This window comes from Xanthomonas melonis (assembly GCF_020783655.1).
Classification (GTDB): Bacteria; Pseudomonadota; Gammaproteobacteria; order Xanthomonadales; family Xanthomonadaceae; genus Xanthomonas; species Xanthomonas melonis.
In genome coordinates, this window is the sequence record NZ_JAJGQH010000015.1 from 1 (window position 1) to 54,534 (window position 54,534).

The 54,534-nt window shown below is 65.2% G+C and carries 60 protein-coding genes and 2 pseudogenes; 50 read left to right on the top strand and 12 right to left on the bottom strand.

The features are described 5' to 3' along the window. Nucleotides 1–10 precede the first annotated feature (10 nt). The 29 genes from LL964_RS15200 (at nt 11) to LL964_RS15340 (ending at nt 15,832) form a co-directional block, all read left to right on the top strand. Nucleotides 11–67: a hypothetical protein gene (locus tag LL964_RS15200; RefSeq protein ID WP_238151892.1), complete on the top strand. Its 57-nt coding sequence runs from the start codon at nt 11–13 to the stop codon at nt 65–67. Between the two features lie 467 nt (nt 68–534). After that, entirely contained in the window at nt 535–846 is a 312-nt protein-coding gene (gene rpsJ / locus LL964_RS15205) for a 30S ribosomal protein S10 (RefSeq protein ID WP_003486723.1), read from the top strand. Nucleotides 847–857: 11 nt separating this feature from the next. Continuing rightward, the gene (gene rplC / locus LL964_RS15210; protein WP_005993363.1) at nt 858–1,508 is read left to right on the top strand and encodes a 50S ribosomal protein L3; all 651 of its coding nucleotides are present in this window, start codon (nt 858–860) and stop codon (nt 1,506–1,508) included. Nucleotides 1,509–1,520: 12 nt separating this feature from the next. Then, nucleotides 1,521–2,126: a 50S ribosomal protein L4 gene (gene rplD, locus LL964_RS15215; protein WP_104584658.1), complete on the top strand. Its 606-nt coding sequence runs from the start codon at nt 1,521–1,523 to the stop codon at nt 2,124–2,126. Beyond that, nucleotides 2,123–2,422 (top strand): 50S ribosomal protein L23, encoded by a 300-nt coding sequence (rplW, locus tag LL964_RS15220; protein ID WP_104584657.1) that lies wholly within the window; start codon nt 2,123–2,125, stop codon nt 2,420–2,422. Before rplD ends, rplW begins: the two co-directional genes overlap by 4 nt. 10 nt (nt 2,423–2,432) lie before the next feature. Continuing rightward, nucleotides 2,433–3,260 carry a 50S ribosomal protein L2 gene (gene rplB, locus LL964_RS15225; RefSeq protein ID WP_104584655.1) on the top strand — a complete coding sequence of 276 codons (828 nt, stop codon included), beginning with the start codon at nt 2,433–2,435 and terminating at the stop codon, nt 3,258–3,260. 6 nt (nt 3,261–3,266) lie between these two features. Further along, complete coding sequence (gene rpsS / locus LL964_RS15230; RefSeq protein WP_104584654.1) at nt 3,267–3,536, top strand: 30S ribosomal protein S19; 270 nt, start codon at nt 3,267–3,269, stop codon at nt 3,534–3,536. Nucleotides 3,537–3,548: 12 nt separating this feature from the next. After that, nucleotides 3,549–3,884 (top strand): 50S ribosomal protein L22, encoded by a 336-nt coding sequence (gene rplV, locus LL964_RS15235; RefSeq protein WP_003486710.1) that lies wholly within the window; start codon nt 3,549–3,551, stop codon nt 3,882–3,884. A gap of 17 nt (nt 3,885–3,901) precedes the next feature. Beyond that, a complete protein-coding gene (gene rpsC / locus LL964_RS15240; RefSeq protein ID WP_104584652.1) occupies nt 3,902–4,636 on the top strand; it encodes a 30S ribosomal protein S3 in 735 nt (244 codons plus the stop codon). Between the two features lie 5 nt (nt 4,637–4,641). After that, nucleotides 4,642–5,055 carry a 50S ribosomal protein L16 gene (rplP, locus tag LL964_RS15245; protein WP_003486706.1) on the top strand — a complete coding sequence of 138 codons (414 nt, stop codon included), beginning with the start codon at nt 4,642–4,644 and terminating at the stop codon, nt 5,053–5,055. Next, a complete protein-coding gene (gene rpmC / locus LL964_RS15250) occupies nt 5,055–5,240 on the top strand; it encodes a 50S ribosomal protein L29 (RefSeq protein ID WP_104584650.1) in 186 nt (61 codons plus the stop codon). Before rplP ends, rpmC begins: the two co-directional genes overlap by 1 nt. A gap of 11 nt (nt 5,241–5,251) precedes the next feature. Next, nucleotides 5,252–5,521, top strand: coding sequence for a 30S ribosomal protein S17 (rpsQ, locus tag LL964_RS15255; protein ID WP_104584649.1), 270 nt, complete (start codon nt 5,252–5,254; stop codon nt 5,519–5,521). Nucleotides 5,522–5,535: 14 nt separating this feature from the next. Beyond that, entirely contained in the window at nt 5,536–5,904 is a 369-nt protein-coding gene (gene rplN / locus LL964_RS15260; RefSeq protein WP_003486699.1) for a 50S ribosomal protein L14, read from the top strand. Between the two features lie 15 nt (nt 5,905–5,919). Further along, nucleotides 5,920–6,237 carry a 50S ribosomal protein L24 gene (gene rplX / locus LL964_RS15265; RefSeq protein ID WP_104560422.1) on the top strand — a complete coding sequence of 106 codons (318 nt, stop codon included), beginning with the start codon at nt 5,920–5,922 and terminating at the stop codon, nt 6,235–6,237. A gap of 11 nt (nt 6,238–6,248) precedes the next feature. Then, nucleotides 6,249–6,791, top strand: coding sequence for a 50S ribosomal protein L5 (gene rplE, locus LL964_RS15270; RefSeq protein ID WP_104584647.1), 543 nt, complete (start codon nt 6,249–6,251; stop codon nt 6,789–6,791). 11 nt (nt 6,792–6,802) lie between these two features. Beyond that, nucleotides 6,803–7,108: a 30S ribosomal protein S14 gene (gene rpsN / locus LL964_RS15275; RefSeq protein WP_104584645.1), complete on the top strand. Its 306-nt coding sequence runs from the start codon at nt 6,803–6,805 to the stop codon at nt 7,106–7,108. Nucleotides 7,109–7,313: 205 nt separating this feature from the next. Continuing rightward, nucleotides 7,314–7,712 carry a 30S ribosomal protein S8 gene (rpsH, locus tag LL964_RS15280; RefSeq protein WP_010371096.1) on the top strand — a complete coding sequence of 133 codons (399 nt, stop codon included), beginning with the start codon at nt 7,314–7,316 and terminating at the stop codon, nt 7,710–7,712. A 15-nt stretch (nt 7,713–7,727) separates the two neighbouring features. Further along, nucleotides 7,728–8,255, top strand: a complete 528-nt coding sequence (rplF, locus tag LL964_RS15285) for a 50S ribosomal protein L6 (protein WP_104584644.1) — start codon at nt 7,728–7,730, stop codon at nt 8,253–8,255. A gap of 88 nt (nt 8,256–8,343) precedes the next feature. Then, nucleotides 8,344–8,703: a 50S ribosomal protein L18 gene (gene rplR / locus LL964_RS15290; RefSeq protein ID WP_104584643.1), complete on the top strand. Its 360-nt coding sequence runs from the start codon at nt 8,344–8,346 to the stop codon at nt 8,701–8,703. 158 nt (nt 8,704–8,861) lie between these two features. Beyond that, nucleotides 8,862–9,404 (top strand): 30S ribosomal protein S5, encoded by a 543-nt coding sequence (gene rpsE / locus LL964_RS15295; protein ID WP_003486682.1) that lies wholly within the window; start codon nt 8,862–8,864, stop codon nt 9,402–9,404. Then, a complete protein-coding gene (gene rpmD / locus LL964_RS15300) occupies nt 9,397–9,588 on the top strand; it encodes a 50S ribosomal protein L30 (protein WP_104584641.1) in 192 nt (63 codons plus the stop codon). Before rpsE ends, rpmD begins: the two co-directional genes overlap by 8 nt. 4 nt (nt 9,589–9,592) lie before the next feature. Continuing rightward, nucleotides 9,593–10,036, top strand: coding sequence for a 50S ribosomal protein L15 (gene rplO / locus LL964_RS15305; protein WP_039412803.1), 444 nt, complete (start codon nt 9,593–9,595; stop codon nt 10,034–10,036). A 7-nt stretch (nt 10,037–10,043) separates the two neighbouring features. Then, the gene (gene secY / locus LL964_RS15310) at nt 10,044–11,408 is read left to right on the top strand and encodes a preprotein translocase subunit SecY (protein WP_104584639.1); all 1,365 of its coding nucleotides are present in this window, start codon (nt 10,044–10,046) and stop codon (nt 11,406–11,408) included. Between the two features lie 332 nt (nt 11,409–11,740). Continuing rightward, the gene (rpsM, locus tag LL964_RS15315) at nt 11,741–12,097 is read left to right on the top strand and encodes a 30S ribosomal protein S13 (RefSeq protein ID WP_104539893.1); all 357 of its coding nucleotides are present in this window, start codon (nt 11,741–11,743) and stop codon (nt 12,095–12,097) included. Nucleotides 12,098–12,107: 10 nt separating this feature from the next. Then, nucleotides 12,108–12,500 carry a 30S ribosomal protein S11 gene (gene rpsK / locus LL964_RS15320; protein WP_003486671.1) on the top strand — a complete coding sequence of 131 codons (393 nt, stop codon included), beginning with the start codon at nt 12,108–12,110 and terminating at the stop codon, nt 12,498–12,500. A 15-nt stretch (nt 12,501–12,515) separates the two neighbouring features. Then, nucleotides 12,516–13,142, top strand: coding sequence for a 30S ribosomal protein S4 (gene rpsD / locus LL964_RS15325; protein ID WP_002811641.1), 627 nt, complete (start codon nt 12,516–12,518; stop codon nt 13,140–13,142). A 53-nt stretch (nt 13,143–13,195) separates the two neighbouring features. Beyond that, complete coding sequence (locus LL964_RS15330) at nt 13,196–14,194, top strand: DNA-directed RNA polymerase subunit alpha (RefSeq protein ID WP_002811635.1); 999 nt, start codon at nt 13,196–13,198, stop codon at nt 14,192–14,194. A 180-nt stretch (nt 14,195–14,374) separates the two neighbouring features. Next, a complete protein-coding gene (rplQ, locus tag LL964_RS15335; RefSeq protein ID WP_003486665.1) occupies nt 14,375–14,758 on the top strand; it encodes a 50S ribosomal protein L17 in 384 nt (127 codons plus the stop codon). Nucleotides 14,759–15,313: 555 nt separating this feature from the next. Next, nucleotides 15,314–15,832 carry a disulfide bond formation protein B gene (locus LL964_RS15340; RefSeq protein ID WP_104584637.1) on the top strand — a complete coding sequence of 173 codons (519 nt, stop codon included), beginning with the start codon at nt 15,314–15,316 and terminating at the stop codon, nt 15,830–15,832. A gap of 127 nt (nt 15,833–15,959) precedes the next feature. On the opposite strand, the pseudogene LL964_RS15345 reads toward LL964_RS15340, so the two are convergent. Further along, a pseudogene (locus LL964_RS15345) lies at nt 15,960–16,193 on the bottom strand (hypothetical protein); the annotation flags it as partial. A gap of 79 nt (nt 16,194–16,272) precedes the next feature. Between LL964_RS15345 and LL964_RS15350 the strand changes: the two are divergent. Beyond that, nucleotides 16,273–17,670 (top strand): class II 3-deoxy-7-phosphoheptulonate synthase, encoded by a 1,398-nt coding sequence (locus tag LL964_RS15350; RefSeq protein ID WP_104584635.1) that lies wholly within the window; start codon nt 16,273–16,275, stop codon nt 17,668–17,670. An 84-nt stretch (nt 17,671–17,754) separates the two neighbouring features. Continuing rightward, the gene (locus LL964_RS15355; RefSeq protein WP_104584633.1) at nt 17,755–18,882 is read left to right on the top strand and encodes a mechanosensitive ion channel family protein; all 1,128 of its coding nucleotides are present in this window, start codon (nt 17,755–17,757) and stop codon (nt 18,880–18,882) included. 320 nt (nt 18,883–19,202) lie between these two features. Here the strand turns inward: LL964_RS15355 and LL964_RS15360 are convergent, their stop codons facing one another. The 3 genes from LL964_RS15360 to typA all read right to left on the bottom strand — a co-directional run bounded on the left by LL964_RS15360 (nt 19,203) and on the right by typA (nt 23,272). After that, nucleotides 19,203–20,852: an amidase gene (locus tag LL964_RS15360; protein WP_208621385.1), complete on the bottom strand. Its 1,650-nt coding sequence runs from the start codon at nt 20,850–20,852 to the stop codon at nt 19,203–19,205. A gap of 107 nt (nt 20,853–20,959) precedes the next feature. Then, nucleotides 20,960–21,427: a DUF2127 domain-containing protein gene (locus LL964_RS15365; RefSeq protein WP_104584629.1), complete on the bottom strand. Its 468-nt coding sequence runs from the start codon at nt 21,425–21,427 to the stop codon at nt 20,960–20,962. A 15-nt stretch (nt 21,428–21,442) separates the two neighbouring features. Further along, nucleotides 21,443–23,272 (bottom strand): translational GTPase TypA, encoded by a 1,830-nt coding sequence (gene typA, locus LL964_RS15370; RefSeq protein WP_104584627.1) that lies wholly within the window; start codon nt 23,270–23,272, stop codon nt 21,443–21,445. Nucleotides 23,273–23,515: 243 nt separating this feature from the next. On the opposite strand from typA, the gene LL964_RS15375 reads away from it, so the two are divergent. Next, nucleotides 23,516–24,010 carry a peptidylprolyl isomerase gene (locus tag LL964_RS15375; RefSeq protein ID WP_104584625.1) on the top strand — a complete coding sequence of 165 codons (495 nt, stop codon included), beginning with the start codon at nt 23,516–23,518 and terminating at the stop codon, nt 24,008–24,010. Nucleotides 24,011–24,128: 118 nt separating this feature from the next. Next, a complete protein-coding gene (locus LL964_RS15380) occupies nt 24,129–25,115 on the top strand; it encodes a malate dehydrogenase (protein WP_104584623.1) in 987 nt (328 codons plus the stop codon). Between the two features lie 212 nt (nt 25,116–25,327). Here the strand turns inward: LL964_RS15380 and LL964_RS15385 are convergent, their stop codons facing one another. From LL964_RS15385 to LL964_RS15400, 4 genes are all read right to left on the bottom strand, one after another. Then, nucleotides 25,328–25,942, bottom strand: coding sequence for a glutathione S-transferase N-terminal domain-containing protein (locus tag LL964_RS15385; protein ID WP_104584621.1), 615 nt, complete (start codon nt 25,940–25,942; stop codon nt 25,328–25,330). 320 nt (nt 25,943–26,262) lie between these two features. Further along, complete coding sequence (locus LL964_RS15390; RefSeq protein WP_104584620.1) at nt 26,263–26,724, bottom strand: cell wall hydrolase; 462 nt, start codon at nt 26,722–26,724, stop codon at nt 26,263–26,265. A 547-nt stretch (nt 26,725–27,271) separates the two neighbouring features. Then, nucleotides 27,272–29,311 (bottom strand): NADPH-dependent 2,4-dienoyl-CoA reductase, encoded by a 2,040-nt coding sequence (locus tag LL964_RS15395; RefSeq protein WP_104584618.1) that lies wholly within the window; start codon nt 29,309–29,311, stop codon nt 27,272–27,274. Between the two features lie 155 nt (nt 29,312–29,466). Beyond that, nucleotides 29,467–30,489 carry a zinc-binding alcohol dehydrogenase family protein gene (locus LL964_RS15400; RefSeq protein WP_104584616.1) on the bottom strand — a complete coding sequence of 341 codons (1,023 nt, stop codon included), beginning with the start codon at nt 30,487–30,489 and terminating at the stop codon, nt 29,467–29,469. Nucleotides 30,490–30,903: 414 nt separating this feature from the next. On the opposite strand from LL964_RS15400, the gene LL964_RS15405 reads away from it, so the two are divergent. The 3 genes from LL964_RS15405 (at nt 30,904) to LL964_RS15415 (ending at nt 33,603) form a co-directional block, all read left to right on the top strand. Beyond that, nucleotides 30,904–32,001 (top strand): OmpA family protein, encoded by a 1,098-nt coding sequence (locus LL964_RS15405; RefSeq protein ID WP_104584614.1) that lies wholly within the window; start codon nt 30,904–30,906, stop codon nt 31,999–32,001. Nucleotides 32,002–32,204: 203 nt separating this feature from the next. Beyond that, nucleotides 32,205–32,720 (top strand): hypothetical protein, encoded by a 516-nt coding sequence (locus LL964_RS15410; protein ID WP_104584612.1) that lies wholly within the window; start codon nt 32,205–32,207, stop codon nt 32,718–32,720. Nucleotides 32,721–32,739: 19 nt separating this feature from the next. Continuing rightward, nucleotides 32,740–33,603 (top strand): pseudouridine synthase, encoded by an 864-nt coding sequence (locus tag LL964_RS15415; RefSeq protein ID WP_104584610.1) that lies wholly within the window; start codon nt 32,740–32,742, stop codon nt 33,601–33,603. On the opposite strand, the gene LL964_RS15420 is transcribed toward LL964_RS15415, so the two are convergent. Together LL964_RS15420 and kbl are read right to left on the bottom strand one after the other, a co-directional pair. Beyond that, nucleotides 33,542–33,946 (bottom strand): HNH endonuclease, encoded by a 405-nt coding sequence (locus tag LL964_RS15420; RefSeq protein WP_104584608.1) that lies wholly within the window; start codon nt 33,944–33,946, stop codon nt 33,542–33,544. The genes LL964_RS15415 and LL964_RS15420 overlap by 62 nt on opposite strands. Before the next feature lie 2 nt (nt 33,947–33,948). Then, nucleotides 33,949–35,157: a glycine C-acetyltransferase gene (gene kbl / locus LL964_RS15425; protein ID WP_104584606.1), complete on the bottom strand. Its 1,209-nt coding sequence runs from the start codon at nt 35,155–35,157 to the stop codon at nt 33,949–33,951. 170 nt (nt 35,158–35,327) lie between these two features. On the opposite strand from kbl, the gene LL964_RS15430 reads away from it, so the two are divergent. From LL964_RS15430 to LL964_RS15450, 5 genes are all read left to right on the top strand, one after another. Continuing rightward, the gene (locus tag LL964_RS15430) at nt 35,328–36,344 is read left to right on the top strand and encodes a sulfate ABC transporter substrate-binding protein (RefSeq protein ID WP_104585547.1); all 1,017 of its coding nucleotides are present in this window, start codon (nt 35,328–35,330) and stop codon (nt 36,342–36,344) included. Between the two features lie 2 nt (nt 36,345–36,346). Next, nucleotides 36,347–37,207 (top strand): sulfate ABC transporter permease subunit CysT, encoded by an 861-nt coding sequence (cysT, locus tag LL964_RS15435; RefSeq protein ID WP_104584604.1) that lies wholly within the window; start codon nt 36,347–36,349, stop codon nt 37,205–37,207. Beyond that, complete coding sequence (gene cysW, locus LL964_RS15440; protein WP_104584602.1) at nt 37,204–38,157, top strand: sulfate ABC transporter permease subunit CysW; 954 nt, start codon at nt 37,204–37,206, stop codon at nt 38,155–38,157. Before cysT ends, cysW begins: the two co-directional genes overlap by 4 nt. A 7-nt stretch (nt 38,158–38,164) precedes the next feature. After that, nucleotides 38,165–39,196 carry a sulfate/molybdate ABC transporter ATP-binding protein gene (locus LL964_RS15445; RefSeq protein WP_104585545.1) on the top strand — a complete coding sequence of 344 codons (1,032 nt, stop codon included), beginning with the start codon at nt 38,165–38,167 and terminating at the stop codon, nt 39,194–39,196. A gap of 354 nt (nt 39,197–39,550) precedes the next feature. Continuing rightward, a complete protein-coding gene (locus LL964_RS15450; RefSeq protein WP_104584600.1) occupies nt 39,551–40,267 on the top strand; it encodes a TorF family putative porin in 717 nt (238 codons plus the stop codon). 161 nt (nt 40,268–40,428) lie between these two features. Here LL964_RS15450 and tdh read toward each other — a convergent pair whose 3' ends face one another. Continuing rightward, the gene (gene tdh / locus LL964_RS15455) at nt 40,429–41,463 is read right to left on the bottom strand and encodes an L-threonine 3-dehydrogenase (RefSeq protein WP_167394470.1); all 1,035 of its coding nucleotides are present in this window, start codon (nt 41,461–41,463) and stop codon (nt 40,429–40,431) included. Nucleotides 41,464–41,938: 475 nt separating this feature from the next. Next, a complete protein-coding gene (locus LL964_RS15460) occupies nt 41,939–44,251 on the bottom strand; it encodes a TonB-dependent receptor (RefSeq protein ID WP_104584598.1) in 2,313 nt (770 codons plus the stop codon). A gap of 188 nt (nt 44,252–44,439) precedes the next feature. Between LL964_RS15460 and LL964_RS15465 the strand changes: the two genes are divergently transcribed. From LL964_RS15465 to LL964_RS15505, 9 genes and pseudogenes are all read left to right on the top strand, one after another. Continuing rightward, complete coding sequence (locus tag LL964_RS15465; protein WP_104584596.1) at nt 44,440–46,527, top strand: phosphocholine-specific phospholipase C; 2,088 nt, start codon at nt 44,440–44,442, stop codon at nt 46,525–46,527. Nucleotides 46,528–46,634: 107 nt separating this feature from the next. Beyond that, nucleotides 46,635–46,889, top strand: a pseudogene (locus LL964_RS15470) (S46 family peptidase); the annotation flags it as partial. An 89-nt stretch (nt 46,890–46,978) separates the two neighbouring features. After that, on the top strand, nt 46,979–47,623 hold the full coding sequence (locus LL964_RS15475) for a histidine phosphatase family protein (protein ID WP_104584593.1): 645 nt from the start codon (nt 46,979–46,981) through the stop codon (nt 47,621–47,623). A 207-nt stretch (nt 47,624–47,830) separates the two neighbouring features. Next, on the top strand, nt 47,831–48,379 hold the full coding sequence (locus tag LL964_RS15480) for a hypothetical protein (protein ID WP_104585543.1): 549 nt from the start codon (nt 47,831–47,833) through the stop codon (nt 48,377–48,379). A 228-nt stretch (nt 48,380–48,607) separates the two neighbouring features. Next, nucleotides 48,608–49,876: a bifunctional tetrahydrofolate synthase/dihydrofolate synthase gene (folC, locus tag LL964_RS15485; RefSeq protein WP_104584591.1), complete on the top strand. Its 1,269-nt coding sequence runs from the start codon at nt 48,608–48,610 to the stop codon at nt 49,874–49,876. Nucleotides 49,877–49,944: 68 nt separating this feature from the next. Next, nucleotides 49,945–51,030, top strand: a complete 1,086-nt coding sequence (locus LL964_RS15490) for an SPOR domain-containing protein (protein ID WP_104584588.1) — start codon at nt 49,945–49,947, stop codon at nt 51,028–51,030. Between the two features lie 222 nt (nt 51,031–51,252). Continuing rightward, nucleotides 51,253–51,999 carry a CvpA family protein gene (locus LL964_RS15495; RefSeq protein WP_104584585.1) on the top strand — a complete coding sequence of 249 codons (747 nt, stop codon included), beginning with the start codon at nt 51,253–51,255 and terminating at the stop codon, nt 51,997–51,999. Nucleotides 52,000–52,029: 30 nt separating this feature from the next. Further along, nucleotides 52,030–53,496: an amidophosphoribosyltransferase gene (gene purF / locus LL964_RS15500; protein WP_104584582.1), complete on the top strand. Its 1,467-nt coding sequence runs from the start codon at nt 52,030–52,032 to the stop codon at nt 53,494–53,496. Between the two features lie 60 nt (nt 53,497–53,556). Continuing rightward, on the top strand, nt 53,557–54,393 hold the full coding sequence (locus LL964_RS15505) for a ferritin-like domain-containing protein (RefSeq protein ID WP_104584579.1): 837 nt from the start codon (nt 53,557–53,559) through the stop codon (nt 54,391–54,393). Nucleotides 54,394–54,534 lie beyond the last annotated feature (141 nt).

A 54,534-nucleotide genomic window follows, 5' to 3' on the forward strand; every position in this document is an offset into this window, starting at 1 on the left:
GCGTTTCGCCATCCGTGAAGGCGGTCGTACCGTCGGCGCCGGCGTGGTTGCCAAGATCGTCAAGTAAGAAGCCTGCATTGCGGCGGCCTTGGTCGCCCGCGCAGCGAAGAAGGGCCGGCGCAAGCTGGCCCTTTTTTGTGGCGAATGCCTGAGCCGGAAGTCGGCGTGGTGCGTCATCGCGTCGGCGATAGGGGCTTGCATGGGCTGTATGCGCTCCGTTAAAATGCGCGGCTCGGTGTCCCTGGGTAGGGCGCCGAGCTACAGCGAAAAGAACGGCAGGAGGCCGCTCGTGTTCGCCAGACCGGGAAGGTCGCGTTGCATGGAGCATTCAACAACTCACAGGTTGTTGACCGTGCTCTTGTTGCGCACTATACTTTTCCGTCTGGGCAGGCCGGTTTACCGGGCTGCCTCAGTTTTTGGGCGGAGGAATGCCCTCGCCGGCAGGATGCGCGGCGACTTCATCTACGCAGGAATATCGGGGCAGGTATCCCAGAGGCCTTGCCCGTCGCTCTTTTAACGAAGGAAGCTTCCGTCATGTCGGAACAAAAGATCCGGATTCGGTTGAAGGCGTTCGATCATCGTTTGATCGACCGTTCGGCCAGCGAGATCGTCGAGACGGCCAAGCGGACCGGCGCGCAAGTGCGTGGCCCGATCCCGCTGCCGACCAAGATCGAACGTTACACCATCCTCGTATCCCCGCATGCCGACAAGGATGCGCGTGACCAATACGAAACCCGCACGCACAAGCGCGTGCTCGATATCGTCGACCCCAACGACAAGACCGTGGACGCGCTGATGAAGCTCGAACTCGCGGCTGGCGTCGATGTACAGATCAAGTTGACCTGAGGACTACGACCATGACGAAGAAATATTCGTTGGGCTTCGTGGGCCGCAAGGCTGGCATGAGTCGCGTCTTCACGGAAGACGGTCGCTCGGTGCCGGTTACGCTGATCGAAGCAACTCCGAACCGCATCGCGCAGATCAAGACCGTCGAAACCGACGGCTACAGCGCCGTGCAGATTACCGTTGGCGCCCGTCGTGCCGCGCTGGTCAACAAGCCGGCTGCTGGCCACTTCGCCAAGGCGAAGGTGGAAGCGGGTCGCGGCCTGTGGGAATTCCGCGTCGAAGACGCCCAGCTCGGCGATTTCGCCGTCGGCGGCGAAATCAAGGCGGACATCTTCGAGGTCGGCCAGAAGGTCGACGTCCAGGGCGTCACCAAGGGTAAGGGTTTCCAGGGCACCATCAAGCGCTACAACTTCCGTATGGGCGACGCAACCCACGGTAACTCGCTGTCGCATCGCGCGCCGGGTTCGCTAGGTCAGCGCCAGACGCCGGGTCGCGTTTTCCCGGGCAAGAAGATGTCGGGCCACATGGGCGCCGTGCAGCAGAGCACGCAGAACCTGGAAGTGGTCAAGGTCGACGTCGAGCGTGGTCTGATTGCTATCCGCGGCGCCGTGCCTGGCGCAGCTGGTGGCGACGTGATCGTCCGTCCGGCGAGCAAGGCATAAGGAGAGATGACGATGGAACTCGTTATCACGGGTAGCAACAACAAGGTCTCGGTCTCCGACGCCGTGTTCGGTCGCGAATTCAGCGAAGATCTGGTTCATCAGGTCGTCGTCGCCTATCGCAACGCCGGGCGCGCCGGTACCAAGGCGCAGAAGACGCGTTCGGAAGTCAACGGCACGACCAAGAAGTCGAAGAAACAGAAGGGCGGCGGTGCGCGTCATGGCGCGCTGACGGCTCCGATCTTCGTCGGCGGTGGCGTGACCTTTGCGGCCAAGCCGCGCAGCTTCGAGCAGAAGGTCAACCGCAAGATGTACCGCGCGGCCATCTGCGCGATCTTCTCCGAGCTGAACCGTCAGGGCCGTCTGATGATCGTCGACGCGTTCGACCTCGAAGCGACCAAGACCAAGGGCCTGATCGAGAAGCTGAAGGGACTGGACGTGGGCAAGCGCCCGCTGATCGTCACCGAAGAAGCGTCCGAGCACCTGTATCTGTCCGCCCGCAATCTGCCGTATGTGCAGGTGCGTGACGTGCAGGGTCTGGATCCGGTCGCCCTGGTCGGGGCCGATACGGTCGTGATCACCGCCGATGCGGTCAAGAAGGTCGAGGAGTGGCTGGCATGAGCAGCAACGAAAAAATCTTCAGCGTGCTGCGTGCTCCGCGAGTCTCCGAAAAGACCGCGCGCCTGCAGGAAATCTCCAACCAGTATGTCTTCGAAGTCTCGAACGAAGCCACCAAGGCCGATGTAAAGGCCGCGGTCGAGCAGCTGTTCGACGTCAAGGTCGAGGCCGTCAACGTGGTCAACGTCAAGGGCAAGAGCAAGTCCTTCCGTAACCGTGCTGGCAGCCGTGGCAATTGGCGCAAGGCGTACGTCCGCCTGGTCGATGGTCAGTCCATCGACGTAACGGCCAAGGCCTGAGGTCCATCCCATGCCATTGATGAAGTTCAAACCCACCTCCGCCGGCCGTCGTTCCGCCGTGCGCGTGGTTACTCCCGATCTGCACAAGGGCGCACCGCACGCGGCGCTGCTCGACTCGCAGAGCAAGTCCGGTGGTCGTAACCACCATGGCCGCATCACCGTGCGTCACGTCGGTGGCGGTCACAAGCAGCACTACCGCATCATCGACTTCAAGCGCAACAAGGAAGGCATTCCGGCGCGTGTGGAGCGGATCGAATACGATCCTAACCGTACCGCTCATATCGCCCTGCTGTGCTATGTCGACGGCGAGCGCCGCTACATCATCGCTCCGAAGGGTCTGAAGGCTGGCGATCAGGTCATTGCCGGTGCCAACGCGCCGATCAAGACCGGCAACACGCTGCCGCTGCGCAATATCCCGGTCGGTACGACGGTCCACGGTATCGAGCTGAAGCCGGGTAAGGGCGCTCAGATCGCACGTGCTGCCGGTGCAGCCGTCCAGCTGGTCGCTCGCGAAGGCATCTACGCCACGCTGCGTCTGCGCTCGGGCGAAATGCGCAAGGTGCCGGTCGAATGCCGCGCCACCATCGGCGAAGTCGGCAACGACGAGCACAACCTCGAGAAGCTGGGCAAGGCCGGCGCCAAGCGTTGGCGCGGTGTTCGCCCGACCGTTCGCGGTGCGGCCATGAACCCGGTCGACCACCCGCACGGTGGTGGTGAAGCCAAAGCCGGTCAGGGTAATCCGCATCCGGTCACCCCGTGGGGTGTGCCGACCAAGGGTTACAAGACGCGCAAGAACAAGCGCACCCAGCAGTTCATCGTCCGCGATCGTAGGGGCTAATCGACCATGGCACGTTCACTCAAGAAGGGCCCGTTCGTCGATCACCACCTCGCAAAGAAGGTGGAGTCTGCTGCGGGTAGCAAGAAGCCGATCAAGACCTGGTCGCGCCGTTCGATGATCCTGCCGCAAATGGTAGGCATCACCATCGCCGTGCATAACGGCAAGAACCACATTCCGGTGCTCGTCAACGAGAATATGGTCGGCCACAAGCTCGGCGAATTCGCCGTCACCCGGACCTTCAAGGGTCACGGTGGCGACAAGAAGTCGGGTAGGTAAGGAGAGATGACGATGGAAGCGAAAGCAATCCTGCGCACCGCGCGCATCTCCCCGCAGAAGGCCCGCCTGGTCGCCGACCAGGTGCGTGGTTTGTCCGCCGAACGTGCGGTCAATCTGCTGAAGTTCTCGGACAAGAAGGCTGCGCACCTGATCAAGAAGGTGGTGGAGTCGGCGATCGCCAATGCCGAGAACAATCAGGGCGCGGATGTCGACGAGCTGAAGGTCAAGACCATCATGGTTGATGAGGGTCCCTCCCTGAAGCGTTTCATGGCGCGGGCGAAAGGCCGCGGTACCCGCATCCTCAAGCGCACCAGCCACATCACTGTGGTTGTGGGCGCCGCCAAGTAAGCGGAAAGGAAAAGACCATGGGTCATAAAGTTCATCCGACTGGAATTCGCCTGGGCATCGCCAAGGACTGGAATTCCAAGTGGTACGCAAACAAGGCCGAGTTCGCCGGTTACCTGGCAGCCGACCTGAAAGTGCGTGAAATGCTGCGCAAGAAGCTCGCGCAGGCAGGTATCAGCAAGATCTTGATCGAGCGCCCTGCCAAAACCGCCCGCGTGACCATTCATACCGCCCGCCCGGGCGTGGTGATCGGCAAGCGTGGCGAGGACATCGAAAAGCTGCGCAAGGAAGTGAGCGAGCTGATGGGCGTTCCGGCGCACATCAACGTCACCGAAGTGCGCAAGCCCGAGCTGGACGCGCAGCTGGTTGCCGAGTCGATCGCGCAGCAGCTCGAGCGTCGCATCATGTTCCGCCGCGCGATGAAGCGCTCGGTGGGTAACGCGATGCGCGTGGGCGCGCTGGGCATCAAGGTCAACGTCGGTGGTCGCCTCAACGGTGCGGAAATCGCCCGTTCGGAGTGGTACCGCGAAGGCCGCGTGCCGCTGCACACGCTCCGTGCCGACATTGATTACGGTTTTGCCGAAGCGTCCACGACGTACGGCATCATCGGCATCAAGGTCTGGATCTATAAGGGCGAGGTTTTCGACTTCTCCCAGGTTGGCCAGGAAAAGCAGGACGACAGCCCGCGCAACGATCGTAACGATCGCGGCGATCGCGGTGACCGCCCGTCGCGCCCGGCTCGTGAAGCGAGGTAACGGCAATGTTGCAACCCAAGCGAACCAAATATCGCAAGATGCACAAGGGCCGTAACGACGGCCTGGCATGGAGCGGAAACGCCGTCAGCTTCGGCGAGTACGGCCTGAAGGCCACTGCGCACGGTCAGCTGACCGCGCGTCAGATCGAAGCAGCACGCCGCACGATCAGCCGCCATGTCAAGAAGGGCGGCAAGATGTGGATCCGTGTGTTCCCCGACAAGCCGATCACCAAGAAGCCGATCGAAGTCCGCATGGGCTCCGGTAAGGGTAACGTGGAGTACTGGGTCGCGCAGATTCAGCCGGGCCGCATGATCTATGAAATCGAGGGTATCCCCGAAGAGACCGCACGTGAGGCATTCCGCCTTGCCGCCGCCAAGCTCTCGGTGACCACCACTTTCGTGACCCGGACGGTGCGCTGATGGATATCAAACAACTCCGCGAAAAGTCGGCTGACGAACTGAAGGCCCACCTGATCGATCTGCGTAAGGAGCAGTTCTCGCTCCGCATGCAGCAGGTCACCGGCCAGCTGCCGAAGACCCACGAAACCCGCCGGGTGCGCCGCGAGATCGCTCGCGTCAAGCACCTGCTCGGCAGCACCAAGTAAGGACGGCCGCGATGAGCGACAACAATCAAAAGCAGACGCTGCGCACGGTCGAAGGCCGTGTCGTCAGCAACAAGATGGACAAGACGGTCACCGTGTTGGTGGAGCGCCAGGTCAAGCATGCTCTGTACGGCAAGTACATCAAGCGTTCGACCAAGCTGCACGCGCACGACGCCGACAATGCCTGCAACGAAGGCGATGTCGTGCGTGTGACCGAAATTGCTCCGATGTCCAAGACCAAGAACTGGCGGGTGGTCGAAATCGTCACCCGTTCGGCCGAATAAGGGAGATCTGAATCATGATCCAGATGCAGAGCTACCTCGATGTCGCCGACAATTCGGGTGCCAAGGAAGTGATGTGCATCAAGGTGCTGGGCGGCTCCAAGCGCCGTTACGCACACATTGGCGACATCATCAAGGTGACCGTCAAGGACGCCATTCCGCGTGGCAAGGTCAAGAAGGGCGAAGTCTACGACGCCGTCGTGGTGCGTACCCGCAAGGGTGTGCGCCGTCCCGACGGTTCGCTGATCCGCTTCGATGGCAATGCCGCTGTGCTGTTGAACAACAAGCAGGAGCCGATCGGGACCCGCATCTTCGGGCCGGTGACGCGCGAGCTGCGTTCCGAGAAGTTCATGAAGATCGTCTCGCTCGCTCCCGAAGTGCTGTGAGCGGAGAACATACACATGGCTAACCGTATCAAGAAGGGCGACCAGGTCGTCATCAACACCGGCAAGGACAAGGGTAAGCAGGGTGAAGTGGTGCGTGTGGACGGCGATCGCGTGATCGTCGCCAACGCCAACGTCATCAAGCGCCACACCAAGCCGAACCCGCAGGCGGGTGTCGCCGGCGGCGTGGTCGAGCGTGAAGCGTCGATCCATATCTCCAACGTGAATATCGTCAACCCGGCAACGGGCAAGGGCGAGCGCGTTGGCTTCAAGGTGCTGGAGGATGGACGCAAACTGCGTGTGTTCCGCTCCAGCGGTGAGGCGCTCGACGCCTGAGGAATGAGATCATGAACACTCGTCTCGAAAAGTTTTACAAGGAAAACGTGGTGCCGGCCCTGATGAAGGAATTCGGCTACACCAATCCGATGGAAGTCCCCAAGCTGGTCAAGATCACGCTCAACATGGGCGTGGGCGAGGCGGCAACCAACAAGAAGATTCTGGAAAATGCGGTCGCCGACATGGCCAAGGTCTCCGGCCAGAAGCCGGTGGTCACCAAGTCGCGTGTCTCGGTCGCATCGTTCAAGATTCGTGACGGTTGGCCGATCGGCTGCAAGACCACCTTGCGTCGCGCCAAGATGTACGAGTTCCTGGATCGTCTGATCAACATCTCGCTGCCGCGCGTGCGCGACTTCCGTGGTGTGTCGGGTCGCTCCTTCGACGGTCGTGGCAACTTCAACATGGGTGTGAAGGAGCAGATCATCTTCCCGGAAATCGACTTCGACGCCGTCGATGCGATCCGCGGCATGGATATCGCCATCACCACCACCGCCAAGACGGATGCGGAAGCGAAGGCGCTGCTGGCAGCGTTCAAGTTCCCGTTCCGTAACTAAGGGTTAGAGACATGGCTAAGACCTCCATGATCCACCGCGACATCAAGCGTGCAAAGCTGGCGAAGAAATTTGCCGGCAAGCGTGATGCGCTGAAGAAGATCCTCTCCAGTCAGGATGCGTCCTACGACGAGAAGATCGAAGCTTCGACCAAGTTGCAGAAGCTGCCGCGCGACTCGTCGCCGAGCCGCCACCGCAACCGTTGCGAGCTGTCCGGTCGTCCGCGCGGTGTCTACCGCAAGTTCGGTCTGGGTCGCAACATGCTGCGCAAGGCCACCATGAACGGCGACGTTCCGGGCCTGCGCAAGGCAAGCTGGTAACAGCAATCCGGCCGTTCGCGGCCGGTCTGGACAGGTTTGTTCTGTTCAACAGGGGAGTCCGGCGCAAGTCGGGCTCTTTTGTCGTATACTCCCGCTTCTGTCTTGCCCGCTGCGGGCTTGGCGGTGCGTGAAGGGTCCTGGCCCGTCCCCAGGAAAACACAAGATTTTCGCGAAAGCGGATATCGGTGCACTCAAAGGTACTCATATGAGCATGACTGATCCCATCGCCGACCTGCTGGTTCGCATCAAGAATGCGGCAGCGGTTGGTAAGCAGACGGTGAAATTGCCGTCGTCCAAGATCAAGGTTGCGATCGCCCAGGTCCTGAAGGACGAGGGCTACATCACCGACCTGCGCGTTACGGCCACCGAAAACAACAAGTCGGAGCTGGAAATCGTGCTGAAGTATTTCGAAGGCCGTCCGGTCATCGAGACCCTGAAGCGTTTCTCGCGCTCGGGTCTGCGTCAGTACCGCGGCAAGACCGAGCTGCCCAAGGTCCTGGGTGGCCTGGGTATCGCCATCATCTCCACGTCGAAGGGCATCATGACCGACGCACAGGCTCGCGAAGCCGGTGTTGGTGGTGAAGTCCTGTGCTTCGTGGCCTAAGGGAAGGAGTCGAACATGTCCCGTGTAGCCAAGAAGCCCGTATCCCTTCCGAAGGGTGTTGAACTCAGCGTCCAGCCCGAGCTGGTCAGCGTCAAGGGCCCGAAGGGCACGTTGACCCTGCCGAAGCCGGCTGGCGTGGAAATCGCCGTCGACGGCGGCGTCGCCACCCTGTCGGCCAATGATCCGTCGCAGATCGCCATCACCGGCACCGTGCGCGCCATCCTGGCCAATATGGTCAAGGGCGTGTCCGAAGGCTTCGAGCGCAAGCTCGAGCTGGTCGGCGTGGGCTACCGTGCCGCCATGCAGGGCAAGGATCTGAGCCTGGCGCTCGGTTTCTCGCATCCGCTGGTGTTCGTGGCGCCGGAAGGCATCACCCTGGCGACCCCGAGCCAGACTGAAATCGTGGTGCAGGGCGCCGACAAGCAGCGCGTCGGCGAAGTTGCTGCCAAGATCCGCGGTTTCCGTCCGCCGGAGCCCTACAAGGGCAAGGGTGTGAAGTACGCCGGTGAAGTCATCATTCGCAAGGAAGCCAAGAAGGCTTAATGGCGAGTCCCTCGCAAGAGCCCGCACATCCATGTGCGGACTTTTGACAGGAGCGCGCTTTCCCTTCAGCTTTCGTAGGATAAATATCATGAGCATCAACAAGAACACCGCCCGCCTGCGTCGCGCCAAGTCGACCCGTGCACACATCCGCGAACTGGGCGTCGCGCGTCTGTCGGTGCTGCGCACTGGGCAGCACCTGTATGCGCAGGTCTTCACCGCTGATGGCTCCAAGGTCATCGCTGCGGCGAACACGCTGCAGGCCGACGTCAAGGAAGGCCTGAAGAACGGCAAGAACAGCGATGCGGCCACCAAGGTCGGCAAGCTGATCGCCGAGCGCGCCAAGGCGGCGGGTATCGAGAAGGTCGCATTCGACCGCTCGGGCTACCGCTACCATGGCCGCATCAAGGCCCTGGCAGACGCAGCTCGCGAAGGCGGCCTGCAGTTCTGAGTACTGCTGCAAGGGTGGCTGCAAGCCGCCCTTGCGTTCCGCCGGCAGGGTCAAGGCCGGACCGACCCGTTCTTCTGCAGCGGCATCGGGAACACCGTTGGACCTCACAACCATAAGCGGCCTCGAGCCGTACATACCCAATCAATCAAGGAATCAAGATGGCAGAAGAACGTGCACCGCGGGGTCGTGATCGCGACCGTAACCGCGAAGAGAAAGTCGACGATGGCATGATCGAGAAGCTGGTGGCGGTCAACCGCGTCAGCAAGACGGTCAAGGGCGGTCGCCAGTTCACCTTCACCGCGCTGACCGTGGTCGGCGATGGTCTGGGTAAGGTCGGTTTCGGCTATGGCAAGGCGCGCGAAGTGCCGGTGGCCATCCAGAAGTCGATGGAGCAGGCGCGCAAGAACCTGGCGACCGTCGATCTGAACAACGGCACCTTGTGGCATGCCGTCAAGTCGGGCCATGGCGCGGCACGCGTCTACATGCAGCCGGCTTCGGAAGGTACCGGCGTCATCGCGGGCGGCGCCATGCGCGCAGTGCTGGAAGCGGTTGGCGTCAAGAACGTGCTGGCCAAGGCCGTCGGTTCGCGTAACCCGATCAACCTGGTCCGTGCAACCCTGAAGGGTCTGTCGGAAGTGCAGTCGCCGGCGCGTGTTGCGGCCAAGCGCGGCAAGAAAGTGGAGGAGCTAAACCATGGCTAAGGACACCAACAAGACCGTCAAGGTGCGCCTGGTGGGTGGCCTGCGTGGAACCCAGGCACGTCACCGCCTATCGGTGCGTGCGTTGGGCCTGAATAAGCTCAACGATGTGCGCGAACTGAAGGATAGCCCGCAGGTGCGTGGCCTGATCAATACGGTTCACTACCTCGTCAAGGTTGAGGAGTAATCCAATGACTCTGCGTCTTAATGACCTCAAGCCCGCCGATGGCGCCCGTACCGAGCGCACCCGCGTCGGTCGTGGTATCGGTTCCGGCCTCGGCAAGACCGCTGGTCGCGGTCACAAGGGTTCGTTCGCCCGTAAGGGTGGCGGCAAGATCAAGGCCGGCTTCGAAGGCGGCCAGACCCCGATGCAGCGCCGTCTGCCCAAGATCGGTTTCCGCTCCAAGATGGCGCGCGATACCGCCGAAGTGCTGTCCTACCAGCTGGACAAGCTGGAAGCCGGTGATGTCGACTTCGCAGCGCTGCGTGCGGCCAATCTGGTCCCGAGCCGCGCCAAGAAGGCGAAGATCGTGCTGAAGGGCGAGCTGAGCAAGAAGTTCGTGCTGAAGGGCGTTGCGGCCACCGCAGGCGCCAAGGCGGCAATCGAAGCTGCCGGCGGCAGCGTAGAGGAGTAATCGGCAGATGGCGCAGGCTGGCATTGGTAACCTCGGTGGCGGGCTCGGCAAGTTCACGGAACTTCGCCAGCGGCTACTGTTCGTCCTCGGGGCATTGATCGTCTATCGCATCGGCTGCTATGTGCCGGTGCCGGGCGTCAATCCCGATGCCATGCTTTCGTTGATGCAGGCGCAGGGCGGCGGCATCGTGGACATGTTCAACATGTTCTCGGGCGGCGCCCTGCACCGTTTCAGTATTTTTGCGTTGAACGTGATGCCGTATATCTCGGCATCGATCGTGATCCAGTTGGCCACGCATATCTTTCCCGCCCTCAAGGCGATGCAGAAGGAAGGCGAATCAGGCCGACGCAAGATCACCCAGTATTCGCGCATCGGTGCGGTGTTGCTGGCGGTGGTGCAGGGCGGCAGTATCGCGCTCGCACTGCAGAACCAGACCGCCCCGGGCGGCGCCCCGGTGGTGTACGCACCGGGCATGGGCTTCGTGCTGACCGCAGTGATCGCCCTGACGGCCGGCACCATTTTCCTGATGTGGGTGGGCGAGCAGGTCACCGAGCGCGGTATCGGTAACGGCGTGTCGCTGATCATCTTTGCGGGCATCGTTGCAGGCCTTCCTGCGGCGGCGATCCAGACCGTCGAGGCGTTCCGCGAAGGCAATCTGAGCTTCATTTCGCTGTTGCTGATCGTCATCACCATCCTGGCGTTTACGCTGTTCGTGGTGTTCGTCGAGCGTGGGCAGCGGCGGATCACGGTCAACTACGCGCGCCGCCAGGGCGGTCGCAATGCGTACATGAACCAGACCTCGTTCCTTCCGCTCAAGCTCAACATGGCTGGCGTGATTCCGCCGATCTTCGCATCGAGCATCCTGGCGTTCCCGGCGACGCTGTCGATGTGGTCGGGCCAGGCGGCCTCGGGTGGCGTGGGCTCGTGGCTGCAGAAGATCGCCAATGCGCTTGGGCCGGGCGAGCCGGTGCACATGTTGGTGTTCGCTGCACTGATCATTGGCTTTGCGTTCTTCTACACGGCGCTGGTATTCAATTCGCAGGAAACCGCCGACAACCTCAAGAAGTCGGGTGCGCTGATCCCGGGTATTCGTCCGGGCAAGGCGACGGCCGATTACGTGGATGGCGTGCTGACCCGCCTGACCGCGGCTGGTTCGTTGTATCTGGTGATCGTCTGCCTGCTGCCGGAAATCATGCGTACCCAGCTCGGCACCTCGTTCCACTTCGGCGGCACCTCGCTGCTGATCGCGGTGGTGGTGGTGATGGACTTCATCGCGCAGATCCAGGCGCATCTGATGTCGCACCAGTATGAGAGCCTGCTGAAGAAGGCCAACCTGAAGGGCGGCTCGCGCGGCGGTCTTGCGCGCGGATAAGTGCTACACTAGATCTTCATTGCGTGAAGACGGCCTGGTTCCCGGGCCACGATCTTCCGATCAGAAGGGCGGCTCGCGCGACGTCTCGCGCGCGGGTGTGACGGGGTGGTCCTGTGCGGGAGTAGCACGGGCGATTCGGAGAAGTTTTTCGGATCAACACCGTCCGGCGCCGGAGCGAGGGCACACTCCCCACGCCGGGTCCATGGAACCTCTGGTTCCACGGGCTTCAAAGCAATCCGAGGCCTTGCTACAATTCCGAGTTCACTTTTGATCCATCCTGCCGGATGGCGCTTGGGCGCCGTCGGGCCATCACTCAGTTGGAGAATCGCGTCATGGCGCGTATTGCAGGCGTCAACCTGCCAGCCCAGAAGCATGTCTGGGTCGGGTTGCAAAGCATTTACGGCATCGGCCGTACCCGTTCGAAGAAGCTCTGCGAAGCCGCAGGCGTCACCTCGACCACGAAGATTCGTGATCTGTCCGAACCCGAAATCGAGCGCCTGCGCGCCGAAGTCGGCAAGTATGTCGTCGAAGGCGACCTGCGCCGCGAAATCGGTATCGCGATCAAGCGACTGATGGACCTGGGCTGCTATCGCGGCCTGCGTCATCGCCGTGGTCTCCCGCTGCGTGGTCAGCGCACCCGTACCAACGCCCGCACCCGCAAGGGTCCGCGCAAGGCGATCAGGAAGTAAGGGATAGATCATGGCCAAGCCAGCAGAAAAGAAGACGAAGAAGAAGATCAAGCGCGTCATCACCGACGGCGTCGCTCACGTCCATGCTTCGTTCAACAACACCATCGTCACCATCACCGACCGCCAGGGCAATGCGCTGTCGTGGGCTACGTCCGGCGGCGCCGGTTTCCGTGGCTCGCGCAAGTCCACCCCGTTCGCTGCCCAGGTTGCCGCCGAAAAGGCTGGCCGCGCTGCGCTCGATTACGGCGTGAAGTCGCTGGAAGTGCGTATCAAGGGCCCGGGTCCGGGTCGTGAGTCGGCCGTGCGTTCGTTGAACAACGTGGGCTACAAGATCACCAACATCATCGACGTGACGCCAATCCCGCACAACGGGTGCCGTCCGCCGAAGAAGCGTCGCGTCTAAAGGGAGCGATAAGAAATGGCTCGTTATATCGGTCCTACCTGTAAGCTCGCCCGCCGCGAAGGCGCCGACCTTTCCCTCAAGAGCCCGGCGCGTGCGCTGGACTCCAAGTGCAAGCTTGAGCAGAAGCCCGGCCAACACGGCGCGGCTCGCAAGGGCAAGCTCTCCGACTACGCTACCCAGCTGCGCGAGAAGCAGAAGGTCAAGCGTATCTACGGTCTGCTGGAACGCCAGTTCCGCAACTATTACAAGAAGGCCTCGACCAAGAAGGGCAACACCGGCGAGAACCTGCTGCAGTTGCTGGAAACCCGCCTGGACAACGTGTGCTACCGCATGGGCTTTGCCGTCACCCGTCCGGCCGCGCGCCAGCTGGTGTCGCACCGCGGCGTGCTGGTCAACGGCAAGTCGGTGAATCTGGCTTCGTACCAGATCAAGGCTGGCGATGCGATCACGCTGTCGGAAAAGGCTCAGAAGCAGCTCCGCGTGCAGGAAGCCCTGACCGTGGCTGAGCAGCACGACATGACACCGTCGTGGGTCGAAGTCGATTCGAAGAAGTTCAGCGGCGTGTTCAAGGCCGTTCCGGATCGCGCCGACCTGCCTTCGGATATCAACGAAGCGCTGATCGTCGAGTTGTATTCGAAGTAATTCACATTGGAGAGCCTCCGGCACTGCTGGAGGCTCGCAGGAGACCCCGCAACATGACGGTTACCGCCAACCAGGTTCTGCGCCCCCGTGGTCCGCAGATCGAACGTCTTACCGACAACCGTGCCAAGGTCGTGATCGAACCCTTGGAGCGCGGTTACGGGCACACGCTGGGCAATGCCCTGCGTCGTGTGTTGTTGTCGTCGATCCCCGGTTTTGCGATCACCGAGGTCGAAATCGACGGCGTGCTGCACGAGTACACCACGGTCGAAGGTTTGCAGGAAGACGTGCTGGACGTCCTGCTGAACCTGAAGGACGTGGCCATTCGCATGCATAGTGGCGACAGCGCGACGCTGTCGTTGTCCAAGCAGGGACCGGGCACGGTCACTGCGGCCGACATCAGGACCGATCACAACGTTGAGATCATCAACGGCGACCACGTGATCTGCCACCTGACCAAGGACACCGCGCTGAACATGCGCCTGAAGATCGAGCGTGGCTTCGGCTATCAGCCGGCTGCCGCGCGTCGTCGTCCGGATGAAGAGACCCGTACCATTGGTCGTCTGATGCTGGATGCGTCGTTCTCGCCGGTGCGTCGCGTTGCCTACGCCGTGGAAGCGGCGCGCGTCGAACAGCGTACCGATCTGGACAAGCTGGTCATCGATATCGAAACCAACGGCACGATCGATGCCGAGGAAGCCGTGCGCACCGCCGCCGACATCCTCAGCGATCAGCTGTCGGTGTTCGGCGATTTCACCCACCGTGATCGCGGTGCGGCCAAGCCGGCTGCCAGCGGCGTGGATCCGGTGCTGCTGCGTCCGATCGACGACCTCGAGTTGACCGTGCGTTCGGCCAACTGCCTCAAGGCCGAGAGCATCTACTACATTGGCGATCTGATCCAGAAGACCGAAGTGGAGCTGCTCAAGACCCCGAACCTGGGCAAGAAGTCGCTCACCGAAATCAAGGAAGTGCTGGCACAGCGCGGCCTTGCACTGGGCATGAAGCTGGAGAACTGGCCGCCGGCCGGTGTCGCCCAGCACGGCATGCTTGGTTGATGTATCAAGGCATGGGCGTCTTCGGGCGCCCATGTCTGTCTTCTGCATCGACGGGCTCGAGCCCGCGATGACATCCGGTCTAAGGACGGCCGGTTCGGACCAACCGCAGTCCATTCAACAGCGCCAGGATGGCGACAACGTCTCTCAAGTAGTCTCAACATTCCTTAGGAAATCACACTCATGCGTCACCAGAAATCCGGTCGTAAGTTCAACCGCACCAGCGCGCATCGCGAAGCCATGTTCCGCAATATGGCCGCCTCGCTGTTCAAGCACGAGCTGATCAAGACCACCTTGCCGAAGGCCAAGGAACTGCGTCGCGTCGCCGAGCCGCTGATCACCATCGGCAAGGTCGATGGCGTTGCCAATCGTCGTCTGGCGTTCGCCCGCCTGCGCGACAAGGAAGCGGTGGGCAAGCTGTTCGTCGAACTGGGCCCGCGTTACGCGACCCGTCCTGGCGGCTACCTGCGCATCCTGAAGGCCGGCTTCCGCGCTGGCGACAATGCACCGATGGCGTACGTCGAGCTGGTCGACCGTCCGGTCGTGGCCGAGGAAGTGGCCGAATAATCGGTTCGTCCCTCGCAAGATTCTCGAGAACCCGGCTCACGCCGGGTTTTTCGTTTCTGCGACAGGGGGGGACGATCCAGCGTGCGGTGGCGAGGCGCGAGTTTCCGCCCTGGTTCGAAGGCTGATGGCCTTATGGCTGTCCATGCGTGGGGCGTGTACCGTGCGACCCTGCGAGACCAGATTGCAGGCAGCATCGGCGCAGGGAGCGCAAGCAGCGCCGGGACGCAACGCAGGCCGACGGGCTTGCAAAGGAAGCGGGCCGAGGTGCGATGGAGCGTCCGGCGGCGTCTGCGGCCGCCGTGTCATGCAGTCGTGGACCGCGTGGCGGCGCCGATCCAGCGCGCTGCCACGCAATCAGCGCCGGGCGCATGCATGGCCGTCGAGCGGTATCGCTGGGGTGCAAGCTGGTGTTCTGCGGCGCGGCCGGATCGTCGGGTCGGTGGGGCGATACGCCGTGTCTGGCGACGCGACGCGCCCTAAGGCGGGTTCGGCAGGCGTGGTCAGCGCGCCGACGATCGCCGATAATTGCGGTCTCATCCCAGGCAAGCAATGACGATGAATCCGATCCGGTGGGGTTTTCGAGCGCAGTTCTTGTTGGGCTTCGCCGCCTGCGCGGGATTGCTGGCCTATGCGATCTATGTGCAGCTGCATCTGGGTCTCGAGCCGTGCCCACTGTGCATCTTTCAGCGGATCGCCTTCGCTGCGCTGGCGCTGTTGTTGCTGCTGGGTGCACTGCACGGGCCGCGGGCTGCGACCGGCCGCAAGATCTACGGCGTGCTGGCTTTCATCGCCGCGGGCGTGGGCATGGGGATCGCTGCCCGGCATGTCTGGGTACAGATCCGACCCAAGGACATGATGTCCTCCTGTGGCCCGCCGTTGAGCTTCCTGAGCGAGACCATGGGGCCTTTCGAGGTGTTTCGGACCGTGCTGACCGGGACTGGCGATTGCGGCAACATCGACTGGCGGTTCCTGGGGCTGAGCATGCCGATGTGGAGTCTGGTGTGGTTCGTCGCGCTGGCGTTGTGGGCGTTGTATGCCGGCTTCAAGCCGCGGCGGACGTCTGTGCACCACTAGGCGATGCGGCGGTCGCCGCCAGTTCCGGGTGTTTCGTTCGAGGCTGCCGCGCGGCTGTAGGCGGCTGACCGCGGCGCGAGTCCGCGCTGGAAAGGCCGTAGCCCGCCATGCGCGCGATCTCCGGGATGGCGGTATGGCCCTCATCCGCTGTGCGGGCACCATCTCCCCCTGGCGGGAGACGGGTCGCCGTTGCCGGTCGATCTCTGCCGTCGGCAGCGATTCCATCGGCTTTCCCATCGTCACCGAGCAGACCACCTCTCCCACCTTCACCGATCGGACCACCTCTCCCGTTTGCGGGAGAGGTCGGCGCGCCCTGCGCGCCGGGTGAGGGCTGCGCGGTGCCCGCGGCTGCAGCCTGCTTCCGGGCTGCATCGCATCGAGGGAGGCTTTGCCTGACGGGCCGGCTCTGCCACCATCGCAGGCTGTCCAGGAGCTTTTCGATGAACTCTTCCATGCCTTCTCCCGTTTCCGATTCCACAGCGCCGTCCTGGACGCCTGGCAGCTGGCGCGACAGGCCCGCGCTGCAGTTGCCGGTATACCCGGATCCGAACGCGTTGCGGGCCGCAGTGGACGAGCTGAGGCAGTTGCCGCCGTTGGTGACCTCGTGGGAGATCTTTGCGCTGAAGCGCCAGCTGGCCGAGGCGCAGGAGGGCAAGCGTTTCCTGCTGCAGGGCGGCGATTGTGCTGAGAACTTCAGCGATTGCGAATCGGGCACCATCTCCAATCGCCTAAAGGTGTTGTTGCAGATGAGCCTGGTCCTGGTGCACGGCCTGCGCCTGCCGGTGGTGCGGGTGGGACGCTTTGCAGGGCAGTATGCCAAGCCGCGTTCGGCCGATACCGAGACCCGCGATGGGATCAGCCTGCCGAGTTATCGTGGCGATGTGATCAACGCGCCGGCCTTCACCGAAGCCGCACGCGTGCCCGATCCGCGCCGCATGATCACCGCGCACTCGCGTTCGGCGATGACGATGAACTTCGTGCGTGCGCTGATCGATGGCGGCTTCGCTGACCTGCATCACCCCGAATACTGGAACCTGGATTGGGTGGGCTATTCGCCGCTGGCGGCGGACTACCAGAAGATGGTGGCATCGATCGGGGATGCGGTGCGCTTCATGGAAACGCTGTCCGGCGCCGAGGTGTACAACCTCAACCGGATCGATTTCTACACCTCGCACGAGGCACTGTTGCTGCCCTACGAAGAAGGCCTGACCCGGCAAGTGCCGCGCCAATGGGGCTGGTTCAACCTCAGTACGCATTATCCGTGGATCGGTATGCGCACTGCGGCGCTGGATGGTGCTCACGTGGAGTATCTACGCGGCGTACGCAATCCGATCGCCATCAAAGTCGGACCATCGGTGCAGCCGGACCAATTATTGCGGCTGATCGACGTGCTCAATCCCGAAGACGAGCCCGGACGCCTGAGTTTCATCCATCGCATGGGGGCGGCGCAGATCGCCGAAAAGTTGCCGCCGCTGCTGGATGCGGTCAAGCGTGATGGGCGCCGGGTGCTGTGGGTCTGCGATGCGATGCACGGCAATACCGAAAGTACCGGCAATGGCTACAAGACCCGACGTTTCGACAATATTCGCAGTGAGGTGGAGACCTCGTTCGATCTGCATGCAGCTGCCGGCACGCGGCTGGGCGGAGTGCATCTGGAGCTCACTGGCGAAGACGTCACCGAGTGCACCGGCGGCGCGCGCGAATTGACCGAACGCGACCTGGAGCGTGCCTACCGTTCCAGCGTGGATCCGCGCCTGAATTACGAGCAGTCGCTGGAGATTGCGATGGCCATCGTGCGCAAGCAGCAACAGGTGAACGCGCAGCCGCTGGGGGCCTGAGCGAACCGTGCGCATGACGTGACGCTCATGCCGCCTGCGGCATGCTCTGGCAGCCATCCCTCTTTCCCCCACAGGAGGAACGGTTTGACTGCCGATTGGAACGTCATCCGCGAATACGCAATCCCGCTAGGCGCCGCGCTGCTTGCGGGCGTCGTCACCTGGTCGCTGATGCTGTGGCTGTTCCGCCGCATGCAGGGCCGCGATTACCGCCGCGCACGCATCATTCGCGTGGTCACCCTGCCGGCGGCATTCATTTTGCCGCAGCTGTTCCTGGGCGTGGCCACCGAGGCGACGCCGCTGTCGGGCAAGGCACTGGTAGCGGTGCAGCATCTGTTGCACGTCGGCATCGTCGGTTGCGTCACCTGGTTGCTGGTGCGCGCGGTGGCTGCGGGCGAAGCGGCGATTCTGCGCAGCAATCCCATCGAAGTGTCCGACAATCTCACCGCGCGCCGCATCCAGACCCAGACGCGGGTGCTCAGCCGTGTGGCGATGGGCGCGGTGATCCTGCTTGGCGTCTCGGTGGTGCTGCTTGGCTTCGAACAGGTACGCCAGATCGGCAAGACCCTGCTGGCCTCGGCCGGCATCATCGGGTTGGTGGCCGGTATCGCCGCCAAGCCGGTGTTCGGCAATCTGATCGCCGGCCTGCAGATCGCGCTGACCCAGCCGATCCGGTTGGATGACGTGGTGATCGTGGAAGGCGAGTGGGGACGTATCGAGGAAATCGGCAGCTCGTATGTCGTGGTGCGGATCTGGGACGAACGGCGCATGGTGGTGCCGCTGACCTGGTTCATCGAGAACCCGTTCCAGAATTGGACACGCGCCAGTGCGGACCTGCTCGGTACCGCGTTCCTGTGGCTGGACTACCGCACGCCGATCGCGGCGGTGCGCGCGGAGCTGGAGCGCATCTGCCAGAGCGAGCCGCTGTGGGACGGGCGGGTATGCGTCACCCAGATCACCGATACCAGCGACAACACCATCCAGGTACGCCTGCTGGTGAGCGCACGCAATTCCGGCGACGCTTTCGATCTGCGCTGTCTGGTGCGCGAGCGGATGATCGACTTTTTAACCCGCGAGCATCCGTATGCACTGCCCAGGATTCGCGCCGAGATTGCGGCGCAGGAGAAGCCGGCCTTGCGCGCAGCAGAGCCGATCGCGCCGGACAGCGTGCGCTCGCCGGGCGCCGAAGATGGCGAACCTGCGGCGACGACTTAGAGCGGCCAACATAGTGGCTGCGTTCACCGTCAGGTGGGCGGCCGGTGCTCGGTGCGGCAGTGCCACTCGGACACCCCGTTTCCTGGCACGCAGTTCATCCTCTCCGACGACTGCCCGCTATGTTCTGTAAGCCGCTCCTGGTGCGGCGTGCGTCCGCTAATGCCGGCGTCCAGGATCTGCGCCTCGAGCTGATACGTGCAACGCCTGCGTAACGTCGGCGCCTGATTCGCGACAGGTCGGGCCTTGATGGCGCGCGCGAACTCGCTGCGTGTAGCGGCCGACGCCGACCGGGCTGCTCGCGGCGGCCACGCAAGGCCCGGTCAATCACGTGGGAGCGATGGCGATGTCGGCGTCGACACGACCGTTGCGGTTTCCGAAGTGGCGGGACCTGATGCGGCTGGCGCACTCGGCGCATAGCCGGGCGTGAAACGCGCGTGGCTGCGTTGTTCGTACGCATACGCCAGCTCGATCAGGCGCGGCTCGCTCCAGGCGGTGCCGATGAACAGCAGGCCCAGCGGCAGGCCCCGGGTCTGGCCCATCGGCACGCTCAGGCTTGGATAGCCGGCCACCGCAGCGGCGCCATAACCGGCGCCGGGAAAGGTGTCGCCCTTGCCCAGCGTGGTGATCCAGGCTGGGCCGGTGGTGGGCACGATCAAGGCATCCAGACGATCGGCCTTCAAGGCCGCATCGATGCCTTCCGGGCCGGCCAGTCGTCGGGCACTGGCGCGTGCGCTCAGATAGCCCGCATCGTCGAGCCCCGGCGCCGCCTGCGCCTGTTCGAACAGCTCCTGCCCGAAGTGCGGCATCTCGTGTTGCGCGTGTTGGCGGTTGAATGCGATCAACTGCTCCAGGCTCGCCACGGGTGCGCCGTGGCTCTGCAGATAGGCGTTCAGACCGGCCTTGAATTCGACCAGTAAGACCGTCTGCTCAGCAGCATCCCACTTGCCATCCGTGGCCAGGGCGGTCTCAACCACCGTGGCACCTGCCGCGCGCAAGGTCTGCACGGCGCGATCCAATGCGGCGGCGATCGCGGGATCCTCGCGCAGTGGATTGCGCAGCAGGCCCAGGCGCGCGCCGCGCAGGCCATCGGGTTTGAGGTGGGCGAGATAGTCGGGAGTGGACGAGGGCGCATTGCGCGTGGCCGAGTCCTGCGGATCGGGCGCGGCGATGGCCCGCAGCAGTGCGGCCGCATCGGCCACGCTGCGGGTCATCGGCCCGGCGGTGTCCTGGCTGGCCGAGATCGGGATGATGCCGTCGCGGCTGACCAGGCCCACGGTCGGCTTGAGCCCGACCAGGCCATTGACCGAGGCGGGGCAGGTGATGCTGCCGTCGGTCTCGGTGCCGATGCCGACCGTGGCCAGGCTGGCGGCGATTGCCGCGCCGGTGCCGGCGCTGGAGCCGCACGGGTTGCGGTCGAGCGCGTAAGGGTTGCGGGTCAGTCCGCCGCGGGCGCTCCAGCCCGAGCTGGACTGGGTGGAGCGGAAATTGGCCCATTCGCTGAGGTTGGTCTTGCCCAGGATCACCGCGCCAGCGGCGCGCAGGCGCTGTACCAGGAATGCATCGCGGTCGGGGCGGAACGTGGCCAGCGCCAGCGAGCCGGCGCTATTGACCATGGGCACGGCGTCGATGTTGTCCTTGAGCAGTACCGGGATGCCGTGCAACGGGCTGCGCACGCGACCGGCGCTGCGTTCGGCGTCCAGAACGCGCGCATCGGCCTCGGCCTGCGGATTGCGCTCGATCACCGCGTTGAGCGTGGGGCCGGCGCGATCGATGCCGGCAATGCGCTGCAGGTAGGCGCGTGTCAGTTCCAGGCTGGTGGTCGTGCCCTCGCGCATGCGCGCCTGCAGGCCAGCGACGTCGGCCTCGGCCAGTTCGAGCGGCTTGTCGCCGGCAACCACCGCAGCTGCCGGTTGCGTCGAATCGCGGGCATGCGCACCGCCGCACAGCGCCAGCAGCAGCGCGAAGGACAGAGTGGAAGATCGCATCGGTGCGGGTTCCCCGGGAAGTCTTCGCAGGCTAACGAAGCAGGATCGGGGTGACAACGGATGCGGTGTCCGCAAGGAACGCGCAGTGCGGGTCAGCGGCGACGCCGGACCAGATCGCGTGCCAGCACGCCGACCACGATCAGGTTGATCGCCAGCACGGCCCAGGCGGTCCAGCCGGGATGGCGGACGATGGCGTAGATATCGAACGGCAGGTAGATGGCCGCCGACAGGCAGCCCAGCAATGACGCCCAGGCCTTGGCACGCCACAGCCCCCAGGCTTCCACCACATGCAGCAGGCCGTAGGCCAGCATCGCCGCGGCAGCCAGATGCACGGCATCGGGGTTGATGGTCTTGAGCAGCGACGGCAGCGCGCCGTGCTCGGGGTCCAGATTGAAACGGCGGATCAGCGTACTGACCGCATGCTGCAGCGGGAGCGGGCCCAGAATCTCCAGGCCCGTCGCCGCCAACAGCGCGAGTGTCCCCTTGACCGCCTCCAGCAAGGCGATCGCATGAAGACCCGGATGCGCACGCGGATCCGGGCTATAGGGTGGACGAGTCACGATTGCGAGGTGCGATCAGCCGGCGCGGCCGGCGCGCTTGCGCTCGTTCTCGGTCAGGTGCTTCTTGCGCAGACGGATTTCCTTCGGGGTGACTTCGACCAGCTCGTCGTCCTCGATGAAGTCCAGCGCCTGCTCCAGCGTGTACTTGATCGCCGGGGTCAGCTTGATCGCATCGTCCTTGCCCGAAGCGCGCATGTTGGTCAGCGGCTTGGTCTTGATCGCGTTGACGGTCAGGTCGTTGTCCTTGGAATGGATGCCGACCAGCTGGCCTTCGTACACGTTGTCGCCTTCGGCGGCGAACAGACGGCCACGCTCTTCCAGCGGCCCCAATGCATACGCCGGGGTCGCACCCGGTGCGTTGGCGATCATCACGCCGTTCTGGCGCTTGGCGATGGCGCCCTGTTCCTTGGGGCCGTAATGGTCGAACACATGGAACAGCAGGCCCGAACCCTGGGTCAGGGTGCGGAACTCGTTCTGGAAGCCGATCAGGCCACGCGCCGGGATCATGTAATCCAGACGCACGCGGCCCTTGCCGTCCGGTTCCATGTTCTTCAGCTGGCCCTTGCGGGTGCCCAGCTTTTCCATCACGCCGCCCTGGTGCTGTTCTTCGATGTCCACCACCAGCTGCTCGATCGGCTCCATCAGCTTGCCGTCGATTTCCTTGATGATCACTTCCGGACGCGAGACGGCCAGCTCGTAGCCTTCACGACGCATGTTCTCGATCAGCACCGACAGGTGCAGCTCGCCACGGCCGGAGACCAGGAACTTGTCGGCGTCCGAGCCTTCCTCGACCTTCAGCGCCACGTTGTGCACCTTCTCGCGGTCCAGACGGTCGCGCAGCTGGCGGCTGGTCAGGAACTTGCCGCCGGACAGATCCTTGTTGCCGGCGAACGGCGAGTTGTTGACCTGGAAGGTCATCGAGATGGTCGGCTCGTCCACGGTCAGCGCGGGCAGCGCTTCGGGGTGGTCGAGCGCGCACACGGTGTCGGAAATGGTCAGTTCCTGGATGCCGGAGATGGCGACGATGTCGCCGGCCTCGGCGCTGTCCTGCTCGATGCGCTCCAGGCCCAGGAAGCCCAGCACCTGCAGTACCTTGCCCTGGCGCTTCTTGCCTTCGCGGTCGATCACGCTGACCGGCATGTTCTTCTTCAAGGTGCCGCGCTGGATGCGGCCGATGCCGATCACGCCGACGAAGTTGTTGTAGTCCAGCTGGCTGATGCGCATCTGGAACGGGCCGTCCGGGTCCACGTCCGGGGCCGATACGTGCTGCATGATCGCTTCGTACAGCGGGGTCATGTCGCCGTCGCGCACGCTCGAATCCAGGCTGGCGTAGCCGTTCAATGCCGAGGTGTAGACGATCGGGAAGTCCAACTGCTCGTCGGTGGCGCCGAGCTTGTCGAACAGGTCGAACACCTGGTCGATCACCCAGTCCGGACGTGCGCCGGGACGGTCGATCTTGTTGACCACCACGATCGGCTTGAAGCCCATCGCGAACGCCTTCTGGGTCACGAAGCGGGTCTGCGGCATCGGGCCGTCCATCGCGTCGACCAGGATCAGCACCGAGTCCACCATCGACAGCACGCGCTCGACTTCGCCACCGAAGTCGGCGTGTCCGGGGGTGTCGACGATGTTGATGCGGTTGCCCTGCCAGGTGATGGCGGTGTTCTTGGCCAGGATCGTGATGCCACGTTCCTTTTCCTGGTCGTTGCTGTCCATCACGCGCTCAGCCAGGACGGTGCGTTCGGACAGGGTGCCGGACTGCTTCAGCAGGCAGTCGACGAGAGTGGTCTTGCCATGGTCGACGTGCGCGACGATGGCGATATTGCGGAGTTTTTCGATGGACATGCGGAAAGGGCCCCTGTCTGGCGCCAGTCTTGAGGTGAGGTAAGCCCGACATTATAGCGGTTTCGTTGCGCCGCCGTTGCGGATTGCCCGAGGGCGGTTCAGATCGCCCATTCAGGCAGCGTGACGGGCGATCGTGGCGGTGCGGGCAGGCGAGTTGAACCATGGTCGTAACCGCGCGGCCGGTCACCCGCCCCGGTGTATCCTAGGCGGCTGTTGATCACTCCAGAACCTGCAAGGATTTCCATGTCCCTGATCGCCACCTTCGACACCTCCCGCGGCAAGATCGTTGTCGAGCTGTATCCGGAGAAGGCCCCGCTGACGGTCGCCAACTTCGTCAACCTGGCCAAGCGCGGTTTCTACAACGGCCTGAACTTCCACCGCGTCATCGCCGACTTCATGATCCAGGGCGGTTGCCCGGAGGGTTCGGGGCGCGGCGGCCCGGGCTACCGTTTCGAAGACGAGACCAATAACGGCGTCGGCCACGAGCGCGGCGTGCTGTCCATGGCCAATGCCGGCCCCAACACCAACGGCAGCCAGTTCTTCATCACCCACACCGCCACCCCGTGGCTGGACGGCAAGCACACCGTGTTCGGCAAGGTCACCCAGGGCCTGGACGTGGTGGACAGCGTTGCCCAGGGCGACACCATCAATACGCTCACCATCGAAGGCGATGCCGACGCCGCGCTGGCCGCCAAGGCCGACCGCGTTGCGGAGTGGAACAAGATCCTCGCCGCCTGATCGCACCCATCGAACGGCCGCCACGTGCGGCCGTTCGCTTGTCCAAGCGCGCCGCCAAGGCCCTGCGCCCAGCCAGCGTGCCACCCCCACCAACGCTTTTTAGCAGAGGAAACACCCCATGAAAGCACCTGTTCGTGTTGCCGTGACCGGCGCTGCCGGCCAGATCGGCTATGCCCTGCTGTTCCGCATCGCCTCGGGCGAAATGCTGGGCAAGGATCAGCCGGTGATCCTGCAATTGCTGGAACTGTCCAACGAGAAGGCCCAGGCCGCGCTCAAGGGCGTGATGATGGAGCTGGAAGACTGCGCATTCCCGCTGCTGGCCGGCATGGTCGGCACCGACGACGCCGAAGTGGCGTTCAAGGACATCGACGTGGCGCTGCTGGTCGGCGCGCGTCCGCGCGGCCCGGGCATGGAGCGCAAGGACCTGCTGCTGGAGAACGCCAAGATCTTCACCGCACAGGGCGCGGCGTTGAACAAGGTGGCCAAGCGCGACGTCAAGGTGCTGGTGGTCGGTAACCCGGCCAACACCAATGCCTACATCGCGATGAAGTCGGCGCCGGATCTGAACCCGAAGAACTTCACCGCCATGCTGCGTCTGGACCACAACCGCGCGCTGAGCCAGCTCTCGCTCAAGCTCGGCAAGCCGGTCGGCGGCATCGAGAAGCTGGTGGTGTGGGGCAACCACAGCCCGACCATGTACCCGGACTACCGTTTCGCCACGGCCGATGGCGCCTCGATCGGCGATGCGATCAACGATCAGGAATGGAACGCCAACACCTTCATCCCGACCGTGGGCAAGCGTGGCGCGGCGATCATCGAAGCGCGCGGGCTGTCCTCGGCCGCCTCGGCTGCCAACGCCGCCATCGATCACGTGCGCGACTGGGTGCTGGGCAGCAACGGCAAGTGGGTGACCATGGGCGTGCCGTCGGATGGCTCCTACGGCATTCCCGAAGGCGTGATCTTCGGCTTCCCGGTCACCACCGAGAACGGCCAGTACACCATCGTCAAGGATCTGCCGATCGACGATTTCAGCCAGAAGTACATCGACAAGACCCTGGCCGAACTGGAAGAAGAGCGCGGCGGTGTGTCGCACCTGCTGGGCTGAGCAACACGCTGGTAGTGAATGGAAACGCCGGGCACTGCCCGGCGTTTTTTGTGTCCGCGCACTGGTGGTGGTGCGATGCGGTGTCAGGCGAGGTGCGCGCGGATGCGCTTGTCCAGGACCGGGGACGCGGGAGTGCACCGCACGCGGCGTCGGAGCGTCGGCAGCAGTGCAGCGGCGCGACGGCGACCTTGCCTGCGCGCCTCGACGGTCGCTTACGCCAGACCTTCGGCAGTCAGCGCAGCCTGCACGTCCGTATCGGCCTGCATGCGCTGGAAGAAAGCCTCCAGTGCGGTCAGTCCCCGCAAGTCGACGCCGGCTTTGTGGGCCCAGCGCAGGGTGACGAACAGATAGGCATCGGCACCGGTGTGGCTGTCGCCGGCCAGCCATTGGCGGTCCTGCAGATGCGCATCGGCGCGCGTGTAGAGCGTGCGCAACTTGCTGCGCGCATCGTCGTGGCTGAGCGCGATCAGCGCCTGATCCTGCAGGTAGGCGGTACTGCCGAAGATGGGCTTGAAGGCGGGATGGACGTCGGCATTGGAAAAGGCGATCCAGCGATTGATCTCGGCGCGGCTGCGTGCGCTGCCGTCGCCACCCAGACCGGTCAGCGGCGCGATGTCGGCGATGTAGTTGAGGATGGCCGCGTTCTGGGTCAGCGCCCAGTCGTCGACCAAGAGCAACGGGACCGCGCCGGCCGGATTCAGGCGCAGATACTCGGGCGATTTCATCGTGGCCGCGTCGATCACGACCAGCTCGAACGGCAGTCCGGACCAGCGCAGGACGATGTGGTCTGCGAGCGAACACGCACCCGGCTTGGTGTAGAGCTTCATGATCAATCCTGTCAGGAACGGGGGCGCAAGATTAGCGCAGCTGACAAGACCACCGTACTAGCCGTCAGGCGGGCGCGATCGGTGTTCGGAATCGGTATGTTCCATGACCGATGCCGGAGTGGGGCGGTCGAATGGCGCGGACAGCCAGCAGGCAGTGCGCGTGCCCGGGATCCTGGGGCGCAGCGACCTGGTGGCGGTGCATGCCGGCTGCCCATATGCAGCGCGGGAGCTGATCCGGCGAGCCATCGGCTACCCGGCTGGCGGCGTTGCCCGCGGCTGCCAGCCGGGGCGGCGCGGCGAGCTGCCGCAGGCGAGCGCGCTTACGACGCGGTGCGCGGACGCAGGGTCTGCACGCGATAGAACGTGTGGTCGCCGATGGTGGCCACCTGGTAGGCATTGCGCCAGCTGGGGCTGGCGATCGCGCTGGCAGCGAAGTGGCTGGCACCGGGCACGATCTCCTTGCGCTGGCCCACCGGCAGCGCCCAGTTGCGCTCTGCGGCCAGGGCCACGCCCAATGCCTTGTTCCAGGCATCGTCGTTCTTCAGCTGCGTGCCGGGGGAGACGATGGTCGGCGCGAACTGCTTGCGTGCGGTGACCACCTGGCACATCGAGTCGCCCCACAGGCCGCTGTCCCGGCGGCGCAGCGCCACTTCGGCAACGGCCTGCTGGCCGCGCAGCGTCTGGTCACGCGCTTCCAGGTAGACGGTGGTACTCAAGCACAACGAATCTGCAGCGGGCTGCGGCAACAACTGCGACAGCCAAAGTATCCAGGCCAGCTTCATAGAACTCCTTGCTCCGTATGGGCCGATCCGCAGGGGCATCCGAAGTGGACACACCCGTGCGCAGGGCTTGGCGTCATGGGGAGGCGACCTGTCACGGGCCGCCCGGTCTTCGGCGAAGAGACATCGCTGCCGAAGCTGCCCGCCGAATCGGGCGGGTCAAAAAGTTGGCGCAAGGTAGGTGCCGGTCACACAATCCCGGCTGAATGGGCGGGGTTGACGGCCCCATCCGCCCAGCGGACCGGCATGCCGGCAGTGTGCGCTGCGTGTTCCCGCACGCCCGGTGCGTCGCATTGCAGGCGCGACAGCGGTGCAGGGACGTCGGCGCAGGAGGTGGGATTGGGCGGCCGCGCTCCCCCAGGCGTGGCGCGGGCGGTCGCCAACCGACGCTCAGCCTTTACCTGCAGCAGGGCTGCGTCATCAAGCACGAATGACCGATGGCTGCGGCCCGTGCCGCACCGCGATGAGCATGCCGGCGCGTACGGCCGCCGGACACACCGCCGCGGCACGATGCCCACCGGCAATGCGGCTGACGCGTCGCACGTTCCGGTTACAACGTCGCCGCCAGCCGGCTGGCCTGGTTGATGGCGCGCTTGGCATCCAGTTCCGCGGCCACGTCTGCGCCGCCGATCAGATGCGGCTGCTGTCCGGCAGCCTGCAATGCGGCAAGCAGCTCGCGGCGCGGTTCCTGTCCGGCGCAGACCACCACCGTGCCGACATCGAGCACCTGTTCGGTACCTTCCACGCGGATATGCAGGCCGGCATCGTCCACGCCCAGGTACTCCACGCCGCCAAGCATCTTGACGCCCTTGGCCTTGAGCGTGGCCCGATGGATCCAGCCGGTGGTCTTGCCCAGGCGTGCACCGGGTCGCCCCGGGCTGCGCTGCAGCAGCCAGACCTGGCGGGCAGGGCGTTCGGGTTGCGGCTTGGCCAGCGCGCCGCGATTTTCGAAGGTCGGGTCCAGGCCCCATTCGGCCATCCAGCGCGCCGGATCCAGCGATACCGGCGCACCCGCGTGCACCAGGAATTCGCCAACGTCGAAACCGATGCCGCCCGCGCCGATGATCGCCACCTTTTCGGCGGGCACCTGTCGCCCGAGCACGACGTCCAGGTAGCTCACCACCATCGGGTGATCGGCGCCGGGGAAATCGACCTTGCGCGGCTCGATGCCGGTGGCCAGCACCACCTCGTCGAAGTCCTTCAGATCCGGCGCCTGCACCTGGGTCCCCAGGCGCAACTGCACGCCGGTGGCGTCGATGCGATGGCCGAAGTAGCGCAGGGTTTCGTGGAACTCTTCCTTGCCCGGAATGCGCTTGGCCACGTTGAACTGGCCGCCGATCTCGTCTGCGGCATCGAACAGGGTGACCTGGTGGCCGCGCTCGGCGGCGACCGTCGCACAGGCCAGGCCGGCCGGGCCTGCACCGACCACGGCGATGCGCTTCGGTGCGGCCGTGGGTGTATAGACCAGTTCGGTTTCGTGCGCGGCGCGCGGATTGACCAGGCAGGTGGCCAGCTTGTTCTCGAACACGTGGTCCAGGCAGGCCTGGTTGCAGGCGATGCAGGTATTGATGGTGTGCGACTGGCCGGTACGGGCCTTGTTGGTCCACTGCGGATCGGCCAGCAGTGGTCGCGCCAGCGACACCATGTCCGCTGCGCCATCGGCCAGGATGCGTTCGGCCACTTCCGGCATGTTGATGCGGTTGCTGGCCACCACCGGGATGCGCAGGTGCGGTCGGAGTTTGGCGGTGACGCCGGCGAAGGCCGCGCGCGGTACCGAGGTCGCGATGGTCGGAATGCGGGCTTCGTGCCAGCCGATGCCGGAATTGATGATGGTGGCACCGGCTGCTTCGATCGCCTGTGCCTGGGCCAGGATTTCCTGCCACTGATTGCCGCCTTCGACCAGGTCCACCAGCGACAGCCGGTAGACGATGATGAAGTCCGGTCCGCAGGCTTCGCGGATGCGGCGCACGATCTCCACTGCGAAGCGCATGCGCTTGTTCGCGTCGCCGCCCCAGGCGTCGTTGCGTTGGTTGGTGCGTGCGGCAGTGAATTCGTTGATCAGATAGCCTTCCGATCCCATCACCTCCACGCCATCGTATCCGGCCTCGCGCGCCAGCTGCGCCGAGCGTGCATAGGCGCCGATCTGGCGTTCCACCGCCGCCGCCGACAGGGCACGCGGAGTGAAGGGATTGATCGGTGCCTGCAGCCTGGAAGGCGCCACCGACAACGGGTGATACGCATAGCGTCCGGCGTGCAGCAGCTGCAGGCAGATCTTTGCGCCGTGCGCATGCACCGCCTGCGTCACCTGGCGATGCGGGCGGACTTCCCACGGCCATGACAGCTTGCCGCCGAACGGCTTGAGCCAACCCACTACGTTCGGCGCAAAGCCGCCGGTGACGATCAGGCCCACCCCACCGGCAGCGCGCTCGGCGAAGTAGGCCGCCAGCTTGGGAAAATCGCGCGCACGATCCTCCAGCCCGGTGTGCATCGAACCCATCAGGACGCGATTGCGCAGTTGCGTGAAGCCGAGGTCGAGCGGGGTGAACAGGTGCGGAAACGCAGGGGCGGATGGGCCGGTGGCGGGCGACATGATGTGGATACGCTGGCGTACGGAATGCGCACGATGCCGTCAAACGGGCCTGGCGGCAAGTCTTGGTGCGCGAAGGGGCGAGCGCAGGCGCATACGGCGGCCCCGATGCCCGGCGCCCGCCTCAGGGGCGGGCCGGGGTGGATCGGCCCGCCGTGTTACCAGCCGGCCAGCACCAGTTTGCCGATGGTGCTGCCGCTTTCCAGCCGGCGATGCGCCTCGCGCAGGGTTTGCGCGTTGATCGGCGACAGCGTTTCGGTGTGGGTGGTCCGCAGTTCGCCGGCATCGATCAGGCTGGCGGCGCGGTTGAGAATGCGGTGCTGTTCGACGATATCGTCGGTGCCGTAGCGGGCGCGTGCGAACATCAGTTCCCAATGGATGCCGATGCATTTGGATTTGTACGGGTCGCCGATCTGCAGCGGGCCGCGCGGTTCCACGATCAGGCCCACATGCCCCTGCGGCGCCAGCACCTCGCCCAATTGCTGCCAGTAGCGGTCGGTATCGGCCAGATTGAGCGCCGCATGTACCGTATGCAGGCCCAGCGCCTGCAATTGCGGCTGCAACGGCTGGTGGTGGTCGATGACGTGATGGGCCCCCATCTGCCGTACCCATTCGACGCTCTCCGGCCGCGACGCGGTCGCGATCACGGTGAAGCCGGCATGCCGGGCCAGCTGGATCGCGATCGATCCCACACCGCCGGCGCCGCCGATGATCAACAGCTGCCTGCCGCGATTGCGCGCGCCATCGAAGGCGAACGGCATCCGCTGAAACAGCAGCTCCCAGGCGGTCAGGGTGGTCAGCGGCAGGGCGGCCGCCTGGGCGAAGCTCAGCGAGGTCGGCTTGCAACCGGCGATGCGCGCATCCACCAGCTGGTACTGCGCGTTGCTGCCTGGGCGCCCGATGTCGCCTGCGTAGTACACCTCGTCGCCGACTGCGAAGGCGGTGACATCCGGGCCGACCGCCTCGATCACGCCCGCGGCGTCGTAGCCCAGGATCTTGGGGGCCTGCAGCGGCTGCGGCTTGGGCGCGCGCACCTTGGTATCGACCGGGTTTACCGAGACCGCCTCCACGCGTACCAATAAGTCATAACCCGAGGGCGCGGTCGGCGCGGCGAGTTCCATGTCCAGCAACGATGCGGGGTCGTCGATCGGAAGGTGATGGGTAAGAACGACAGCTTTCATCGTGGCACTCCTGGTGGGCAGTTCAGGGTGCGTTGTGCAGCGAGTCGCCCGCAACCACCGGCCCCACAATTCAGCTCGAACGGGGGGCAGCGTTCACCATTGTGGTTTTGCAAGTGCGGCGGCAGGAGGTATTTCGGGTGTTCGGTCAGCGCATTCAACCTGTTTAATTCGGCTGCCGTTCATGCGCTGCGTGAGGGCAAAATGGGCTGCCGATGCTTTCCTTCATTAAGCTGTATACGTAGTATTGATTGGGGTTGCGCGGGTTGGAGATTGCTTTCACATGTTATATGACCGTTAACGCGATCTTCACTGAAGCCGGCTTAATCTGCGCCCCGATGGCTCTGGATGTGACGAGCATCTTTACCAAGAACAACGCCTCTATCGGTTTTATCTCCCAAAGAAGGAGCTGTATAAATGAACAAGAAAATTCTCACTGCCGCGTTGCTCGGCGGTCTGGCAGTCGCCCAGGCTGCGTCCGCGCAGGAGTTCGATGACCGTTGGTACCTGACCGGTGGCGCTGGCTTCAACTTCCAGGACAACGACCGTCTGACCAATGATGCTCCGTTCGTCACCCTGGGCCTGGGCAAGTTCGTCAGCCCGAACTGGTCGCTGGACGGCGAGCTGAACTACCAGAACCCGAACTTCGACGCCAACCAGGACCAGAACTGGAGCCAGTACGGCATCTCGTTCGATCTGCGTCGTCACTTCATCCAGGAAGGCCGCGGCTGGAACCCCTACCTGCTGTTCGGTCTGGGCTACCAGCGTTCGGAAGAAGAATTCGACGCGACCCCGAACCCGGTTTCGCCGGGCCAGCGTAAGGACGGCAACTTCGCCGCCAAGGCTGGTGTCGGTCTGCAGACCACCTTCGACAAGCGCGTTGCCGTGCGTGCCGAAGTCGCTTACCGCGCCGATTTCGACGACCAGAGCGTTGCTGCTCCGCAGGAAGACTGGTTCGGCGACGTGCTGGCGTCGGTCGGCGTCGTGATTCCGCTGGGACCGGCTCCGGTCACCGCTCCGCCGCCGGCTCCGGCTCCGGTCGCTCCGAGCTGCGCAGACCTGGATGACGACGGCGACGGCGTCAACAACTGCGACGACAAGTGCCCGGCTTCGCAGCCCGGCCAGACCATCGGTCCGGACGGCTGCCCGGTTCCGGTGTCGATCGACCTGAAGGGCGTGAACTTCGACTTCAACAAGTCGACCCTGCGTCCGGATGCCGTGTCGATCCTGAGCGAAGCGACCGAGATCCTGAAGCGCTACCCCGACCTGAAGGTCGAGGTTGCCGGTCACACCGACTCGAAGGGCACCGACGCGTACAACCAGAAGCTGTCCGAGCGTCGTGCGACCACCGTGTACGACTACCTGACCAAGAACGGCGTGGACGCGTCGCGTCTGGTCGGCCCGATCGGCTACGGCGAGAGCCGTCCGATCGCTCCGAACACCAACCCGGATGGTTCGGACAACCCGGAAGGCCGTGCGAAGAACCGTCGTACCGAGCTGAACGTCCAGAACTAATCGGACCGCCAGTCTGCTTCAAACAAAACCCGGCCTCGCGCCGGGTTTTGTCTATGTGCCATCTGCGACATCTCCCGAATTCCCCTGCACGCAGGCAGCCACTCTGTCTGTGTTGCCCTCACGGCACGGTTCCTGTTGAAACAGCGTTCATCGCTGCCTACACTCGCCGCGTCGACACACTCTCTTATCTGGAAGAATCCACGATGCTGCGTACCGTTACGGCAGGACTGCTCTGTCTCGCTCTGATTCCCGCCGCCTACGCCGCCCCGAACTGCGCCGGCGGCGCGGTGTCCCAGCCGCTGCCATTGCCCGCCACCGTGATCGCGCCGGCCGCATCCGAGTTCTATACCCGTAGCGTGCAACTGGGCATGCCAGCCGGCGTGCTGGCCCAGCCGTACAGCACCGACCAGTCGGTGGACCGCGTGCTGCTGCGCCTGCGCGTGGAAGGCTGCCAGGACGTGGCCAAGGTGATTCCGCCGGGCGGCACCGCCAACCCGAACGATCCGGCCGCCTACAAGGCCGCCACCGCGTTCGACAACACGCCGTGGCGCTTCGACATGAGCCAGAACGGCAAGCGCATGACGGCCGAAGAATTCGATGCCTGGATGAAGGCGCGCGGCGTGCGTGTGGTCAAGGCACGGCCAGCGGCCGGTGCGACTCCGGCTGCAGTGGCGCCCGCCGCGCCTGCGGCCGACGCCAAGCCGGTCGAGAACAAGTAATCCACGCGGTCGGGACGGCATGACCCGGCGGCCCCCGCCGGCGCGGTCCCGGCATCGCCAGCGTGGTCCGGCGTCGCCGGCGGGCGCTGTGCACCGGGGCGCGGCTGCAGGACCCGCGGCGGCGCCTTCGCGTCACGGTTTGGCGCGGATCTTGTCCAAGCTGGGCGTGTGCTCGCGCACCGAGGCGGCGCGCTGGATCGTCGCCGGCCGCGTCGGCGTCGACGGGCGGGTGGTCCGCGACCCCGAATTCCCGATCCGCACCGATCAACAGGCGGCCATCACGGTGGATGGTCAACCGCTGGCCGGGCCGGCGCGCGTCTACCTGATGCTCAACAAGCCGCGTGGTGTGGTCACCACGGTGCGCGACGAGCAGGGAAGGGACACCGTCTATCGCTGCTTCGATGGCGCGAACCTGCCATGGCTTGCCCCAGTCGGGCGCCTGGACAAGGCGAGCGAAGGACTGTTGCTGTTCACCAACGATCCGCAGTGGGCGGCGGCGGTGACCGACCCCGCCAGCGGGCCGGACAAGACCTATCACGTGCAGATCGATTGCCGCCCGACGGCCGAGCAACTGGCGCAGCTGCGGGCGGGGTTGATCGACCCGGATCCGGAGGGCGATGGTGCTTTCCTGCGCGCCCGGCAGGTGAGCGTGCTGCGCGAAGGCGAGCGCAATGCCTGGCTGGAAATCGTGCTGGATGAGGGCCGCAACCGGCAGATCCGCCGCTTGCTGGCGGCCGTGGACATCGGGGTGCTGCGGCTGGTGCGCGTGGCGATCGGGGCGCTGGCGCTGGGCGAGCTGGGCAAGGGCGCCTGGCGGCTGCTCAGCGCGGCGGAAGTCCGGGAGCTGACGCAGGATCCCGCCAGCGCGCCAGACGTGCGCTGAGCAAGGCGCTCACCACTTCCAGCGCGCGGGCGTCGCCGGCGCCATTGGCATCATGGCGCCGGCCCTTGGCATGGTTGCAGCCGGCGCAGGCCAGCGCCAGGTTGCGTGCATCGTTGGGGTCGTCGCCGACCAGTGCGCACAGTGCCGCGGCCGCGCGACGACCGAACCAGGCCTGCGGCACCACGTGTTCGAGCGTGGTGTGCCCCAGCGGTTCGCCATCGGCGCGCAGCTGCAGATGCCGGCGGCAGTGCAGGCAGCGCGTGTCCCAGGCGCCGTCCAGCCATCGCGCCTGGGCATCGCTGTGCGCCGCCAGCAGCAGCCGTTGGCGCAGCACCGTGCGCATGCTCAGGCGTCGATGACCTTGAGTTCGCGCCCGATCTTGATGAAGGCCGCAATCGCCTGATCCAGGTGCTCGCGGGTATGCGCGGCACTGATCTGGGTGCGGATGCGCGCCTGGCCCTTGGGCACCACCGGGAAGAAGAAGCCGATCGCATAGATGCCTTCTTCGAGCAGGCGCTCGGCAAAGCGCTGTGCCAGCGGTGCGTCGTAGAGCATCACCGGGCTGATCGGATGCACCCCCGGCTTGAGGTCGAAGCCGGCCGCCGTCATGCGGTCGCGGAAATAGCGGGTGTTGTCCGCCAACTGCGTGCGCAGCTCACCGGCCGCGTCCAGCATCTCGAACGCCTTGATGCCGGCAGCCACCACGTGCGGCGGCAACGAGTTGGAGAACAGGTAGGGACGCGAGCGTTGGCGCAACAGTTCGATCACTTCGCGCCTGCCGGTGGTGAAGCCGCCCAGCGCGCCGCCCATGGCCTTGCCCAGGGTGCCGGTGAAGATGTCGATCCGGTCGAGTACGCCCTTGACCTCGGCCGAGCCGCGGCCGGTGGCGCCCAGGAAGCCGGTGGCATGGCATTCGTCGATGTGCACCAGCGCGTTGTACTTGCGGGCCAGGGCGGTGATCTCGTCCAGCGGGGCGATGAAGCCGTCCATCGAGAACACGCCGTCGCTGGTGATCAGCTTGGTCTTGCAACCGGCAGCGTCGGCGGCCTGCAGCTGCGCTTCCAGGTCGGCCATGTCGCAATTGGCGTAGCGGAAGCGCTTGGCCTTGCACAGGCGCACGCCATCGATGATGGAGGCGTGGTTGAGTGCGTCGGAGATGATGGCGTCGTGCTCGCCGAGCAGCGGTTCGAACAGGCCGCCGTTGGCGTCGAAACAGGCGGCATAGAGGATGGTGTCCTCGGTGCCGAAGAACTCGGCGATGCTGCGTTCGAGCTGCTTGTGCAGATCCTGGGTGCCGCAGATGAAGCGCACCGAGGCCATGCCGAAGCCGTGGCTGTCCAGCGCATCCTTGGCGGCCTGGATGATGTCCGGATGATCGGCCAGGCCCAGATAGTTGTTGGCGCAGAAGTTCAGCACGCTGCGGCCATCGGCCAGCGTGATCCGTGCCGACTGCGGGCCGGTGATGATGCGCTCGGACTTGAACAGGCCCTGGGACCGGATGGCATCCAGTTCGGCGGCGTAGTGGGCGGTGAGCGCGGCAGGCGGACGGGTCATGGCGATCGCAGTGGCAGGGAAGAAGCGCAATCTTAACGATCACCATGGCATACCACTACGTCATGCAATATCGGCATAAGCAGCGGTGCGGATGTCATTTCACCGTCCGCGTGTCGCTGCGCAGCATGGCATGCTTGCTGTTCAGCCGTGCCCCCGGCCAGGAGATCGTTGTGACCCACCCCCGTTCCCGTTTCGCCCTGCTTGCATGCGTCCTGCTGGCCCTGGCCGGCCCGGCGGGCGCGCGCGACATCGATCTGCTCAATGTCAGCTACGACCCCACCCGCGAGTTCTATCGCGACTACAACGCCGCGTTTGCCGCGCAATGGAAGCGCCAGCACCCCCAGGACACGGTGCGGGTGGAAACCTCGCATGGAGGGTCGGGCAAGCAGGCGCGGGCGGTGATCGACGGCATCGAGGCGGACGTGGTGACGCTGGCCCTGGCGTACGACGTGGATGCGATCGCGCAGAAGGCCAAGTTGATCGATGCCGCCTGGGAGCAGCGGTTGCCGGACAACAGTGCACCCTATACCTCCACTATCGTCTTCCTGGTGCGCAAGGGCAATCCCAAGAACATCAAGGACTGGCCGGACCTGCTGCGCTCGGGCGTGGCGGTGGTCACCCCCAACCCCAAGACCTCCGGCGGCGCGCGCTGGAACTATCTGGCCGCCTGGGCGTACGCGGACCATATCTTCAAGGGCGACCGCGAGCGCGTGCTGCGCTACATGCAGGCCCTGTTCCGCAACGTGCCGGTACTCGACACCGGCGCGCGCGGCGCCACCACCACCTTCGTGCAGCGCGGCATCGGCGATGTGCTGCTGGCATGGGAAAACGAAGCGTTGCTGGCGCGCGAGGAACTGGGCAAGGACAAGTTCGAGATCGTGGTGCCCAAGCTGTCGATCCTGGCCGAGCCGTCGGTGGCGCTGGTGGACAAGAACGTGGACAGGCACGGCACGCGCGAAGTGGCCGAGGCCTATCTGCGTTATCTGTATGCGCCGGAAGGGCAGAAACTGGCGGCCAAGCACTTCTACCGCCCGCGCCATCGCGAGTTCGCCGACCCGGCGGATCTGGCCCGTTTCCCTGACGTCAAACTGGTGACCATCCAGCAGGCGTTCGGATCCTGGGACAAGGCGCAGCAGGAACATTTCGCCGACGGCGGCCTGTTCGACCAGATCCAGGCCAAGAAGTAGGCATGCAGATTCCGGTTGCGCCCCGCCCGGTGCCGGCATCGCGCCGTCGCGTGATGCCGGGACTGGGCCTGAGCCTGGGCATCACCCTGGCCTGGCTCGGATTGATCGTGCTGATTCCATTGCTGGGCATCTTCATCAAGACCAGCGGGCTGGGCTGGGACGGGTTGTGGCGCGTGTGGAGCGAGCCGCGTGTGCTCTCGGCACTACGGGTCAGCTTCGGCACCGCGCTGGCGGCCGGCGCCTTCAATGCGGTGATGGGCACATGGGTGGCCTGGGTGTTCGTGCGCTACAGCTTCCCGGGCAAACGCCTGTTCGATGCGGTGATCGACCTGCCGTTCGCCTTGCCTACCGCGGTGGCCGGCATCGCGCTGACGGCCCTGTACGGCGGCAACGGCTGGATCGGGCGGTGGCTGGAGGCGGCCGGCATCAAGGTCGCCTACACCCAGCTCGGCATCGTGATCGCGCTGGTGTTCGTGGGTTTGCCGTTCGTGGTGCGGGTGGTGCAGCCGGTGCTGGCCGAGAGCGATCGCGAAATGGAGGCCGCCGCGGCCACGCTGGGCGCCTCGCGCTGGCAGACGGTGCGGCGGGTCGTGTTGCCGGGGCTGTGGCCGGCGGTGCTGACCGGGTTTGCGCTGGCGTTCGCACGCGGGGTGGGGGAGTACGGGTCGGTGATCTTCATCGCCGGCAACCTGCCCAACGCCACCGAGATCGCGCCGCTGCTGATCACCATCCGGCTGGAAGAGTTCGACTATGCCGGGGCGACCGCGATCGCCGCGGCGATGCTGTTGCTGTCGCTGGTGATCCTGCTGGTGGTCAACACGTTGCAGGCACGTCTGTTGCGCTATCAACGGAGGCCGGCATGACCGATGCCGTTTCCACGCTGCCTTCCATGCCGCAGACCCGCGCGATGACCGAACAGGCGCGCCGCATCACCGATTCGGCCACCAACGAGCCGCGCTGGGTGCAGTGGCTGTTGATCCTGGGCGCGCTGGCCTTTTTGTTGGCCTTCCTGCTGTTGCCGCTGGTCCTGGTGTTCGCCGAGGCGCTGCGCGGCGGCTGGGAGACCTTCCTGCACGCGGTCACCGATCCGGATGCACTGTCGGCCATCAAGCTGACGCTGCTGGTGACGGCGATCGTGCTGCCGTTGAATCTGGTGTTCGGCGTGGCCGCTGCGTGGGCAGTCAGCAAGCACCAGTTCCGCGGCAAGCGCCTGCTGGTCAGCCTGATCGATCTGCCGTTCTCGGTATCGCCGGTGGTGGCGGGCCTGATCTTCGTGCTGATCTTCGGCCGCAACGGCTGGGCCTGGCCGCTGATCGAGGATGGCTGGCGGGTGCACTTGCCACTGCTGGGCGAGACCTTGATCCAGTTGCCGCGGATCGTGTTCGCACTGCCGGGCATCGTGCTGGCGACCACCTTCGTCACCTTTCCGTTCATCGCGCGCGAGCTGATGCCGCTGATGGAGCAGCAGGGCAGCGACGAGGAACTGGCCGCACTGAGCCTGGGCGCCAATGGCTGGCAGATGTTCTGGCGGGTGACGCTGCCCAATATCCGCTGGGGCCTGCTGTATGGCGTGCTGCTGTGCGCGGCGCGTGCGATGGGCGAGTTCGGTGCGGTCTCGGTGGTGTCCGGGCATATCCGCGGGCGCACCAATACGCTGCCACTGCATGTGGAGATTCTCTACAACGAATACGCCTACAGCGCTGCGTTCGCCTGCGCTTCGCTGCTGGCATTGACCGCGCTGCTCACGCTGGCGCTGAAGACGTACCTGGAATGGCGGCACGGCGATGCGCTGGCCGCCAACCACCGCCACTGAGGTGACCATGGGCATCCGCATCCAACGCCTGCGCAAACAGTTCGAGAGTTTCACCGCGCTGGACGACATCAATCTGGAGGTGCGCCAGGGCGAGCTGCTGGCGCTGCTGGGGCCGTCCGGTTCGGGCAAGACCACCTTGCTGCGGATCATGGCCGGACTGGAGCATGCCGATGGCGGGCGGGTGCTGTTCGGCGACGAAGACGCCACCCGCATGAGCGTGCAGTCGCGCCGGGTCGGCTTCGTGTTCCAGCACTATGCGTTGTTCAAGCACATGGACGTGTTCGACAACGTCGCCTTCGGGCTGCGGGTGCGACGCGGGAGCGAACGCTGGGCGCCGGCGCGTATCCGCGCACGCGTGGAGGAATTGCTGGCGCTGGTGCAATTGCAGGGACTGGAGCGGCGCTATCCGACCCAGTTGTCGGGCGGGCAGCGGCAGCGCGTGGCGCTGGCGCGCGCGCTGGCGATCGAGCCGCGCGTGCTGTTGCTGGACGAGCCGTTCGGTGCACTGGACGCACAGGTGCGCCGCGACCTGCGCCGCTGGCTACGCGAGCTGCACGAACGTACCGGTCTGACCACGGTGTTCGTGACCCACGACCAGGAAGAGGCGTTGGAGCTGGCCGATCGTGTCGCCATCCTCAACCGCGGGCGTATCGAACAACTCGACACGCCCGCGGCGATCTACGACACGCCGGCCTCGCCGTTCGTGTATTCCTTCGTGGGCGCGGTGAACCGCATTCCCGGCGTGCTGGCGCAAGGGCGGATCCAGGTCGCCGGTCATGCATTGCCGGCAGCCAACGCGACGCTGGCCGCCGGGCCGGTCGAGGTCTACGTACGCCCGGAGGATCTGGTGCCCGACGAAGCGGGCTGGCCTGCCACGGTGGCCTGGTCGCAGCGCAGCGGGCCGCGACTGCGGCTGCGCGCGACGCTGCAACCGGCAGGCGATGAGGTGGAAGTCGAGCTGCCCGCCTCGGCGGGCAGCTTCCAGCCTGGTCAGCAGCTGCGCCTGGCGGCGCGGCATTACGGCGTGTTTCCGGCCTGAGCCACTCCCGGGGCGGGCCGGCGCGTCGAGGTCGCAGTGGTCGGAGTGGGCGGTGATCGGACCGATCACGCGGACAACGAAATCGGATCTGCACAGTAATTCCATCGAGCTGGGCCGGGAGCCGCAGACGGTGTCGCACGCCCGTTATCGTGCTTCCCGAGCAGGGCCGCCTGTCAAGATTCCGGGGGCCGGGTCGATGACGCTGGAGAGTCGTCCGGCAGCCAGGCTGGCAAGTGATGTGCGCTGGTTCAAGCGAACGCGACTTGAATGTTGCAGTGCAATGAAAGTTGCACTAAGAAGGGAGTGCTGACCTCGCTTCACTCCGTCCGACCGCCCTCGCTCCAGGAGATGCCCATGAAGCCGTTCCCGCTCGCCTGCTGTCTGTCGTTGTTGTTGTCCGGCACTGCGCCGCTGGCGCTGGCTCAGGAAGAAGAGGCGCCAGCATCGCCGCTCAGCGGTACGTTTGCGGTGACCAGCGATTACCTGTTCCGCGGTATCTCCCAGACCAACGAGGGCCCCGCATTCCAGGCCGGGGTGACCTACAAGCTGCCGCATGGCCTGTACATCGGCACCTGGGGATCCAATGTGAATTACACGACCAGCGATCCGAACTGGGAAGTGGACGGCTTTGTCGGCTACAACACCGACCTCGGCAGCCGTTGGAACGTCGACGTGATGGTGAACCGCTATCAATACCTGGGCGCGCGCGACTCCGACTACGCCGAGCTGATCACCAAGACCACGTTCCTCAAGACCTATAGCCTGACGCTTGCCTATACCAACGACCTGTATGGCTCGCGGACCGATGGGTATTACTACGCGCTGGATGCCAACTGGGCATTGCCGTACAACTTCACCCTTGGCGCGCATGCAGGGCACAGCATCTACACCTCGGCCTTGCGCAAGGTGGATCATGACTACAACGACTTCGGCGTGAACATCGGCAGGACTTTCGGGCCGCTGGGGCTGAGCGTGGGCTATTACGACACCAGCGAGGCGGCCGAATTCGGTTTCGGTGTGCAGAACTCGCAGAACCATCTGGTGGCGACCGCGACGGTTGCCTGGCCGTGAGATGATTTCACCGACGTCCACTGCGGGCGTCGGCCTCGATGGAGGCAGGTCGGAATCGGCGCATGCAGCCGGAGACCATCGAGGCCGGAGCGCTCAACGTGGACAAGCGCAGAAGCAGAAGGCGCCCTTGGGCGCCTTCGCGTGTCAGCTGCGGTGGCTGATCAGTTCCAGCTCAGCACCACCTTGCCGGCCTTGCCTTCTTCCATCAGGTCGAAACCCTTCTGGAAATCGTCGATCGGCAACTGATGGGTCAATACCTTCTGTAGCGGAAAGCCCGAGAGCACCAGCTGGGTCATCTTGTACCAGGTCTCATACATCTTGCGGCCGTAGATGCCCTGCACGGTGAGTCCCTTGAAGATGATCTTGTCCCAATCGCAGCCGGCGCCGCGCGGCATGATGCCGAGCATGGCGATCTTGCCGCCGTGGTACATGCAGTCCAGCATGTCGTTGAACGCACGCGGATTGCCGCTCATTTCCAGGCCGACATCGAAGCCCTCCATGTGCAGGTCCTTCATCACGTCCTTCAACGAGGTGTTGGACACATTGACCACGCGGGTGGCACCCATGTCGGCAGCCAGCTTGAGGCGAAAGTCGTTGACGTCGGTGACCACCACGTTGCGCGCGCCGATATGCTTGCAGATGCCGGCGGCAATGATGCCGATCGGACCGGCACCGGTGATCAGCACGTCTTCGCCGATGACGTCGAACTCCAGCGCGCAATGCGCGGCGTTGCCGTAGGGGTCGAAGAACGCCGCCAGTTCGGAGGGGATCTGGTCGGGGATCGGCCACAGGTTCGATGCCGGCATCACCATGTATTCGGCGAAGGCGCCGTTGACGTTGACGCCAATGCCCACCGTGTTGGGGCACAGGTGCGGGCGGCCGCCGCGGCAGTTGCGGCAGTGCCCGCAGACGATATGGCCTTCGGCCGAAACGCGCTGGCCGACCTGATAGCCGGTCACCGCCGAGCCGAGCTCGGCCACGCGGCCGACGAATTCATGGCCGATGGTCAGGCCGGGCTTGATGGTGCGCTGGCTCCACTCGTCCCACAGGTAGATGTGCAGATCCGTGCCGCAGATGGCAGTCTTTTCCAGCTTGATCAGCACCTCGTTGGGGCCAGGGGTGGGGACCGGCACCTGTTCCATCCAGATACCCTTTCCCGCGTCGCGCTTGACCAGCGCTTTCATCGTCTGCGCCATGTGGCGAGGCCTGCTAAGTAAATAAAGTCGGCAATTATATGCCCGATGCCGCATCCGCCATGCGGCAGTGCAGGACGGAGGCCGACGTCGGTCTGCGTCTGCCGGGAGGCGGGAGCCGGGCGGGAGATCGAGCGTGGGTCGGGTGGGTTGGCGAGGTTACGCGCGCCCCCATCCGCCCTTCGGGCACCTTCCCCCGCACGCGGGGGAAGGGAGCTTGGGTCGGGTGGGTCGGCGAGGTTGTGCAGCGCCCCATCCGCCCTTCGGGCACCTTCCCCCGCATGCGAGGGAAGGGAGCGTGCGTCGGGCGGGTCGGCGAGGTTGTGCAGCGCCCCCATCCGCCCTTCGGGCACCTTCCCCCGCATGCGGGAGAAGGGAGCGCGCGGCGTGACATGGGAGGCGCCGCGGGCTTCATCCTTCTCCCGCGCGCGGGAGAAGGTGGCGCGCAGCGCCGGATGAGGGGAGCGTCTGCAGACTCTCAGAACGCCACGTCCAGGCTGATGAAGTACTGGCGTGGTGCGCCGACCACCATGGTCTGGTTGTAGCCATTGGGATCGGAGGCGACATAGCCATTGGTGCCGGTGCTGGCGAAATACCGTTTGTCGGTGAGGTTGGTCACGTTGAGCGCCAGGGCCACGTCCGCTACGCCGCCGAGGCGACCGAAGTCGTAGCGTGCGCCGGCATTGAACAGCCAGTACGACGGCACCTGCGAATCGTTGAGGAAGGTGAGGTAGCGCTTGTCGACGTACTTGCCATCCAGGTCCACACGCAAGTTGCCGAGTTGGTAGCTGGCACTTGAGGAGAACATCAGCGCGGGGATGCCGACCACGTCCTTGCCCGAGGTGGCGACCACGCCGTTGTTGAGGTAATCGTCCTGATAGCTCGAGCGATTCCACGACAGCGAGTTCAACCAGCGCAAGCCTTCGACCGGGCGCCACATCAGCGCCAGGTCCGCGCCGGCGCTGTGCACCGTGCCGACATTGCTCAGGATCGCCGCGCAGGTCTGCACTGCGGTGCACGGAGAAGTGGTCAGCAGGCGATTGGAGAATTTGGTGAAGTAAGCGTCTGCCGAAAGCTCGAAACGCGCCTCCTGCACGCGATAGCCTGCCTGCACGGTCTGCGATTGTTCCGGCTCCAGCGTGGCACGGCTGCGGTCGAACGCGGCCTGCGAGGTCGCGAACGGCGTGAAACCGAAGGCGGCGATGTTCTTGCTGTAGGACGCGTAGATGTCCTGACGGTCGTCGAGCTTGTAGCTGATGCCGAGCTGCGGCAGAAAGCTGTCTTCGGCACGGATGCGGCCTTGCGCCAGCGCGGTGGTCGGCACCAGCGACTGCGCGCGCGTGGTGTTACTGAGCGCCTTTGCGCCGTAATTGAACGTCAGCCGGTCGTCGAGCAGGCGCACGGTGTCCTGCAGATAGACCATGCGGGTCTGTGTGGTGTAGCGCTGCAGGAAGTCGCGGCGGAACGGGGTCTGCGCGTCGTAGACGTTGTAAAGCGAGGTGTAGCCCTGGCTGCCCAGCGCGAAGTAGTTGCGGCCCTGCGATGTACGCGCATTCTCTGCCCACAGACCCGCCTCCAGGTCGTGGTTGCCCCATGACCACTTGAGGGCGGTGGTGCCGCCAAAGCGGTCCAGCCCGTAGTCGGTGGTGCGCATCGACAGCGGAACCTGCGCAGAGGTGGCGACGTACGGTGTCACCCATTGCCCCTCGCCACGATTGCCGTGGTAGTAGCCGCCTGCATCCAGGGTGGCGCCGCCGAACACGAAGGTGCCGGACAGGCCCGCCAGATTGTCGCGGCGCAGGCCGCCACCGGCGTAATAACTGGCATCGAGCCAGCTGTAATCGCCGGGCAGGCCGGCCAGCGAGGTTGGATAGCCGTTGGCCACGCCACTGGTGGCGCCAGTGGCCTGGTAGGCGCGTGCCATCTGCACGGCGGTGGCCCAGTCCGGCTGCAGGTAATCGTAATCCCAGCCTAGCGTGCGCTGGCTGGTCAACGACAGATCCATGTAGTCGTATTCCTTGCGCCGCGAGGTGTCCACAAACAGGCTCAGTCGGTTGCCGTCGCCCCATTGGTACACGGTCTTGAGATTGGCCTGCTCCGATGCCTGGTCTCCGTAGCCCTTCCATTTGTCGGTGCTGGCATTGGCGTAAGCCAGGTACGCCGACAATCCGTCGCGATCGCCGGTATCGGCGCGCACGAAGGTGCGGCGCGTCGCATCGCTGCCCACCGTCTGCACCAGTCGCCCGCCCGGTGTGGTCTGCGGATCGGCGGAGTAGAACTGCAGGGTGCCGCCGAGATTGGTGTTGGACGCGGTCCCCAGCGCGCCGGCGCCTTGGGCGATTTCCACCGAGCCGAGATTTTCGGAAATGATGGCGCGCGAGATGTGCAGGCCATTGGTGACGCCGTAACTCATGTTGCCGAGCGGAATGCCGTCGAGCGTATAGCCCAGGCGGCTTTGATCGAAGCCATGCAGGGTCACCTGCGTGGACCACTCGTAAGTGCCGAACGGATCGGCCGACTGGAATTGCACGCCCGGCAGTTTTTCCACGGCCTTGAACGCGCTGCTGCCCGGCGTCAGTTGTTCGATGTCCTGCCGGCTGATGCGCTGTACCTGGCGCGTGCTGCCTTGGGACACCACGTTGATCGCGTCCAGGTCGGTGGCCTTGCCTGCCGTATCGGCTGGCAGCGCGGGTGCAGCGGCGGCAGCTTCGGCGGCCTGCGCCAGGCTGATGAGCAGCGCTGCCAGGGCGAGCGCCAATGCGGTGATATCGAAACGGCGAGCGAAAGTCATGGGGGATCCTGTTCGGCGCGGCAGAGGGCAAAAGCACGGCGCAATGCCGGCGTTTCGCGACGCAGGGTGTCAATGACTCATGAAGCATTGATGACGGCGGCTGTCGCAAAACTGTCGCGTGCAGCGGCTATACGTGGGTGCGCCGCGAGGCGTTCATCGCGGCACATCGACCTTGGCAAGGCTTTCGTATGACGTCTGCTGCTTCACGACGCGAGTTCCTCAAGCGCGTTGCCGCGCTCACTGCCGCCGGTGCATTGCCGACGTCGATTGGCCGCGCGCTGGCGCTGCCGGCCGATACACGCACCGGCAGCTTGCGCGACATCGAACACGTGGTGATCCTGATGCAGGAGAACCGCTCGTTCGATCACTACTTCGGTGCGCTGCGCGGTGTGCGTGGCTTCGGAGACACGCGTGCCCTGCAACTGCGCGAAGGGCACCCGGTGTGGAGCCAGCCGGTCGCGCATGGGCGGCGCCTGCTGCCGTTCGCCTTCGATGCGCAACATAGCTGCGCGCCGCTGATCAAGAGCCTGGATCACTCCTGGAAAGCCGCACACGGGCAGGATCCGGTACGCTGGGCCGAGTACGATGCCTGGGTGCCGTACAAGGGCGAGCTGACGATGGGATACTTCCAGCGCGCCGATATCCCGTACTACCACGCGCTCGCCGACGCCTTCACCATCTGCGACGGCTATTTCTGTTCGATGCACGGGCCCACCAATCCCAATCGCATGTATCTGTTCACCGGCACCAGCGGCCTGAGCGTGGGCGACGCGCGTGCGCAGGCGGTCAACAACGCCGACGACGGCAACTGGACCGCCGACATGGGGCGCGACAAGCCCGACTACGCGGCGATGGGCTGGACGACCTATGCGCAGCGGCTGCAGGCTGCAGGCATCGACTGGCGCGTGTACCAGGAATACGACAACTTCGGTTGCAACTCGCTGGCGTATTTTGCGCATTACCGCGGGCTCGATCCCGCCGACGAGCGCTATCGGCGCGCACGTGCCTATGTGCCCGGATCCACGGCGGACAATGCGGCCATCACCCAGGCCGATCATCTGATCGCCGCGATCGCCTCCGATGTACAGGCCGATCGTCTGCCGCAAGTGGCGTGGGTGATACCACCCACTGCCTACTGCGAGCATCCGGAAGCACCGCCGGCATATGGCGAATCGCTGGTGTCGCGGCTGATCGATGCGTTGACCTCCAATCCGCAGGTCTGGGCCAGGACCGCATTGATCATCAATTACGACGAGAACGACGGATTCTTCGATCATGTGCCAGCGCCGTTGCCGGCGTTGGATGCGCGCATGGGGCGCAGCAACGTCGATGTGCGCGGCGAAGCCTATGAAGGCGTGCCGGTGGGTCTGGGTATCCGTGTGCCGATGCTGGTGATTTCGCCGTGGACGCGCGGCGGTTGGGTCAACTCGCAGGTCTTCGACCACACCTCGGTGCTGCGGCTGCTGGAGCGTCGCTTCGGCGTGGCCGAGCCCAACATCAGCCCATGGCGGCGTGCGGTCAGCGGCGATCTGACCAGTGTGTTCGATTTCCGCGCACCGGACGATTCGGCGCTGAGTGCGCTGCCGTCCGTCGCCGACTACCGCATGCGTACCGCCGCGCTGCGCGGCAAACCGCAGCCGCAGCCGCAGCCTCCGGCGACGGCCGGCATGCCGCGGCAGGAGCCCGGGCAGCGGCCGGCGCGTGCGCTGCCGTATGCCTTGCAGGTGCACGCACGCGTGCACGACAGCGGCGCGCTGCAACTGCAGTTCGTCAACAGCGGCACCGCGGCCGCTGCGTTCAATGTCTATACCGCTGCTGCCAGTGGCGGGCCCTGGTACTACACCGTGCTGCCGGGCACCCGGCTCGACGATGTGCCATCTGGCGCAGTGCATGACGGTACGTACGCATTGCGCGTGCACGGGCCGAACGGCTTCCTGCGCGAATTTTCCGGAGACCTGGCATCGGAGCGCACGCAGGGCGCTGCACCGTGGGTGCAGGCACGACAGGACGGCGATACGCTGGTGCTGGAAATCGGCAATGCCGGGCAGCAGGCATGTACGCTGCAGCTGCGTGCGCTGGACTATGCCGACAAGAGGCCGCGGCCGTTGCAACTTGCCGCCGCCCAGCGGCTCAGCATCCGCGTGCCGCTGGCGGACAGCGATCACTGGTACGACCTGGCGATCGAGCAGCCGGGCGGGGCGTTCCGCCGCCGGCTGGCCGGGCATCTGGAGACCGGCCGGCCCAGTCGCAGCGACCCGGCACTCGGGCGCGCGTGAGGCGTTGCAATCCGTAGGTACTGTTACATGACGTGGCGCAGCGGTTGGCAGATCGAGGGCGGGTGCAACGCGACGAAACCCGCCAGCAAAGTCGGTGCCGGCCCCAAGGCCTGGGCTCGGTACCGGTCAATTTCCTGTCGGACCTGGATATCACCGGCGGCAATTCCGGTTCGCCGGTGATGGACGCACGCGGCAGGCTGGTCGGCCTTGCATTCGACGGCAACTGGGAATCGGTGAGCAGCGACTGGATCTTCGACCCGGCCATGACCCGCATGATCGCCGTGGACAGCCGCTACCTGCGCTGGATCATGACCGAGGTGGCGCCTGCGCCGCAGTTGCTGAAGGAGCTGGGCGTGCGCTGAGCCGGCGGGGGGCGGGGGCGGAGAGCGGTTATGATGCGGTCCGGTTTCGCCGCCGCGAGCCGGCCCCTCCCCCAAGGAACTCTCAGCGCATGCGCATCCTGCTTGCTCGTCACGGCGAGACGCCGTGGAACGCCGAAGGCCGTTATCAGGGCCAGATCGATATTCCGCTGTCGCCGGTTGGCGAAGGCCAGGCACGCGCGCTGGGCGAGCGCTTGCAGTCGCTGCAGATCGCGCGTGCGGTCGCCTCGCCCCTGGCGCGTGCGCAGGCCACTGCCAAGGCCGCACTGGGCGCTGCGCGCGCCTCGCTGCTGCAAACCGATGCCGACCTGCAGGAAATCGCCCACGGCGAGTGGGAAGGCCTGCTGGCCAGCGAGATTCACGACAAGGATCCAGCACGCCTGCGCGCCTGGCGCGATGAGCCGGACACCGTACTGATGCCCGGCGGCGAATCGCTGCGGCAGGTGCTCGATCGCAGCTGGCGCGGCCTGGCGCGTGCCGCCGACGGCCTGGGTGCCGACGACACCTTGCTGGTGGTCGCGCACGACGCGGTCAACCGCGTGATCCTGTGCAAGATCCTGGGCTTGCCGCTGTCCAGGCTGTGGAGCTTCCGCCAGGCCCCGACCACGCTCAACCTGCTCGAAGGCAGCGACGTCGATCACCTAGAGGTGGTCCGCCTCAACGACTGTGCGCACCACACACCGTTCTTTGGTGAAGCCAAGCATCGGGCGCTGTAGCCTGGTGATGGCGTGTTGCGCTCAGGAATAATTTTCACAGACTTCACGCTGCCAACATTCAGGTGCTCGAGATGGAGTTCCATGCATTGCTGCTTGCAATGCATGCGTCCTCTTTAACTCTGCATGTTTGACGAGGATGTGTGGTCTCGTTCTTCAGCGGCTGTTGGCCGCTGCGCAACATGCGCATACGTCTGAGGGATCGGTTTGGTGAAAACAAAGCTGTTCGCTTTGATCAAGGTTGCCTCTATCTTCGTGATGCTTGGGCTCATTCCGCCGAGCTTGTTCGCCACCTTTATCCCGGCCGATTTCTTGCAGGGGCGCCATTGGAAATGGCCAGCCCTGGCGATTGGCGTCGCGCTAACGATGCTGCTACGCAGGCATAACCGTCGCTTGGGTCGACCAACAGACATGGAGGATGGCGGGCGCGTGCTTAAGGTGTTTATGTTCCTCGGGATGCCGGTAATGATGGGCTTTCTCTCCTGGTTGTTTCTGGCAAAAGCCATCCCCTGGGGAGTGACATTGCTGGTGGGGGCGAGGTTTGAGGAGGCCTATCTCATGCAGACCTACCATCAGTCGACGAGCGATTTTTGCGAATATCAATTGCGCGGTGGTCCGATGGAGCATGCATTTCCAGATCATCTTTGCATCAAGGAGGAGCTGTACCTCCGCTACCCAGAGCAGCCGATCACGGTAACCTTGAAAGGGCAACGCTCGGTCTTGGGTGCGCGGGTTACTGAGATCTACGGGCCGCAATGAGTGGTCGAATGCGTGGTCTTTCTGGCAAGTGGCGTCTCCAATATGGATTGCTCCCGGTAAGTCCAAGCAGCCGTCAAGGTCACGCGACGCATATCGCCTGTGCGAATTGCTGACGCGCCATGCCTTGCATCGGTCTGCCAAGCATTCGCGAGGCATCAAGCGCCGACGTGGCGTGTGATGCGCATGCGCAAACGGCGATAATGTGCCCCTCTCTGCGCAGCCCTTCCCATGAACGCAACCAATTCTCTCTCCGACTGGCTCGCCTACATCGAGCAGCAGCACCCCAGCAGCATTGCCATGGGACTGGAGCGCGTGCGCGAGGTCGCCGCGCGCCTGCAGCTGGAAGCGCCGGCCAAGCACGTCATCGTCGTGGGCGGGACCAATGGCAAGGGCTCGACGGTGGCCTTCATCGAAGCGATCGGGCGTGCCGCCGGCTGGAAGGTGGGGGCCTATACCTCGCCGCATCTGCTGCGCTACAACGAGCGTGTGCGCATCGATGGTGAGGAGGCCGGCGATGCGCAGCTGGTGGCTGCATTCGCCGCGGTCGAGGAGGCGCGCGGCGACACCGCGCTGACCTATTTCGAGTTCGGCACGCTGGCGGCGTTGTGGCTGTTTCAGCGATCCGGGCTGGAGTTGGCGGTGCTGGAAGTCGGCCTGGGCGGGCGGCTGGATGCGGTCAATATCGTCGATTCGGATGTGGCGGTGATCACCACCGTGGATATCGATCACACCGACTGGCTGGGCGAGGACCGCGAGGCGATCGGGGCGGAGAAGGCCGGCATCATTCGCGGCTGGAAGCCGGTGGTGCTGGGCGAGATCGACCCGCCGTCCAGCGTGCTGCGGCGCGCCTACCTGCTGGGTGCCAATGCGATCCGCGCCGGCAGCGATTATTTTCACGAGCCCGTCGACGCGCAGCGCTGGCGCTGGCGCGATGTGGCGGTGAGCCTGGAGCTGCCGATGCCGGCGTTGCAGGCGCCGGTACAGCTGGCCAACGCAGCGGCCGCCATCGCCGCCATGCAGGCACTTCCGGTGGAGGTGCCGGCGGCGGCGTGGGCGCAGGGCATCGCCGCGGCAAGCGTGGCGGGGCGTCTGCAGCGCATCGATGTCGCGGGCGTGCAGGTGCTGCTGGATGTGGCGCACAACCCGCAGGCCGCGCGCGCGCTGGGCCAGGCACTGGCCGCGCAGCCGATCGCCGGCAGCACCTACGCGGTCTACGCCGCGCTGGCCGACAAGGACGCACCGGGCGTGGTGGGGGCCTTGGCAGCGCAGGTCGACCACTGGCTGCTGACGGGACTGGACGGCACGCGCGGGCAGTCGGCGCAGGCGTTGCAGCGGCAACTGCACGGCACTGCCGCCGCCCACGCGCCGTGTCACGCCGATGTGGCGGGCGCGTTGCAGGCGGTGCTGGCCGCAGCCAAGGCCGGCGATCGGGTGCTGGTGTTCGGCTCGTTCCACACCGTCGCCGAGGCGCTGGGCGCACTTCGTTCAGCCGGTTAGGGTCGGCAGGCGGGCGCCGGCCTTATAATCGCCGCGGCACCCCGCCACGCCGCCTTTAGCTCTCTTCTGTGGACACTGCTCTGAAACAGCGATTGATTGGCGCCATCGTTCTGGTGGCGCTTGCCGTGATCTTCCTGCCGATGCTGGTGAAGGGCCCTGCGCCGTCCAGCGGCGTGGCCGATGTCCCGCTCGAGGCGCCTGCCGCGCCCGGCCAGGGCGAATTCGAAACCCGTGAGCTGCCGTTGGTGACCCCGGGCGATGCTCCGGCCGGTGGCGCACTGGGCATGGCCGGCGCCCCCAGCGCCCCGGCGGCGGTGCAGGACAACCCCGATGCTGCCGATCTGGCCACGCCGTCCAGCACGCCATCTGCGCCGGACGTGGCGGCCGGCAACTACGCGGTCAACTTCGGCGCCTATGCCACCAGCGCCGATGCCGATGCGGTCATCGCCCGGCTCAAGCAGGCGCAGTTGCCCGGTTTCAGCGAAAAGACCCAGATCAGCGGCCGCCCGGCCTGGCGCGTGCGCGTCGGCCCGTATGCCGATCAGGCCCAGGCTGAATCGGCCCGTCTGCAGGCGGTGAAGGTGCGCAGCGACGTCAACGCCCAGGTAGTGACCCTGGATGCAAGCGCCACCGCTCCGCCGCCGGTGGCAACGCCGACCCCGTCGACCACACCCACACCCACGCCGAGCAGCAGCGCTGCTACCGCTGCCACGCCTGCGGCCACCAAGACCGAAAGCCTGCCGCCGGAGCCGGCCAAGCCGGTCGCCGCCGCACCCAAGCCGGCCGAGGCGCCCAAGCCAGCACCGGCCAAGCCCGAGGTCGCAAAGGCCACTCCGACAACGCCGGAACCTGCCAGGCCCGAACCGGCCAAGCCATCGGTTCCTGTACCCACGGCGCCGGCCGCGCCGGCCGCCAGCGGGGTCGGATTCGCAGTACAGCTGGGCGCTTTCGGCCGCGCCGAAGATGCCAATGCGCTACGCGACCGCGTGCGCGCAGCCGGCTTCAGTGCGTTTGTCGAGCAGGTCCGTACCGACAAGGGCGCGCTCAATCGTGTGCGCGTCGGCCCGGTCGCCAACCGGGGCGACGCCGAGCAGCTGCGCGCGCAGGTGGCGGCCAGGGTCGGCATTTCCGGCATGGTGCGTCCGCATCCTTGAGATGGGAGCGATGCCACAGGCCGTCGCCAGCCGGCTGAAACAGCCGCGGCAGCGGCATGGCGCCCGTGCAGCATGCGGGTTGCCGGTGCAACGAGGGGATCGGGGCCCGGCGGACACCGGCCCCATCCCGCATTCCGATGGCCTTGAACCCAGGGAGGGGACGGCAACGATGAACTGGTCACGTGGCACAAGCGGCGCCTACGCCGCGCGGAGACTTCGCCGATGATCGACATGGTGTTGGGCGTCATCATCCTGGTCTCGGCGTTGCTGGGGCTGCTGCGCGGCTTTGTCGCGATCGTGGTGGGCACCTTGTCGTGGCTGCTGGCCGGCTGGGCCACCTTCCAGTTCGGCGGCGCGGCCGCGCGCTGGCTGGCCGATGGCAAGCACCCGTCTGCGACTGAATCGTTCGGCGGCTACGCGATGGTGTTCGTCGGCGTGCTGGTCAGCGTCGCGGTGATCGGCATGGTGGTCCGTGCCGGCGTGGATGCGGTCAGGCTCGGAGGAACCGACCGGATGCTCGGGTTCGGTCTGGGCGTGGTGCGTGGCGGCTTCCTGGCCTGCGTGCTGGTGCTGCTGATGGGCTTCACCCCGTTGCCGCGCGAGCCGTCCTGGCGCCAATCGGCGCTGGTGCCGCTACTGGCGCCCGGCGCGGGATGGATGCGGGCGCAACTGCCGGCCTGGCGGATGCCGTCGATGGAAATGCCGTCGATGGAACTGGGCGACCTGCCGACGGAGTTGGGGAAGTTGCCCTCGGCAGGCGATAATACGGGCCTGGGCAAGGCGCTTTCGGGGTCCGGGCTGGGCGACAGCATCAAGAGTGCGCTCGGCAGACCCGGCAAGCCCGCCAGCGACGGACGCGATCCGGCGCAGGCGATGCCGGCCAACATCGATCCGGCGCAGGTTCGCGGCGGAGAAAGCGATCCGGCTCGGGTCGAGTCCCAAGGCCAGGCACGGCCACCTTCACAGTAACGGCGCAAGCCGAAGCGGAGAACGCGCACCATGTGTGGCATCGTCGGTATTGTCGGCAACCAGAACGTCGCCGGGCAGCTCTATGACGGCCTGACCGTCCTGCAGCATCGTGGGCAGGACGCCGCAGGCATCGCCACTGCCGACGGCACGCGGTTGCGCGTGCAGAAGGCCAACGGCCTGGTGCGCGATGTCTTCGACGAAAAGAAGATGGCCGTACTGGAAGGCCGGGTCGGCATCGCGCATTGCCGCTATCCGACCGCCGGATCGGAAGGCATGGACGAAGCGCAGCCGTTCTACGTCAACTCGCCCTACGGGATCGCGCTGGCCCACAACGGCAACCTGATCAACACCGAGGCGCTGCGCCAGCAGGTGTTCGAAGCCGACCGCCGCAACATCAATACCGATTCGGACAGCGAAGTGCTGTTGAACGTGTTCGCCTACGAACTGGATGCGCAACGCATGCTCACCCCCGAGGCGGCGATCCGCGCGGTGGCCGGCGTGCACCGCCGCTGCAAGGGCGGCTACGCGGTGGTCAGCGTGGTGCTGGGCCTGGGCCTGGTGGCCTTCCGCGACCCGCACGGCATTCGCCCGCTGGTACTGGGCAAGCGCGAACATGCCGAAGGCATCGAGTACATCGTGTCCTCCGAATCGGCCGCGCTGGACATCCTGGGATATCAGCGCGTGCGCGACGTGCGTCCGGGCGAGGCGCTGGTGATCACCGCGCGTGGCGAGCTGTTCTCGGAAGTGTGCGCCGCGCCGACCGATCATGCGCCGTGCATTTTCGAGTATGTGTATTTCGCGCGTCCCGATTCGATGATCGATAACATCTCGGTGCACAAGGCGCGCATGCGCATGGGCCTGAAGCTGGGCGAAAAGATCCTGCGCCTGCGCCCGGACCACGACATCGACACCATCATTCCGATCCCCGATACCTCGCGCGATGTCGCGCTGGAGATGTCCAACGTACTCGGCGTGAAGTACCGCGAGGGCTTCGTCAAGAACCGCTACGTGGGCCGAACCTTCATCATGCCGGGGCAGGGCGAGCGGCAGAAATCGGTGCGTCGCAAGCTCAATCCGATCCACCTGGAATTCCGCAACCGCGTGGTGTTGCTGGTCGACGATTCCATCGTGCGCGGTACCACCAGTCGGCAGATCGTGCAGATGGCGCGCGATGCCGGCGCGCGCAAGGTGTATCTGGCCTCGGCCGCGCCGCCGGTGCGCTTTCCCAATATCTACGGCATCGATATGCCGGCTGCCGAGGAGCTGATCGCACATGGCCGCAGCGAGCAGGAGATCCAGGAATTCCTGGGCTGCGACTGGCTGATCTACCAGGATCTGGAAGACCTGGAAGTGGCGGTGCGCGAAGGCAATCCGGACATCAAGCAGTTCGATTCCTCGTGCTTCAACGGCGAGTACATCACCGGTATCGAGCCGAGCTATTTCGAACGCATCCAGCAGTTGCGCTCGGACGATGCCAAGAAGCGTCGCCGCGCCTGAGCTGCGCAGATGCGTGGCCCCGGCGATCCTGCTCGCCGGGCGGATAGGATCGCTGCCGGGATGGAGCGCAGCGATGCCGGCGCGGGCGCCATGACGACCGATCTGTTCGCCGCGGCGCGGGCCTGCCTCGATGCCGCCGATCCGCTGCAGAAGGTGGCGCTGACCCAGCGCCATGCGGCAGCGTTTCGCGAGCAACGGTTGACCATCGATGCTGCCGCCCCGGCGCCGTTGCCGATCCGCATGCCGGGCCGGCCGCCGACGCCGGTGCTGGTGCATCCGCGCGAGTTGCCGCGGCGTGGATTGGGGACGCCGGAAGGACGCGCCGCCTTCATCCATGCCATCGCGCATATCGAGCTCAATGCCATCGATCTGGCCTGGGATGCGGTGTATCGCTTTCGCGGCCTGCCGGCCGCGTTCTACGCCGATTGGGTGGCGGTCGCCGACGACGAATCGCGTCATTTCATGTTGCTGCGTGCGCGCCTGCACGCGCACGACCGCGACTACGGTGACTTCGCCGCGCATAACGGCCTCTGGGAGATGTGCGAAAAGACCGCGCACGACGGCCTGGCACGCATGGCGCTGGTGCCGCGGGTGCTGGAGGCGCGTGGGCTGGATGTGACGCCGGCGATGATCGTCAAACTGCGCTCGCTGGGCGATGTCGCCACTGCGGAGGTGTTGGAGACCATCCTGCGCGAGGAGGTCGCCCACGTGGCCGCCGGCTCGCGCTGGTATCGCTGGTACTGCGAGCGGGCCGGCATCGAACCGCGCGCGCGCTTCAAGACACTGCTGCGCGAGTACGCCGGTGGCTATCTGCACGGGCCGTTCAACATCGAGGCCAGGCTGCTCGCCGGCTTCGACGAAGACGAACTGGCGAGCCTGGTGGAGCGGGCCGGCTAGGCTGGCGCAGTCTCTCGCAGCCCCCGTGGGAGACGGCTGCGTCGTCGGCTGCTGGCCACCTTCGTTCGTGGCGGGGCGCCCGAACCGGATCGCACGAAGCATTCGATGATCGCCGGCCGCGCATGGTGGTGGAGCGGCGGG

Coding starts and splice junctions, on each gene's coding strand:
- rpsJ (WP_003486723.1), top strand. CDS start 535: ATGTCGGAACAAAAGATCCGGATTCGGTTGAAGGCGTTCGATCATCGT.
- rplC (WP_005993363.1), top strand. CDS start 858: ATGACGAAGAAATATTCGTTGGGCTTCGTGGGCCGCAAGGCTGGCATG.
- rplD (WP_104584658.1), top strand. CDS start 1,521: ATGGAACTCGTTATCACGGGTAGCAACAACAAGGTCTCGGTCTCCGAC.
- rplW (WP_104584657.1), top strand. CDS start 2,123: ATGAGCAGCAACGAAAAAATCTTCAGCGTGCTGCGTGCTCCGCGAGTC.
- rplB (WP_104584655.1), top strand. CDS start 2,433: ATGCCATTGATGAAGTTCAAACCCACCTCCGCCGGCCGTCGTTCCGCC.
- rpsS (WP_104584654.1), top strand. CDS start 3,267: ATGGCACGTTCACTCAAGAAGGGCCCGTTCGTCGATCACCACCTCGCA.
- rplV (WP_003486710.1), top strand. CDS start 3,549: ATGGAAGCGAAAGCAATCCTGCGCACCGCGCGCATCTCCCCGCAGAAG.
- rpsC (WP_104584652.1), top strand. CDS start 3,902: ATGGGTCATAAAGTTCATCCGACTGGAATTCGCCTGGGCATCGCCAAG.
- rplP (WP_003486706.1), top strand. CDS start 4,642: ATGTTGCAACCCAAGCGAACCAAATATCGCAAGATGCACAAGGGCCGT.
- rpmC (WP_104584650.1), top strand. CDS start 5,055: ATGGATATCAAACAACTCCGCGAAAAGTCGGCTGACGAACTGAAGGCC.
- rpsQ (WP_104584649.1), top strand. CDS start 5,252: ATGAGCGACAACAATCAAAAGCAGACGCTGCGCACGGTCGAAGGCCGT.
- rplN (WP_003486699.1), top strand. CDS start 5,536: ATGATCCAGATGCAGAGCTACCTCGATGTCGCCGACAATTCGGGTGCC.
- rplX (WP_104560422.1), top strand. CDS start 5,920: ATGGCTAACCGTATCAAGAAGGGCGACCAGGTCGTCATCAACACCGGC.
- rplE (WP_104584647.1), top strand. CDS start 6,249: ATGAACACTCGTCTCGAAAAGTTTTACAAGGAAAACGTGGTGCCGGCC.
- rpsN (WP_104584645.1), top strand. CDS start 6,803: ATGGCTAAGACCTCCATGATCCACCGCGACATCAAGCGTGCAAAGCTG.
- rpsH (WP_010371096.1), top strand. CDS start 7,314: ATGAGCATGACTGATCCCATCGCCGACCTGCTGGTTCGCATCAAGAAT.
- rplF (WP_104584644.1), top strand. CDS start 7,728: ATGTCCCGTGTAGCCAAGAAGCCCGTATCCCTTCCGAAGGGTGTTGAA.
- rplR (WP_104584643.1), top strand. CDS start 8,344: ATGAGCATCAACAAGAACACCGCCCGCCTGCGTCGCGCCAAGTCGACC.
- rpsE (WP_003486682.1), top strand. CDS start 8,862: ATGGCAGAAGAACGTGCACCGCGGGGTCGTGATCGCGACCGTAACCGC.
- rpmD (WP_104584641.1), top strand. CDS start 9,397: ATGGCTAAGGACACCAACAAGACCGTCAAGGTGCGCCTGGTGGGTGGC.
- rplO (WP_039412803.1), top strand. CDS start 9,593: ATGACTCTGCGTCTTAATGACCTCAAGCCCGCCGATGGCGCCCGTACC.
- secY (WP_104584639.1), top strand. CDS start 10,044: ATGGCGCAGGCTGGCATTGGTAACCTCGGTGGCGGGCTCGGCAAGTTC.
- rpsM (WP_104539893.1), top strand. CDS start 11,741: ATGGCGCGTATTGCAGGCGTCAACCTGCCAGCCCAGAAGCATGTCTGG.
- rpsK (WP_003486671.1), top strand. CDS start 12,108: ATGGCCAAGCCAGCAGAAAAGAAGACGAAGAAGAAGATCAAGCGCGTC.
- rpsD (WP_002811641.1), top strand. CDS start 12,516: ATGGCTCGTTATATCGGTCCTACCTGTAAGCTCGCCCGCCGCGAAGGC.
- LL964_RS15330 (WP_002811635.1), top strand. CDS start 13,196: ATGACGGTTACCGCCAACCAGGTTCTGCGCCCCCGTGGTCCGCAGATC.
- rplQ (WP_003486665.1), top strand. CDS start 14,375: ATGCGTCACCAGAAATCCGGTCGTAAGTTCAACCGCACCAGCGCGCAT.
- LL964_RS15340 (WP_104584637.1), top strand. CDS start 15,314: ATGAATCCGATCCGGTGGGGTTTTCGAGCGCAGTTCTTGTTGGGCTTC.
- LL964_RS15350 (WP_104584635.1), top strand. CDS start 16,273: ATGAACTCTTCCATGCCTTCTCCCGTTTCCGATTCCACAGCGCCGTCC.
- typA (WP_104584627.1), bottom strand. CDS start 23,272: ATGTCCATCGAAAAACTCCGCAATATCGCCATCGTCGCGCACGTCGAC.
- LL964_RS15375 (WP_104584625.1), top strand. CDS start 23,516: ATGTCCCTGATCGCCACCTTCGACACCTCCCGCGGCAAGATCGTTGTC.
- LL964_RS15380 (WP_104584623.1), top strand. CDS start 24,129: ATGAAAGCACCTGTTCGTGTTGCCGTGACCGGCGCTGCCGGCCAGATC.
- LL964_RS15385 (WP_104584621.1), bottom strand. CDS start 25,942: ATGAAGCTCTACACCAAGCCGGGTGCGTGTTCGCTCGCAGACCACATC.
- LL964_RS15390 (WP_104584620.1), bottom strand. CDS start 26,724: ATGAAGCTGGCCTGGATACTTTGGCTGTCGCAGTTGTTGCCGCAGCCC.
- LL964_RS15395 (WP_104584618.1), bottom strand. CDS start 29,311: ATGTCGCCCGCCACCGGCCCATCCGCCCCTGCGTTTCCGCACCTGTTC.
- LL964_RS15400 (WP_104584616.1), bottom strand. CDS start 30,489: ATGAAAGCTGTCGTTCTTACCCATCACCTTCCGATCGACGACCCCGCA.
- LL964_RS15405 (WP_104584614.1), top strand. CDS start 30,904: ATGAACAAGAAAATTCTCACTGCCGCGTTGCTCGGCGGTCTGGCAGTC.
- LL964_RS15410 (WP_104584612.1), top strand. CDS start 32,205: ATGCTGCGTACCGTTACGGCAGGACTGCTCTGTCTCGCTCTGATTCCC.
- LL964_RS15415 (WP_104584610.1), top strand. CDS start 32,740: ATGACCCGGCGGCCCCCGCCGGCGCGGTCCCGGCATCGCCAGCGTGGT.
- LL964_RS15420 (WP_104584608.1), bottom strand. CDS start 33,946: ATGCGCACGGTGCTGCGCCAACGGCTGCTGCTGGCGGCGCACAGCGAT.
- kbl (WP_104584606.1), bottom strand. CDS start 35,157: ATGACCCGTCCGCCTGCCGCGCTCACCGCCCACTACGCCGCCGAACTG.
- cysT (WP_104584604.1), top strand. CDS start 36,347: ATGCAGATTCCGGTTGCGCCCCGCCCGGTGCCGGCATCGCGCCGTCGC.
- cysW (WP_104584602.1), top strand. CDS start 37,204: ATGACCGATGCCGTTTCCACGCTGCCTTCCATGCCGCAGACCCGCGCG.
- LL964_RS15445 (WP_104585545.1), top strand. CDS start 38,165: ATGGGCATCCGCATCCAACGCCTGCGCAAACAGTTCGAGAGTTTCACC.
- LL964_RS15450 (WP_104584600.1), top strand. CDS start 39,551: ATGAAGCCGTTCCCGCTCGCCTGCTGTCTGTCGTTGTTGTTGTCCGGC.
- tdh (WP_167394470.1), bottom strand. CDS start 41,463: ATGGCGCAGACGATGAAAGCGCTGGTCAAGCGCGACGCGGGAAAGGGT.
- LL964_RS15460 (WP_104584598.1), bottom strand. CDS start 44,251: ATGACTTTCGCTCGCCGTTTCGATATCACCGCATTGGCGCTCGCCCTG.
- LL964_RS15465 (WP_104584596.1), top strand. CDS start 44,440: ATGACGTCTGCTGCTTCACGACGCGAGTTCCTCAAGCGCGTTGCCGCG.
- LL964_RS15475 (WP_104584593.1), top strand. CDS start 46,979: ATGCGCATCCTGCTTGCTCGTCACGGCGAGACGCCGTGGAACGCCGAA.
- folC (WP_104584591.1), top strand. CDS start 48,608: ATGAACGCAACCAATTCTCTCTCCGACTGGCTCGCCTACATCGAGCAG.
- LL964_RS15495 (WP_104584585.1), top strand. CDS start 51,253: ATGATCGACATGGTGTTGGGCGTCATCATCCTGGTCTCGGCGTTGCTG.
- purF (WP_104584582.1), top strand. CDS start 52,030: ATGTGTGGCATCGTCGGTATTGTCGGCAACCAGAACGTCGCCGGGCAG.
- LL964_RS15505 (WP_104584579.1), top strand. CDS start 53,557: ATGGAGCGCAGCGATGCCGGCGCGGGCGCCATGACGACCGATCTGTTC.